At 65.3% G+C, this 49,429-nt stretch carries 43 protein-coding genes and 3 pseudogenes; 28 read left to right on the forward strand and 18 right to left on the reverse strand.

Annotated features, from left to right (window positions below):
- Positions 1 to 145, forward strand: a pseudogene (locus ORI27_RS27745) (lipoyl synthase); the annotation flags it as partial.
- Here ORI27_RS27745 and ORI27_RS27750 read toward each other — a convergent pair.
- Positions 138 to 1,007, reverse strand: a complete 870-nt coding sequence (locus tag ORI27_RS27750; protein WP_266000338.1) for a helix-turn-helix transcriptional regulator — start codon at positions 1,005 to 1,007, stop codon at positions 138 to 140. The pseudogene ORI27_RS27745 and the gene ORI27_RS27750 sit on opposite strands and share 8 nt — an antisense overlap.
- Before the next feature lie 202 nt (positions 1,008 to 1,209).
- On the opposite strand from ORI27_RS27750, the gene ORI27_RS27755 reads away from it, so the two are divergent.
- On the forward strand, positions 1,210 to 1,827 hold the full coding sequence (locus ORI27_RS27755) for a TetR/AcrR family transcriptional regulator (RefSeq protein WP_266000339.1): 618 nt from the start codon (positions 1,210 to 1,212) through the stop codon (positions 1,825 to 1,827).
- A 133-nt stretch (positions 1,828 to 1,960) separates the two neighbouring features.
- Here ORI27_RS27755 and ORI27_RS27760 read toward each other — a convergent pair whose 3' ends face one another.
- From ORI27_RS27760 to ORI27_RS27780, 5 genes and pseudogenes are all read right to left on the reverse strand, one after another.
- Positions 1,961 to 3,262 carry a carboxymuconolactone decarboxylase family protein gene (locus ORI27_RS27760; protein WP_266074029.1) on the reverse strand — a complete coding sequence of 434 codons (1,302 nt, stop codon included), beginning with the start codon at positions 3,260 to 3,262 and terminating at the stop codon, positions 1,961 to 1,963.
- Between the two features lie 564 nt (positions 3,263 to 3,826).
- Positions 3,827 to 4,747 (reverse strand): annotated as a pseudogene (locus ORI27_RS33225) (PGRS repeat-containing protein); the annotation flags it as partial.
- Positions 4,748 to 5,172: 425 nt separating this feature from the next.
- Complete coding sequence (locus ORI27_RS27770) at positions 5,173 to 5,676, reverse strand: CAP domain-containing protein (protein WP_407666452.1); 504 nt, start codon at positions 5,674 to 5,676, stop codon at positions 5,173 to 5,175.
- Between the two features lie 61 nt (positions 5,677 to 5,737).
- The gene (locus tag ORI27_RS27775) at positions 5,738 to 6,217 is read right to left on the reverse strand and encodes a hypothetical protein (RefSeq protein ID WP_266000343.1); all 480 of its coding nucleotides are present in this window, start codon (positions 6,215 to 6,217) and stop codon (positions 5,738 to 5,740) included.
- 154 nt (positions 6,218 to 6,371) lie between these two features.
- The gene (locus ORI27_RS27780) at positions 6,372 to 6,977 is read right to left on the reverse strand and encodes a mammalian cell entry protein (RefSeq protein ID WP_266000344.1); all 606 of its coding nucleotides are present in this window, start codon (positions 6,975 to 6,977) and stop codon (positions 6,372 to 6,374) included.
- Between the two features lie 427 nt (positions 6,978 to 7,404).
- On the opposite strand from ORI27_RS27780, the gene ORI27_RS27785 reads away from it, so the two are divergent.
- The 9 genes from ORI27_RS27785 (at position 7,405) to ORI27_RS27825 (ending at position 17,730) form a co-directional block, all read left to right on the forward strand.
- Positions 7,405 to 8,142 (forward strand): MlaE family ABC transporter permease, encoded by a 738-nt coding sequence (locus ORI27_RS27785; protein WP_266000382.1) that lies wholly within the window; start codon positions 7,405 to 7,407, stop codon positions 8,140 to 8,142.
- Positions 8,143 to 8,156: 14 nt separating this feature from the next.
- Positions 8,157 to 8,999, forward strand: a complete 843-nt coding sequence (locus tag ORI27_RS27790) for an ABC transporter permease (RefSeq protein ID WP_266000383.1) — start codon at positions 8,157 to 8,159, stop codon at positions 8,997 to 8,999.
- Between the two features lie 6 nt (positions 9,000 to 9,005).
- Positions 9,006 to 10,457: an MCE family protein gene (locus ORI27_RS27795; RefSeq protein ID WP_266000345.1), complete on the forward strand. Its 1,452-nt coding sequence runs from the start codon at positions 9,006 to 9,008 to the stop codon at positions 10,455 to 10,457.
- Between the two features lie 46 nt (positions 10,458 to 10,503).
- On the forward strand, positions 10,504 to 11,532 hold the full coding sequence (locus ORI27_RS27800; RefSeq protein WP_266000385.1) for an MCE family protein: 1,029 nt from the start codon (positions 10,504 to 10,506) through the stop codon (positions 11,530 to 11,532).
- Complete coding sequence (locus ORI27_RS27805; RefSeq protein ID WP_266000347.1) at positions 11,529 to 12,842, forward strand: MCE family protein; 1,314 nt, start codon at positions 11,529 to 11,531, stop codon at positions 12,840 to 12,842. Before ORI27_RS27800 ends, ORI27_RS27805 begins: the two co-directional genes overlap by 4 nt.
- Complete coding sequence (locus tag ORI27_RS27810; protein WP_266000348.1) at positions 12,839 to 14,164, forward strand: MCE family protein; 1,326 nt, start codon at positions 12,839 to 12,841, stop codon at positions 14,162 to 14,164. The genes ORI27_RS27805 and ORI27_RS27810 overlap by 4 nt, the downstream gene beginning before the upstream one ends.
- A gap of 20 nt (positions 14,165 to 14,184) precedes the next feature.
- Positions 14,185 to 15,294 carry a virulence factor Mce family protein gene (locus ORI27_RS27815; protein ID WP_266000386.1) on the forward strand — a complete coding sequence of 370 codons (1,110 nt, stop codon included), beginning with the start codon at positions 14,185 to 14,187 and terminating at the stop codon, positions 15,292 to 15,294.
- A 1-nt stretch (position 15,295) separates the two neighbouring features.
- Positions 15,296 to 16,765 (forward strand): MCE family protein, encoded by a 1,470-nt coding sequence (locus tag ORI27_RS27820; RefSeq protein ID WP_266000349.1) that lies wholly within the window; start codon positions 15,296 to 15,298, stop codon positions 16,763 to 16,765.
- Between the two features lie 86 nt (positions 16,766 to 16,851).
- Entirely contained in the window at positions 16,852 to 17,730 is an 879-nt protein-coding gene (locus ORI27_RS27825) for a haloalkane dehalogenase (RefSeq protein ID WP_266000350.1), read from the forward strand.
- Positions 17,731 to 17,748: 18 nt separating this feature from the next.
- On the opposite strand, the gene ORI27_RS27830 is transcribed toward ORI27_RS27825, so the two are convergent.
- Positions 17,749 to 19,113, reverse strand: a complete 1,365-nt coding sequence (locus ORI27_RS27830) for a wax ester/triacylglycerol synthase domain-containing protein (protein ID WP_266000352.1) — start codon at positions 19,111 to 19,113, stop codon at positions 17,749 to 17,751.
- 245 nt (positions 19,114 to 19,358) lie between these two features.
- Here ORI27_RS27830 and ORI27_RS27835 point away from each other — a divergent pair, with 245 nt between their 5' ends.
- Positions 19,359 to 20,612, forward strand: coding sequence for an alpha/beta hydrolase (locus tag ORI27_RS27835; protein WP_266000353.1), 1,254 nt, complete (start codon positions 19,359 to 19,361; stop codon positions 20,610 to 20,612).
- On the opposite strand, the gene ORI27_RS27840 is transcribed toward ORI27_RS27835, so the two are convergent.
- From ORI27_RS27840 to ORI27_RS27855, 4 genes are all read right to left on the reverse strand, one after another.
- Entirely contained in the window at positions 20,602 to 22,242 is a 1,641-nt protein-coding gene (locus ORI27_RS27840; RefSeq protein ID WP_323055685.1) for an ABC transporter family substrate-binding protein, read from the reverse strand. The genes ORI27_RS27835 and ORI27_RS27840 overlap by 11 nt on opposite strands.
- 85 nt (positions 22,243 to 22,327) lie before the next feature.
- On the reverse strand, positions 22,328 to 24,175 hold the full coding sequence (locus ORI27_RS27845; RefSeq protein WP_266000355.1) for a dipeptide ABC transporter ATP-binding protein: 1,848 nt from the start codon (positions 24,173 to 24,175) through the stop codon (positions 22,328 to 22,330).
- A complete protein-coding gene (locus tag ORI27_RS27850; protein ID WP_266000356.1) occupies positions 24,172 to 25,104 on the reverse strand; it encodes an ABC transporter permease in 933 nt (310 codons plus the stop codon). Before ORI27_RS27850 ends, ORI27_RS27845 begins: the two co-directional genes overlap by 4 nt.
- Entirely contained in the window at positions 25,101 to 26,090 is a 990-nt protein-coding gene (locus ORI27_RS27855; protein WP_266000358.1) for an ABC transporter permease, read from the reverse strand. The genes ORI27_RS27850 and ORI27_RS27855 overlap by 4 nt, the downstream gene beginning before the upstream one ends.
- A gap of 519 nt (positions 26,091 to 26,609) precedes the next feature.
- Between ORI27_RS27855 and cysD the strand changes: the two genes are divergently transcribed.
- The 7 genes from cysD to ORI27_RS27890 all read left to right on the forward strand — a co-directional run bounded on the left by cysD (position 26,610) and on the right by ORI27_RS27890 (position 33,960).
- Positions 26,610 to 27,539 carry a sulfate adenylyltransferase subunit CysD gene (cysD, locus tag ORI27_RS27860; RefSeq protein ID WP_266000359.1) on the forward strand — a complete coding sequence of 310 codons (930 nt, stop codon included), beginning with the start codon at positions 26,610 to 26,612 and terminating at the stop codon, positions 27,537 to 27,539.
- The gene (cysC, locus tag ORI27_RS27865; protein ID WP_266000360.1) at positions 27,539 to 29,428 is read left to right on the forward strand and encodes an adenylyl-sulfate kinase; all 1,890 of its coding nucleotides are present in this window, start codon (positions 27,539 to 27,541) and stop codon (positions 29,426 to 29,428) included. The genes cysD and cysC overlap by 1 nt, the downstream gene beginning before the upstream one ends.
- Positions 29,425 to 30,153, forward strand: a complete 729-nt coding sequence (locus ORI27_RS27870; RefSeq protein WP_266000361.1) for a 3'(2'),5'-bisphosphate nucleotidase CysQ — start codon at positions 29,425 to 29,427, stop codon at positions 30,151 to 30,153. Before cysC ends, ORI27_RS27870 begins: the two co-directional genes overlap by 4 nt.
- 9 nt (positions 30,154 to 30,162) lie before the next feature.
- The gene (locus ORI27_RS27875) at positions 30,163 to 30,762 is read left to right on the forward strand and encodes a cysteine hydrolase family protein (protein WP_266000362.1); all 600 of its coding nucleotides are present in this window, start codon (positions 30,163 to 30,165) and stop codon (positions 30,760 to 30,762) included.
- A 319-nt stretch (positions 30,763 to 31,081) separates the two neighbouring features.
- The gene (locus ORI27_RS27880; RefSeq protein WP_266000363.1) at positions 31,082 to 32,200 is read left to right on the forward strand and encodes a hypothetical protein; all 1,119 of its coding nucleotides are present in this window, start codon (positions 31,082 to 31,084) and stop codon (positions 32,198 to 32,200) included.
- A 161-nt stretch (positions 32,201 to 32,361) separates the two neighbouring features.
- Positions 32,362 to 33,438 carry a hypothetical protein gene (locus ORI27_RS27885; RefSeq protein ID WP_266000364.1) on the forward strand — a complete coding sequence of 359 codons (1,077 nt, stop codon included), beginning with the start codon at positions 32,362 to 32,364 and terminating at the stop codon, positions 33,436 to 33,438.
- 48 nt (positions 33,439 to 33,486) lie between these two features.
- Positions 33,487 to 33,960, forward strand: coding sequence for an Rrf2 family transcriptional regulator (locus tag ORI27_RS27890; RefSeq protein WP_266000365.1), 474 nt, complete (start codon positions 33,487 to 33,489; stop codon positions 33,958 to 33,960).
- Between the two features lie 8 nt (positions 33,961 to 33,968).
- Here ORI27_RS27890 and ORI27_RS27895 read toward each other — a convergent pair.
- Positions 33,969 to 34,314 (reverse strand): annotated as a pseudogene (locus ORI27_RS27895) (VOC family protein).
- Between the two features lie 83 nt (positions 34,315 to 34,397).
- Here ORI27_RS27895 and ORI27_RS27900 point away from each other — a divergent pair.
- A complete protein-coding gene (locus ORI27_RS27900) occupies positions 34,398 to 35,522 on the forward strand; it encodes a TDT family transporter (RefSeq protein ID WP_266000366.1) in 1,125 nt (374 codons plus the stop codon).
- Positions 35,523 to 35,600: 78 nt separating this feature from the next.
- On the opposite strand, the gene ORI27_RS27905 is transcribed toward ORI27_RS27900, so the two are convergent.
- Complete coding sequence (locus ORI27_RS27905) at positions 35,601 to 36,014, reverse strand: VOC family protein (protein WP_266000367.1); 414 nt, start codon at positions 36,012 to 36,014, stop codon at positions 35,601 to 35,603.
- An 80-nt stretch (positions 36,015 to 36,094) separates the two neighbouring features.
- On the opposite strand from ORI27_RS27905, the gene ORI27_RS27910 reads away from it, so the two are divergent.
- The 3 genes from ORI27_RS27910 to ORI27_RS27920 are packed head-to-tail and all read left to right on the forward strand — an operon-like array spanning position 36,095 to position 38,899.
- Positions 36,095 to 36,997, forward strand: a complete 903-nt coding sequence (locus tag ORI27_RS27910; RefSeq protein WP_266000387.1) for an LLM class flavin-dependent oxidoreductase — start codon at positions 36,095 to 36,097, stop codon at positions 36,995 to 36,997.
- Between the two features lie 52 nt (positions 36,998 to 37,049).
- Positions 37,050 to 38,219 carry an alpha-hydroxy-acid oxidizing protein gene (locus ORI27_RS27915; RefSeq protein ID WP_266000369.1) on the forward strand — a complete coding sequence of 390 codons (1,170 nt, stop codon included), beginning with the start codon at positions 37,050 to 37,052 and terminating at the stop codon, positions 38,217 to 38,219.
- A gap of 5 nt (positions 38,220 to 38,224) precedes the next feature.
- A complete protein-coding gene (locus tag ORI27_RS27920) occupies positions 38,225 to 38,899 on the forward strand; it encodes a pyridoxamine 5'-phosphate oxidase family protein (RefSeq protein ID WP_266000370.1) in 675 nt (224 codons plus the stop codon).
- Here ORI27_RS27920 and ORI27_RS27925 read toward each other — a convergent pair.
- The 5 genes from ORI27_RS27925 to ORI27_RS27945 form a co-directional block, all read right to left on the reverse strand.
- Positions 38,847 to 40,283, reverse strand: a complete 1,437-nt coding sequence (locus ORI27_RS27925) for an MFS transporter (RefSeq protein ID WP_266000371.1) — start codon at positions 40,281 to 40,283, stop codon at positions 38,847 to 38,849. The two genes, ORI27_RS27920 and ORI27_RS27925, sit on opposite strands and share 53 nt — an antisense overlap.
- Before the next feature lie 105 nt (positions 40,284 to 40,388).
- Entirely contained in the window at positions 40,389 to 40,538 is a 150-nt protein-coding gene (locus ORI27_RS27930; RefSeq protein WP_266000372.1) for a hypothetical protein, read from the reverse strand.
- Positions 40,539 to 40,551: 13 nt separating this feature from the next.
- A complete protein-coding gene (locus ORI27_RS27935; RefSeq protein WP_266000373.1) occupies positions 40,552 to 40,836 on the reverse strand; it encodes a hypothetical protein in 285 nt (94 codons plus the stop codon).
- A 74-nt stretch (positions 40,837 to 40,910) separates the two neighbouring features.
- Complete coding sequence (locus tag ORI27_RS27940; protein WP_266000374.1) at positions 40,911 to 41,132, reverse strand: hypothetical protein; 222 nt, start codon at positions 41,130 to 41,132, stop codon at positions 40,911 to 40,913.
- A gap of 109 nt (positions 41,133 to 41,241) precedes the next feature.
- Positions 41,242 to 42,564, reverse strand: coding sequence for a flavin monoamine oxidase family protein (locus tag ORI27_RS27945; protein WP_266000375.1), 1,323 nt, complete (start codon positions 42,562 to 42,564; stop codon positions 41,242 to 41,244).
- Between the two features lie 3 nt (positions 42,565 to 42,567).
- Here ORI27_RS27945 and ORI27_RS27950 point away from each other — a divergent pair, with 3 nt between their 5' ends.
- From ORI27_RS27950 to ORI27_RS27970, 5 genes are all read left to right on the forward strand, one after another.
- Entirely contained in the window at positions 42,568 to 43,008 is a 441-nt protein-coding gene (locus tag ORI27_RS27950) for a hypothetical protein (protein ID WP_266000376.1), read from the forward strand.
- Entirely contained in the window at positions 43,002 to 43,136 is a 135-nt protein-coding gene (locus ORI27_RS27955; RefSeq protein ID WP_266074030.1) for a hypothetical protein, read from the forward strand. Before ORI27_RS27950 ends, ORI27_RS27955 begins: the two co-directional genes overlap by 7 nt.
- A 204-nt stretch (positions 43,137 to 43,340) precedes the next feature.
- Complete coding sequence (locus ORI27_RS27960; RefSeq protein ID WP_266000378.1) at positions 43,341 to 43,700, forward strand: hemophore-related protein; 360 nt, start codon at positions 43,341 to 43,343, stop codon at positions 43,698 to 43,700.
- Between the two features lie 335 nt (positions 43,701 to 44,035).
- Positions 44,036 to 45,646: a PfaD family polyunsaturated fatty acid/polyketide biosynthesis protein gene (locus ORI27_RS27965; protein WP_266000379.1), complete on the forward strand. Its 1,611-nt coding sequence runs from the start codon at positions 44,036 to 44,038 to the stop codon at positions 45,644 to 45,646.
- A gap of 8 nt (positions 45,647 to 45,654) precedes the next feature.
- The coding region (locus ORI27_RS27970) for a beta-ketoacyl synthase N-terminal-like domain-containing protein (RefSeq protein WP_266000380.1) at positions 45,655 to 49,429 on the forward strand (3,775 nt) is incomplete at its 3' end.

The following is a 49,429-nucleotide window of genomic DNA, read 5'->3' on the forward strand; positions in this document are numbered from 1 at the left end:
CGAGCTGGCCAACTATGCCGAACGGCTCGGATTCGCCGGCGTGCTGTCCGGGCCACTGGTGCGGTCCTCCTACCGCGCCGGCCGCCTGTACCAGCAGGCCGCGGCCGCGCAGAAGTCAGACCCGGCGCCAAAACCCATCAGCTGAGGTCTAGAAGCTGACCCATGCGCACCCTGGACTCGTCGTCGGCGAGCATGTACACCATCAACAGCAGTTGAGGATGATCGAGCGGCCGCAGCTTGATCAGGCGGAGGCGGACCACTCCGACTTCGGGGTGTTGGATTGTCTTCACATCGTCCTCGAGGCCCTGTACCTCGTGGCGGTCCCAGATGCGACCGAACAAGCCGCTCTGGCTGGTTAGTTTGTCGACGACGCGGGAGAAGTGGGGATCGCCGGGGTACTTGGCGGCCTCGGCTCGAAACCGCCCGGTCGCCAACTGTGTTTCAGCCTCCCAGTCCACCAGCCGGTCCCGAACCTCAGGACACATGACCTGGATCCACAGTGCATTGCGGTCTTCTGGAGCCAATGTCGATGGATCCACGAACAGACGGGCGTACGCGCGGTTCCAGGTGATGAGATCCGTCGCCGGAAGCATGAGTTGCGCGGGGTGGGGTGACAGACTGTCCACGAGGGTGATGAGGCTGTCATCGACGTGAGGTCGACTGAATTGAATGGCCTTGGGCACCCCGGCCAACCGACACAGGTAGCTGTGCTCGCTGTTGTCCAATTGCAGGGCTCGGGCCAGGGCTTCGATCACTTGCGGGGTGGCGTGGATGTCGCGTCCCTGCTCGAGCCAGGTGTACCAGGTGACGCTCACGGCCGCGGCGTCTGCGACCTCGTGCCGTCGCAGCCCTTTGACGCGCCGGCGACCGCGCCGGGGGATGCCGATGTCTTCGGGTTGCAGGGATTCTCGGCGAGTTCGAAGGAACTCCGCCAGCGCCTCGCGTCGAGCGTGGTCTTCTACGGTCGATCGAGTGCATTCGGTCAAGGTGGTCGTGGGATTCAGCACAGGCGCCTCCTTGTGCCACCTGACGGGAGCGCCGTGCAGGGGTCGCAGAGTGGGCGTAGCGCCAACCCGCAGACGCGTCGTGCGGGCCGGTAGGCCTGAACGCGCCACATCAGCAGCCGGAGCAACATCGCCCACTGCAGCAGACTACACTACACCGATTAGTTTAGTGTGAAATCGGTCGATCCGGGCGAAGATGGGTGGCATGACGACAGGTGATGGGGTACGCCGTCGAGGGCGTTCTGCGCAGAAGCGGCTCGCCATTCTCGATGCCGCCAGGGAGCTCTTCGTCCGGCGCGGCTACGAACTCACCAGCGTTGATGCCATTGCGGCTGGTGCTGGAGTGTCCAAGAGGACTGTCTATGACCACTTCGGCGACAAAGAGCTGATCTACGCAGCTGTGCTGGACGGGGTGAGTGAGAAACTCACGACCACGATCCAGGCCGCGCTGGACGCGGAACTGGCCCCAGGCTGTGATCTACGGACCGGGCTGCTGGCGTTCACGCGCCGTGTCGCAACAGAAGCATTCCCGTCTTCGGACTATGCCGACTATCGGTATCTGACGACCCGATGCACGCCGTCGCGGCGAAACCCGAGGTCGGTTCCCAACGCGCCACGCGAGCTCTTCGTCGGCCGAATGGAGGCATTCGCTGACGAAGGAGCAATAAAGACCGGCAACCCGCGCCGCGCGGCCCAGCATTTCGTTGCGCTGACCTTTCAGCTCGCGCTCGACACCTTGGATCCCACGGAAACCGGTGAGTGGGGTGCGGTGGACCAGGTGCTGGTCGACGGTGTCGAAGCTTTCATGCGCAGTTACACCTGACGGCTGGGCCTGTCACTCGGAATCTGGCTGCGCGGCAACAATAGTGGCCGCCGCACAGCCGGGTACACCGAAGGTGCCCCCGTCTCGCGTCTGGTCGGGCGAGACGAGGGCAACCGTTGGTGGTGCGTGATCGCTACACGGTCACAGCTGCCGGTACCTCCGCGGGAGCCGGCACCTCGAACGCGTTCAGCAGCGCCGATGCGCCGAGGTACACCCCGGCCAAATTGACCAGGTCGACGACACCTGCCTGTCCGAGTGCCGCTTCGGCGGCATGATAAGTTGCCGAGCTCACGTAGTGGGTCGAAACGAGTTCTTGCACGAATTGAGCTGCGATCAACTCACTTCCGCTCAGCCCCACCGGTGCCTGGCCTGCCGCCAACGAGTCGATCGCCTCCTGGGGAAGGCCGTAAAGCGCAGCCACCTTCTCGTGCGCGTAGAGCTCGTATTCAGATCCCCACTCGCCGCCCACCGCGAGGATCGCGATTTCGCGGACGCGGGCGCTCAGGGACGACGAGGAGAACGTGTTGCCGACGTTGAACAGCGCCCCGCCGATCGTCGGGTTGTACAGGTAGGCGTTGAGCGGACCGATGAGCTGTCCCTCCGGGCTGACGAGCTCGATCCCGGTGACCGCCTGTGTCGGAACGGCAACCGCTTTGATCTGGGCGTCCAGCGCCAACTGTGCGGGGGTTGCGGTATCCAGATCGAGCAGTGGCAGCCGCCCACCCAGATCGCCGCCGTCCGGCACCACCGGGGGGTTCGGGGCGACTGGGACCGCCGGATCCGAGGGCTCCGGCCCCTGAGCCTGGAATGCGTTCAGGGTTGCCGACACGCCGAGGTACACGCCCGCCAGATTGACCATGTCGACAACACCGGTCTCTCCGAACGCTGCTACTGCCTCGTCGTACAGGGCATCACTGACGTGATAGGTCGACACGAGTTCTTGCACGAATTGCGCTGCGACTAACTCATTTCCGGTCAGTCCCACTGGGGCTTGCCCGCTCGCCAACGATTCGATCGCGTCCGCGGGCACTCCGTAGAGGGCCGCGACCAACTCGTGCGCGTAGAGCTCATAGCCGGAGCCCCACTGCCCGCCTGTCGAGAGAATGATGATTTCTCGGACTCGGGCGTTCAGGGACGACGAGGAGAACGTGTTGCCGACATTGAAGAGCGCCTGGCCGGTCACCGGGTTGAACAGGTAAGCGTTGAGCGGCCCGATGAGCTCTCCCTGCGCATCGAGGAGCTGAATTCCCGTGGCGGCCTGTGTCGGGATGGCGAGTGCCTTCATCAAGGCATCGAGGTCGAGCTGCGCCACGGTCCCGGTGTAGGGATCGAAGTACGGGAGTCGACCGCTGAGTCCGCCCGCGCCACCGTCGCCGCCGACCACGCCGGCTGCGCCAGCGGTGCCACTGGAGCCGTCGGCTCCCCGGGCTATCAAACCGAAGCCCCCGTGACCACCGACGCCGGCCTGACCGGCCGCGCCACCGCCACCGCCGCTTCCGCCGTCGGCAGCGCTATCGGTGAGTTCTCCGCTTTCCAGGGTGACGACGGTCGCGCCGCCGGTACCGCCATAACCGCCAGCACCTCCGGCGCCCGAGGTACCTCCGGCACCACCGTCGCCGCCGTGCCCCAACAATCCGAACGATTCTCCGCCCGCGCCGCCGGCGCCGCCGTCACCGCCGTCACCGCCGATGCCGCCAGGGCTGCCATCCTGATTGCTGAGCTCGGCCGCATCGGTTCCGACAGCGCCGGCGCCGCCGTCACCGCCGGCGCCGCCGTCACCACCGGCGCCACCGTGGCCGAACAACGCGAAGGCTCGACCCCCGGCGCCCCCGGCGCCCCCGTCGGATCCCTCCGTGCCGTTTCCGTCGTTCTCACCGGTTACACCTGCAGCGCCATTCACGCCGGCGCCGCCGTCACCACCAGCGCCGCCATCGCCCACCAGCAGACCGCCGTCACCGCCTCTGCCGCCCGCAGCACCGGAACCGCCCGATCCACCAGCGCCACCGGTGCCGAACAGCAGGCCACCGGCGCCGCCATTGCCACCGGCGACACCGGCTACGGTGCTGGACCAACCGTCGCCACCGGCGCCGGACAGCCAGCCACCGCTGACGCCGTTCGGATGCGCCTCGCTTCCATCGGCACCATCACAGACCAAGCCGCAACGGCCACCGTAAGTGAACGCAGAGTTGACCATCTCCGTCACGTGCTGAGCAATGAGCGCAGGGGTGACGCTGGCCGTTCGGCGGGAGACGTCGCGGGTCGCGACCAGTAGCGCGCCGACCACCGGAGCCGACGGAGCTGACGGTGTCGTCGGTGTTGTCGGTGTCGCCCCCACCGATACCGCGCGTGGTGTCGCTGCAAGCCCTTGGATGGACGTTCGGGACGCTGGCGCAGTCGCTTCCGATGAACTCGAAGTCGTTGCAGCGCTCACGGATGCACGTGGGTTGGATCCACGGGTGTGAACTATGCCGACCGGCCCTCTCTGATGGGTGGCCACGGAGTTCGTCTTCGACCGGGCGGAGCCCGTCGCGGCCGTGTGTCGCGCCGATGTTGCCGAGCGGGTACTCGCCGACGATGAACCGCTCGACGAGTCGGAGCCGCTGTCCGAGGAGTCGGCGACAGCGATACCGGCGCCGGTCGTCAGGGCCATCCCCAATCCGAACGCAACTGCCCCGACACGAAGCCATTTCACCCAAGACTCGGCGTGGTGCAGACGACTGGCAACTGGGACGGGCCCGCCGTGGGCCGGCGCTGCGACCGCGGGGACGAACGCCTCCCCGGTGGCCGGGTCCGCGATGTCAGTCGTGGCCTCTGGATGGGCTTCCTCCCATCCCGTTTCGGTGAGCGATCGACGTGTGGGGCGCGCCGGCGCAGAATTGGTCATGATGGTTCTCGCTCCTCGCTGGGTATTCCGTGCCATCGGGGTGTGTTGCGTCGGTCACAACTACCAGGCGTTGCTGATATAAACGCAGCGGTTGCAGACGGTCAATGAGATAAGGGCCGATAGCCGGGTATCGGTTATGCCCGTATAGATTTGGTCGCTGACACCACCGACTAGCTGGGGCCGATGGCGAAGCGTCGGCCACCCAAGGTGGTATCGCCGACACCCTTATCCGCCTGTGCCCCGTTCACCGATGCCGCACCAGGCGCCTATTGAGAGGTGTCGTCGGCATCAGCGCGCCAATGTGTGACATCGGCACCTATCCAGAGTGATAGCGAATTCAACTGACGCTCTGGCGGATGCCATCACGAACTGAGCCGCACCGTCGGTCCGTACGGCAACGCTGAGCGAATTCGGTTTGAGGAGAATCGGATCTGCGCCCTGTGGAATGGCCTACGACGCCATCAGCCGCCGGAGTCGGTGCCGGGCGCCTCGGGTTGTCCGTACACCGCCACGACCACGGTGCGGTCCAAGCTGTTCTCCGACCACACACCGATCTCGGTGTTGGCGCAGTTTTGGATGATCGCCAGATAATCCGGGTTGTAGTACCACCGGTTGATCAGTTCCATCCCGCTGATGGCAAGGGCAGGGTTGATCGCAACCGTTTCGGCGACCTTTCCGCGGAAACCCGCTGCGGCGGAGCGGCCTTGTGGCGATGACCCATCCGAACCGACGTCACCGTCGAGGGCGCGGTTGTTGAGAACGTCGATCGTGTGCCACTGAGCCGCCAGTTGCAGGCGAGGATTGACTTTGAGACTTGTGCGGCATCCTGCTTGGTACTGGAGGGCGTGGACCATTTTCACAACGCTCTTGTTGAGGCTGATGTTGTCCGCGCGGGCGGTCGGAGCACCGAGCAGGATGGCTGTAGCGCCGAGTAGCGCTGCCGCCATCGTCGGGAATCGTTCCACGGAAACATGCTTGTGCCGTCGGCGCGTGTGAAAAGTGTTCATGCAGAATCATTCCCGCTGGTCATCGGATAGGTGTGAAGTCTGAGATCAGCCAACGGCCAGCTATCTTGTCCAACGTCACGCGGACACTGGAAGTCGATTCGGTCGGGGCATCGCTGCCGAACCTGGTGGTTTGATCGACGAAAACCAACACCACCGAGTGATTCTGGTTGGCAGACACCAGCGAGGCGGCCGCCACCGTCGCAGTCGAGAAGATTTGCTTCTGCCGGGCGCCGGGGATCACCACATCTTCGGCCAACGTTGAGTACGCCTCACGAAACGCGCCGGTGAGCTGCATCTCGGTGGCACGCAGGTCGGTGTCCACCGTCGCGGGATTGTAAGACAGGAGTGAGACGGTGACTTGGGATGCAACGCGAACCGATTCGACACCGGCAGAGGTTATTTCGTCGTCGGTGACCCAGCTCCATCGCAGCCAAGCTGCGCCGAGCGTCAGAATCATTGCTAGTGCGGGCAATGCGACGCGGACAATCGTGAAGACCACGGAAGCCGGCGACCTCGGGTTTGTTTGTCGCGGCCCATTACCCGTCGGTGATGTCGTCGTCGAATCGACTCCATTCGACTCCGCGGCCGCCAGGTCCAGGACACATCGTGTCGGGGTTCTGCGCCTCGGCCATGCCCGCGGGAGGCGGAGCCGATTACGCGATGAATTCGACATTGGACAGCTTGATCTCATCACCGGTCCGTTGGACAGCGATTCGCATCCGCCACAGCCGGGCCGGCGAATCGATGCCAGCCAACGAGGTTTTCACCGAGACAGCCACGAGTACGTCAGCCCCGTCGGTGCGTACGGACTCGAGTCCAGCCTCCGCGACGGTTCCTTCGGTGTTGGACTGCGTGCGCCTGACTGTGTCGACAAAGTTCTGGGATCGATTCCGGAAGTCGGCCAGAAATGCTCCAGTGGATGAATCGATGATCCTCTTGGTGTCCGCGTCGACATCGTCGTGCTTCACGGTGGTCAGCATGATTGCGCTCTGTCGGCCGGCTTCCAGGAATTGTGCGCGGGCCTGCCGCAGGTCCTCGGCGGCATGGGCGCGGATGCCCAGCCAGGCAATCAACGCACTGAGCAGTGTGACGACAATCAATCCGAAGGCGAGTTCGTCGCGACGCCGGCGCCGCCCCGTCGTGGTTGGTGGGCGAATCGCCACGGATACCGACTGCCCGGACGTGGCTTCGCCGTCACGGGCACCCCCATCGACATCTTCGTCGACGATGTCGATGTTCCCGACCTGAATGACACTCATGATGAGGTGCTCGACGGAGTCCGGTCGCGGTCCGATCGAGGGTCGTTCCGGCTGGCGGCACGGTTCGCCGGCGGGGGCGTGCAGTGCAACGCTCGTCTGACTTGCATATCGCGGAAGGTCTCACCTGAGTGTTAGCTAGTTATGTACTCGAATTCATTACCCGGTGAGCGGGTGGATCGTCAAAGCTCGATGTTTCAGATAGTAGAACGGGCCACGTCCTCGGCCGCTGAATCGCGCCAAGATCGGGACTGACGTGCCTATACGCACTATCTGAAATGTGCTCGATTGCAGTGCGCCGTGGGTGTAAGGCGATGATGCTTGGCAGCACGAGGCGCCGCAGCGCCGGCATCTGTGTGTGGCGCCCGGATGTCGTTGCTCAAGCCAAAGGAGGCGGGCGGTGCCCACTGTCGACGCGGTTGCGAAGCCGATGCGTGCCGTCGGCGGCTTCTTTGCCACAGCGGTTGACACGGTCGTACTGGCACCACAGCCGCCGTACGCTTGGCGTGAGTTCATCTATCAGATGTGGTTCGTGGCACGCGTATCGATCTTCCCGACGATCATGCTGTCGATCCCTTTCACGGTGCTCTCGGTCTTCATCTTCAACATTCTGTTGATCGAATTCGGTGCGGCGGACTTTTCCGGAGCGGGTGCCGCATTCGGCGCGGTCACCCAAATCGGACCGCTGGTGACGGTGCTTGTCGTGGCCGGGGCGGCCGCGACCGCGATGTGTGCGGACCTGGGCTCCCGCACCATCCGTGAAGAACTCGACGCGATGCGGGTGATGGGGATCAATCCTATCCAGGCACTGGTGGTTCCCCGTGTGCTTGCGACCGTCGTTGTCGCCTTGCTACTGAATTCCGTTGTCTCTGTGGTCGGAATCGTCGGCGGATTCTTCTTCTCGGTGTTCGTTCAGCACGTCACTCCTGGTGCCTTCGTCGCCAGCATGACCCTCTTCACCGGTATGCCGGAGATCCTGATCTCGCTCGCCAAGGCCGCGATGTTCGGCCTGGTTGCTGCTCTGATCGGTTGTTACAAAGGCATTTCCGTCGGCGGCGGCCCGGCCGGCGTCGGCACGGCCGTCAACGAGACAGTGGTTTTCTCCTTCATGGCCCTTTTCGTGATCAACGTGGTCATCACCGCCATCGGTGTGAAGGCGACGATGTGATTCAGACTCGGAGCATCCCAAGCACGCGTGCACCCCGATTTCGCAGAGCCGTTGGCGGCCTCACCGACGGCTGGAACCGCGTCGGTGTCCAAACTCAGTTTTACGGCAAGACCCTTCGGTCCATCGGCGACGCCACGGTCCATTACCGCACCGAGGTCGCTACCCAGATCGCTCAAATGAGTTTGGGCACCGGAGCCTTGGCGGTTGTCGGCGGTACCGTCGTCATCGTTGCCTTCCTGACGATGTCGGCCGGCGCAATCATTGCCGTACAGGGCTATAACCAGCTCGCCGGCGTGGGCGTTGAAGCGCTCACCGGCTTCGCCTCGGCCTACATCAATGTTCGCATCATCGCGCCATTGGTCACGGGTATCGGGCTCGCGGCGACCATCGGCGCGGGCGCCACCGCTCAGCTCGGAGCCATGCGCATCTCGGAGGAGATCGACGCGCTGGAAGTGATGGGAGTGCGTTCCGTGGCATATCTGGCCTCCACCCGAGTGCTGGCCGGACTCGTCGTCGTGATTCCGCTCTACTGCGTAGCCGTGCTGATGTCCTTCATCGCGGCGCGGGTGGGCACCACCGCTGTCTACGGTCAGTCAACCGGCGTCTATGACCACTACTTCAATACATTCCTCAACCCGGTCGATCTGTTGTGGTCGTTCGTGCAAGCCATGGCGATGGCCCTGACGGTCATGGTGATCCATACCTACTACGGGTATACCGCCTCGGGTGGCCCTGCCGGCGTGGGGGAGGCCGTCGGCCGGGCGGTACGCGCATCGTTGATCGTCGTTGTATTCGTGACCCTGGTCATCTCGCTGGCCGTTTACGGGCAGACCGGCAACTTCAACCTCTCCGGTTAGCCGCTGATGTCCCGCCACGACGAACCGCGCGTCCACCCAGCCTGGTGGACGGCAGGGCTGGTCATCGCCATAGTTCTCATCGGGGTGCTGACCGCGGCGAGCTTCAACGGCTGGTTCTCGCCGTCGGTTCCGGTCACCTTGACCTCGGATCGATCGGGCCTGGTCATGGAGCCCGGAGCGAGGGTCAAGATGCGCGGACTGGAGGTCGGCAGGGTTGCGGGTGTCACCAGTAGCGGCGGTGGCGCGACCGCTCTCAATTTGAAGATTGACCCCGAATACATCAAGGACATCCCGGCCAACGTTGGGGCCAAGATCGACTCCACGACCGTGTTCGGCGCCAAGTTCGTCGACTTGGTCTACCCCGAACACCCGACGCCACAACGCCTCCGGGCCGGACAAGTGTTGCAGTCACGCAATGTGACGACTGAGGTCAACACCGTCTTCGATAACCTTGTCACGCTGCTTGACAGGGTCGATCCCGCCAAACTCAACGCGATCCTGTCGGCACTGGGTGAGGGGTTTCGGGGCCAGGGACCGGCCATCGGAGAGGCGACCAGTGCGGCCAACGACGTGCTGTTGGAGCTGAATTCGCGCAGCGAGACGGTACGCGCCGACTGGCGGTCGCTGAAGCGATTCAGTGACGCCTACGGAGCTGCCGCCAGCGACATCCTGGCTGCGGTCGACTCGTTCAACACAACCGCGGCGACGCTGACCGACCAGGCGAGCGCATTAGACTCCTTGTTGGTCAACGTGACCGGGCTGGCGCGAGCCGGTACCACTCTGGTCGGCTCGAGCAAGGACAATCTGGTCCACGACGTGAATGCGCTCGAGCCGACGACCGAGCTGCTGATGAAGTACCACGCAAGCCTCACCTGCCTGCTTGTCGGGGCCAAGTGGTTCATCGACAATGGCGGGGCCAAAGCCGAAGGCGGGAACGGGTATTCGATCGTCCTCGACGCGACGCTGACGTGGGGGCAAGACCCTTACCGCTTCCCGGACAACCTGCCGATCGTGGGCGCCAAAGGCGGACCAGGCGGCAAACCGGGTTGCGGATCGCTGCCGGATGTGACCAAACAGTTCCCGGTTCGTCAGTTGGTGACCAATACGGGTTGGGGAACTGGCAACGATATTCGGGTCAATCCGGGCATCGGCTTCCCCGGGTGGACCAACTACTTCCCGGTCACCCGTGCGGTACCTGAGCCGCCGAGCCTTCGCAACATCGGGCCACCGGCGCCGGGGCCGATCCCGTATCCGGGTGCCCCACCCTACGGCGCACAGCTATACGCACCCGACGGGTCTCCGCTCTATCCCGGGTTGCCTCCGGCGCCCCCGCCGGGGGCGCCGCGCGAACCCGGACCCGCGCCAGGGTCGGAGCCGTTCAGCACGCCCTTCCCAGCTCAGCTGCAGCCCACACCACTACCCCCGGCGCCGCCGGCCGAACCGGGGCCCCGGCCGTGACGGTTGACCCGTGCGCGACGCACGCACACACAGAACAGGGACCAAGATGAAAGACCGTCTCACGGGAACGCTTTGGCGCGTCGGTGCCTTCGTCACGGTGTGCCTGCTGGGCCTATTCCTACTGATCGCGATCTTCGGGCAGTTGCGTTTCGAACCGCAACACACATTCACCGCCCAGTTCACCAACGTCGGCGGTCTCAAGAGTGGCGATTTCGTCCGGATCGCCGGCGTGGAGGTCGGCAAGGTCAAGAAGCTGGTGATCAACGCCGACGCGACGGTGGCGGTCACCTTCGGCATCGACGTTGCGGTACCGCTCACCGACGACAGCCGAGCGGTGATCAGGTACGACAATCTCTACGGCGATCGATATCTCGCGCTCGAGCAAGGACGTCAGGGCGGCTCGCCACTGAAACCCGGTGCCCTCATCCCGCTCGCGCGGACGTCACCTGCGTTGGATCTCGACACGTTGATCGGTGGCTTCCGGCCGCTGTTCCGCGCCCTGGATCCCGATCAGGTCAATGCGCTTTCCGCACAGCTGATTCAGGCGTTCCAAGGTCAGGGCGAGACAATCGGCTCCCTGCTGGCGCAGACTTCGGGCCTCACCAACACGTTGGCCGACCGGGATCAACTCATCAAGGATGTCGTCACCAACTTGAACACCGTATTCACATCGCTGGGCGACAGCAATGAGGAGTTCGGAAAGGCCATCGACAGAATTGCCTCCCTGACCGACGCCCTCGCCGACCGCAAGGACGACATCAGCAACTCGGTAGCCTATGCCAACGCCGCGGCGGCCTCTGTCAGCGACCTGCTCGCCCGCTCGCGACCCGCGGTGCAGAAGGTCATACACGAAACGGATCGCACGTCGACGATCATTCTCAACGATCATGAGTACGTCGACAATCTGATCAACACCCTTCCCGACGCCTATAAAGCGCTTGGCCGGCAGGGGCTTTACGGTGACTGGTTCGCCTTCTACGTATGCGAGCTTGTGTTCAAACTGAACGGTAAAGGTGGCCAGCCGATTTACGTGAAAATTGCCTCGCAGCCCTCGGGTAGGTGCACGCCGCGATGAGGCCCATGAGTGAACGCAATCCGCTGATCGTCGGCCTCGTCGGCTCCGGGATAACCGGCGCAATACTGCTCGGGGCGCTGAACTTCGACAAGCTTCCGTTTATCGACGGAAACAGGGATTACTCCGCGTACTTCGCCGATGCCGCAGGTTTGCGCCCGGATGCTCCGGTGGAGGTGGCCGGAGTGCGGGTCGGGCAGGTGGAAAGCATCGGCCTGGATGGCTCACGCGTGTACGTGAAGTTCAACGTGGACAGCGGAGTTCAGCTCGGCGACCGGACCGAGGCCGCGATCAAGACGAAGACTCTGTTGGGCGCCAAGTACATCGAAGTGAGTCCGCGCGGCCAGGGTCGGCTCGCCGGTGCCATCCCGATGGAGCGGACCACATCTCCCTATCAGCTGGCCGATGCTCTCGGCGACCTGTCCGCGACGATCAGCGGACTTGACACCAAGGAGCTGTCCCAGTCGTTGGCCACGCTCGCCCAGACCTTCTCCGACACACCACCCGAACTTCGGTTGGCATTGGAGGGGGTGTCCCGATTCTCCGAAACGCTCGACGAGCGTGATCAGCAGCTGAGATCACTGCTTGCCAACGTCGGTAAGGTGTCCGGGGTACTCGCCGAGCGCAGCGACCAGATTGTCAATCTCATCAACGATACAAACGATCTTCTGGGGCAATTGCGTTCGCAGAGTGCTGCGCTCGATCATATTTCGGGCAACATCTCAGCCCTCGCCAATCAACTGAAGGCCTTCGTCGACGAAAACCGCAAAGAATTCAAACCCGCATTGGACAAACTCAACGGGGTCTTGACGATTGTCGACAACCGCAAGGCAAAGCTGCAGGAGTCGATCAGGCGGCTCAATGCCTACTCGATGTCGTTGGGTGAAGCACTTGCCTCGGGCCCGTTCTTCAAAGGCTTCATCGCCAATGTGACGCCAGGCCAGTTCATGCAGCCGTTCATCGACGCCGCGTTTTCCGACCTCGGCCTCGACCCGAATGTCCTGTTGCCCTCGCAGGTGACCGACCCGGGGACCGGCCAGCCCGCGACGCCGGCGCTGCCTGTGCCGTTCCCGCGTACCGGGCAGGGCGGGACACCGAGCACGACGCTGCCCGACGCCATCACCGGCAATCCCGGTGATTCGCGGTATCCCTACCGCGAACCGCTGCCGGCTCCAGCGCCCGGCGGGCCGCCACCCGGTCCGCCTGCCGATCTGCAACCGCCCCCACCCCATCCCGACATCCTCGTGCCCGCCCCTGACGAGGTGCCTGCCGACCGACCCAGTGATCAACCCGCAGCGGGAGGTGGCCGATGACTCGCGGCAAGCTCGTGGTGAGTCTGGCCGTACTGCTGGTGGCGGTGCTGATCGGTGGAATCGTGATAGCCGTTCGTGCCGGCGAATCAGTGACCAGAACACATATCACGGCCTACTTCGCCAACAGCACCGGCATTTTCGTCGGTGACGACGTCCGGATACTCGGTGTCCGGGTAGGTGAGATCGACAGCATCGAGGCTCAGCCCGAACAGGTGAAGATCACGTTCTGGGTTGACGGCAACTATAGGGTTCCCGCTGATGCCGACGCGGTGATCCTGTCTCCATCGCTGGTCTCGGCGCGAGCGATCCAGCTGCTGCCCGCGTATGAACACGGTCCCGTCATGAAGAACGATGCCGTTATCCCGATGCAGCGCACCGCGGTGCCGGTGGAATGGGACGATCTGCGGACGCAATTGAGCAAGCTGGTCGACACACTGCAACCCACTGAACCCGGTGGTGTCAGCACTCTGGGCGCCTTCGTCAACACCGCCGCCGATAACCTGCGCGGTCAGGGCGCCGACATTCATGACACTATTGTCAAGCTCTCACAGGCTATTTCGGTGCTGGGGGACCACAGCGGCGATGCGTTCGGTGCGATCAACAACCTCTCGCTCGTCGTGTCCGCGCTGCAGGACAGCCGGGACGTGATGCGCCAACTTAACCGGAATCTCGCGGGCACCACCGCGCTGTTGGCCAACCAGCCCGATGAGATCGGTCGGGCGCTGGCAGATGTGAACGCCGCGATCGCCGACGTGGTGGCCTTCACCGCCGAGAACCGCGAGCCGATTGGGATCGCGTCTGACAAGCTCGCCTCGATCAGCACAATGCTTCATGAAAGCGCCGACGACATCAAACAGATTCTGCACGTTGCGCCGACGCAACTATCGAACTTCGTCAACATCTATCCGCCCGCCGTCGGTGGCTTCGCCGGTGCGTTCACCCTGAACTATTTCTCCAATCCGATTCAGTTCATTTGCGGGGCAATCCAGGCGGCATCGCGATTGGGGGCCGAACAGGCGGCCAAACTCTGTGTCCAATACCTGGCCCCCATCGTGAAGAACCGGCAGTACAACTTCCCGCCGCTCGGCGTCAATCCCGTCGTTGGAGCCATGGCGCGTCCGAATGAAATCACGTACAGCGAAGACTGGCTGCGTCCGGACTACATTCCGCCGCCCGGTCAGGCGCCGGTCACTGGTGCGGCTCCCGGCGGTGATACACCCGCACTGGGAGGTGATCCGCTTCCCGCCGAGACTCCGGCAGCGCCGGTGAGCGGGGCAAGCAACCTGCAAGACATGTTGATGCCACCAGGAGGTAGCCCGTGACGGTGCGAAGTATCGCGGCCATGGGGACCCTGGTCGGAGTACTCGCCACCTGCATCACCGGATGCGAATGGCAGGGGGCGAACTCGATGTCGCTGCCCGGCACCGCAGGTGGTGGTCCAGGGTCCTTCGTCGTTCAGGCCCAGTTGCCCGACGTCGGAAATATCCAACAGAACTCCCGTGTCCGAGTCGGCGATGTGAACGTCGGGACGGTCACCAAGATCGAACGTCAGGGCTGGCACGCGCTGGTCACCATGACCCTCGACGGCAATGTCGCCCTCCCAGCCAACGCGACCGCGACGATCGGCCAGACCAGCCTCCTGGGGTCATTGCACGTCGAACTCGCATCTCCCAAAGGAGTTTCGCCACAGGGAAAGCTGCACAACGGATCGCTGATTCCGCTCACGGCCAGCCGGGCCTATCCGACTACCGAACAGACCCTGGCGAGCCTGTCGCTGCTACTCAACGGGGGCGGAGTGGGTCAGATCCAAGACATCACCCAGGCCTTGAGTACCGGTTTCGCCGGGCGTGAAGGCGATTTGAGAAGCTTGATCGAGCAGCTCAACATCTTCATCGGCAACGTGAAGGATCAGACCCAGGACATCATCGAGGCCACCGACAGCGTCAACAAACTGGCAAGCCAGATCGCCGACCAGAAGCCGGTAGTGGACAAGGCGCTCAAGACCATCCCGCATGCCTTGGAGGTGCTCAACGATCAGCGCCAGAACCTCGTGAACGCTCTCGACGAGCTCGGAAAGTTCAGCGCGCTGACGGCAGATACCGTCAACCAGACCAAGGAACAACTGGCCAAGGAGCTCCAAGACATCGGACCCGTGTTGCAAGCGCTGGCCGACGCCGGCCCCGCGATGGTCCGATCGCTGAGCTTCCTGACCACCTTCCCTTTCGTCAAAGAGAACGTCAGGAACTTCTTCCGGGGTGATTACGCGAATCTCACCGCTGTTTTCGATCTCACCCTGAGTCGGCTCGACACGGGGTTCTTCACCGGAACACGGTGGGAAGGCAACCTCACCGAACTGGAGATGCAGTGGGGCCGGACGCTCAACCAGATGCCGAGCCCCTACACTGTCGGAAACCCGTTGACCGTACCCTATGTAGCCGATCAGGGGCGCTGACGTGAGGCTCACCAGAAGGGTCAGGATCCAGCTGGTCGTCATCGGGCTGATTTCGTTGATAGCGGGCGCTGTGATGGGTGTCGGCTATATCGGCCTGCCGTCAATGCTTTTCGGCATCGGCCGCTATGAGGTGACGATGCAACTGCCCGCCACGGGCGGCCTCTACAAGAGCAGCAACGTGACATACCGTGGCCAGGAGGTTGGTCGTGTCACCGGCATCCGCATGACTGACAACGGTGTCGAAGCGGTGTTGTCACTGAGATCGAGCATCCAGATTCCAGCCGATCTCGATGCCCAGGTGCACAGCCGTACGGCGATCGGTGAGCAGTACGTCGAACTCGTCCCCCGACCGGATCCCGGTGAGTCGGTATTGAAGAACGGCGATGTGATACCGGTGGATCGGACCTCGATCCCGCCAGACATCAACATTCTGCTCGACAAGACCAATGCCGGCTTGGAGGCAATCCCTCGCGACAACCTGAAGACGGTGATCGACGAGGGCGCCGCCGCAGTCGGCGGTCTCGGACCCGAGATTTCCCGGATCGTCAAAGGCTCGACCGCGCTGGCCATCGACGCGAAGAAGAACCTTCCTGGATTGACCAACCTGATCGACCAGTCCAAGCCGGTCCTCGACACCCAAGCCGACACGTCGGATGCGATTGCCGCGTGGGCTGCGCACATCGCCGACATCACCGGTCAGGTCCAGCAGCAGAACACCTCTGTTCAGGGCCTGCTGCAGAACGGACCAGCCGCCGCCGACGAGGGAAGGAAGCTCTTTGAACGGCTGCAACCGACGCTGCCGATCCTGCTGGCGAATCTGACCAGTGTCAGCGACATCGCTGTCACCTACCATGCCGGTGTCGAACAGTTACTGGTGCTGTTGCCTCAAGCCATTGCGGTCCTGGACAGTTCACTGGTCCCGAACCTGGGAAATCCCAGTGCGTATGCGGGCCCCTTCGTCACCTTCGACCTCAATCTCAACGTACCGCCACCGTGTCTGACCGGGTACCTTCCACCAAGTCAGCAACGGTCGATGGCGATGGAGGACTACCCGGACCGGCCGCCGGGCAACGTGTACTGTCGCGTGCCTCAGGACTCCCCGTTCAACGTGCGCGGCGCGCGGAACATACCCTGCCCGACCAAGCCGGGCAAACGTGCACCCACCGCGAAGATGTGCGAGAGCGACGAACAGTACGTACCGCTCAACGACGGTTACAACTGGAAGGGCGACCCCAACGCCACGACGTCGGGACAAGACATCCCGCAAATGCCGGCATCCGCGCCCGCCAGGGTCCCGGCGCCTCCGCCGGACCAGAACGAACCCGTGCCGCCGCCGATCGCCGCGGCGCAATACGACCCCAGTACAGGGGCCTACGTGGCTCCCGACGGGCAGCTCTACACCCAGGCGAACCTGGCTGAGGGTGGCAATCCGCAGACTTGGCAATCGATGTTGCTGCCCCCGGCGAACTGAGTGAAGGGTTGGTACGTGGTCAGACATGTTGGCACACAACGTCAGTCGCACAGCCGATGGTGGCGCGGAATGGCGAGGATGCCCCGATGACGGACGGGCCGACAGCAGGGCAGCCCGAGCCCGTGAAACGGACTGTCGCTGTCCTGGACTCCGTTATGTCGTATCGGGAGGTCGGGGAGGGCGATCCGGTGCTGTTCCTCCACGGCAACCCGATGAGTTCGTACCTGTGGCGAAACATCATGCCCTGGGTCCAAGACCTGGGACGTTGCATCGCCCCGGACCTGATCGGGATGGGCGACTCCGGCCGGCTCGATGCAGACCCTTACCGCTACGTCACGCATCGACGGTACTTGGATGCGTTCTGTGCCGAACTGGCGATCGACGACCGGGTGGTCATCGTTGGCCACGATTGGGGAGGAGCGCTCGGATTCGACTGGGCCAGCCGTCATCCCGATGCGGTCAGGGGGATTGCCTACGGGGAGACCCTGGTGCACCCCTCGGTGGGTGACGAACCGCCGGAGCGCGCGGATCTCATCAGGTTCTGCCGGTCGGACGAGGGTGAGAAGACAGTCCTGCACAGCGATTTCATTCTCGACGTATTCCTGAAGGCCAGTGTGCTCACCCCGATGCCTGCCGAGGTCGAGCAGGAGTACCGGCGGCCCTGGGTGTCCCTGGGGGAGTCCAGACGCCCGACGCTGACCTGGGTTCAGGAAGTGCCGCTGTTGGGTCAGCCATCCGATGTCTACGAAGCGATCGGGAACTACGCATCGTGGCTGGCTTCGTCGCCGGTGCCGAAGCTCCTCATCGTGACCACCGAGGGCCAGCTGACCGGAGTGAATCTCGAGTTCTGTCGAAACTGGCCCAACCAGACAGAAGTGCGCGTTGAGGCGAAGCACTTCTTTCAGGAAGATGCACCCGATGCCGTCGGCGGCGCGCTGCGAGACTGGCTGCTGTCTCTGCAGTAAGCCACGAACGCGCAGCCGTCAGTCGGCCAGCGCCAAGACTTCCTCGAAACCTGCTGCCAGACAGTCGTAGAACTCCTCGAAGTCGGGGATTGCGCCGGTGTCGACGTCGATGCCGAGGGCACAGGTGTCCACATACGTCAATAGCGTGACGTTGACCGCAGCTCCGACCGTCGGGCCGAAGGCATACTGCGCCAACACCTTCGCGCCACCGAGATACACCGGCACCGGAACGCCCGGCACGTCGCTGCACAGGAAGTCCACGTGGCGCAGGATCGACCCGATGTACCATCGCGGCATCATGTTGAGTGCGCCCGCGATCAATTGCGTATAGGGCAACGATTTCTCGTTGCGCACCCGGTTGGCGCGTTCGTGGATACCGCTGATGCGTGCTGCCGGATCGGCCACCCCGACCGGAACATCGAACCGCATCAGGGTGATCCGGTTCCCACCCATCTCGTCGCCGTCGCTGCGCAGGCTGATCGGCATCGTCAGATGCAGGTCGCCGATACTCACGCCGTGCTTGTCGTGATAGCGGCGCAGACCACCGGCCACCCCTGCCACGAACGCGTCGTTGAGCGCACCGCCGCTCCGGTGGGCAGCGTCCCGAAGCTGCGGCATCGGCACCTCGAGCACCCCCAGTCGGCGAACCAATGTGCGGTCCTTCATCAGCGGCGACCCGGTCGTGTTCACCGGGCGGACGGTGCGGTACACCGACGCCGCCAGTTCGCCGGCCGACGCTGCCGTCTGCAACGGCTGCCGAATCATGTTGACCAGCAGGGGTGGAACGCCCTTCACCGTTTCGGTGGCCGCTTTGCCGATCAGGCCGAGGTTGTACCGCAGGGCATCGCGGTAGCCCGCAAGCGGCGAGGCTACCCGCACCACCGGCTCGGTCGGCACCACGTCGATGACGCGCGGCTCCTCGGTCAGGTCGAACAGCGTCATCGCGATCTGGACACCGCCGACGCCGTCAGTCAGAGCGTGGTGGAATTTGCAGAGGACCGCCGCGCCGCCGTCGTCGAGACCCTCGACCAGGGTGACTTCCCACATCGGCCGCGCCCGGTCGAAGTCGGCCATCGCGGCCAGCCTGGCCATTTCGAGCACCCCCTGGAGGGTGCCCGGCTCCGGCGCCGATACCCGGCGCATGTGGTAGTCCAGATCGAAGTCCGGGGCGTACTCCCAGCGCGGCGGGGCCGGCGGTGGTGAGTTCACCACCCGCTGGCGGAACATCGGCAGTTCGCGGCTGACCAGATCGAATCGCTCGCGCACCAAGTCCCAGTCGGGGCACCGGTCGAGAAGGATCACCGTCACCACGGTGGACCTCAGCCGCGGATCGGTTTCCATCGACCAGGTGAACGCGTCTGTGTTACGCATGAATTCCGTCATGATGTGCTCCCGACCACAAACGTACGACGGCGGTCGCACTGGGCAGAACCGCTGGCGATCAGTTGGGGACTTTGTCCTCTAAGACTGAGGTCTTCAGGCTGGATGGGGCGGCAGTGTCGAGAGTGACGTAATGGCAACATCTACTCGCAGTTTCGCGTCCAAACGTCGGTTTGGGCGTGGAGTCAAGACCACATTCCATTCCCGTCTCCAGCGAGGCACAATCGAGCCATGGTGGGCCGGCGGCGATGACATTGAACGAGAAGCGCCGCCGCGCCCACCAGAAACTCGCCGCGCTGCCCGGTGTGCGGCCGGTTCGCCGCCCGGTGACGCCCACCGGCACCGAGGAATTCGATCTCTACTACGTGCGCACCGGCCGCAAGACCAAGCATCCCGTCGTGATCGTCCCTGGTGGGCCGGGTGCGGCCTCGATCGCGCTCTACCGTGGCTTGCGCAGACGGGCCGCGGCCGCAGGCCTCGACGTGATCATGATCGAGCACCGCGGTATCGGCATGTCCCGCCACAACGACGCCGGCGCCGACCTGCCGCCCGAGGCGCTCACCGTCGAGCAGGTTGTCGATGACGTCGCCGCGGTACTCGACGACGCCCAGGTCGACCGCGCGATCATCTACGGCACGTCCTACGGCACCTACATCGCCGCCGGGGTTGGGGTCCGGCACCCGAACCGGGTGCACGCCATGATCCTGGACTCGCCATTGCTGGCAGGCGACGACATCGAGGTGGTGCGCCGTGCCCTGCGCAATGTGCTCTGGCACGGCGAGGAGCCTGAAACCAAGGACCTCGCGCTCAAGGTGCGCCGACTTGTCGACGACGGTGTCATGACCCCGACCGCTGCCCAGCTGGCAGCGGCGGTGTACGGCTTCGGCGGGGCACCACTGCTGGACCGGCAGCTCGACCTTCTCCTGCAGGGCCGGCATCTGTTGTGGACCGGGATGGGGCGGGTCGCCGAGCTGATGGTCGGCCGAAAAGCGCCGTACCGCAACGAGACCGACCTGGTGGGCCGGATCGCCTACCGCGAGCTGAACTACGCGGGAACCCCTGACGGCCTACCCCTGGACCCTGCGGTGGCGATGCGTGACTTCGCCCCCGGCGATACTTCGTTCGACGCCGAGCCGTTCGACCTGGTCGCCGAGATGCCGAATTTCATCTGGCCCACCGTTGTCATCTCCGGGGGTCGCGACCTGACCACACCGCCCGAGGTCGCTGACCGGGTGGCTGGCCTGATCCCCGGGTCGGTGTTGGTGCGGTTGGCCACCACCGGGCACAGCGTGCTCGACAGCAAGGAGCGGGCCGCGTTGCGGATCGCCTCGGTGCTCGCGGCAGGTCGGCAGGCCGACCTGCCTGAGCAGGCCGGGGCGCTGGACGCCATGCCCACCCGTCCCGCGCTGCGCCTGATGGTGTCGGCGATCGGCGCCGCGGCGCGCATCGAGGCGGCGCTGCCCGAGGTGGTCCCGAAACTGGTGCAGCGCGCTACTTCATGAATCCGATTGCGCTGTAGTTCAAGTCTCCCAGTCCAGCCGGTCCGTAGTTGGCCAGATTGCTGCGCACCGCGACGTTGCCGGCCGACTGGAACAGCGGCAGGCTGAACACCTCGTCGAAGATCAACTTGTCCACATCGTTGGCCAGGCTGCGCGCCTTGTCCAGGTCGAGCTCGTTCAGCACGTCCTCGACCTTGGCGTCGATCTCGGGGCTGCTGATCTTGCCGAAGTTGCTCTCTGCGCCGGTGGTGTAGATCTGGTTCAGGCAGCACAATGCGAAAGCGTCACCCACCCAGGAGAATTGGGCGATGTCAAAATCGCCCGGAATGATGTAGTTGGTGAAGAAACCATTGCCGGGCTTGGCATCGATCTCCAGCTTCACCCCGATTTGGGCCAGGCTGTTCTGGGCGATGAGCGCGACCTGGCGGGTGCTTTGCGCGTCGTAAAGCACGTCGCGGATGACCAGCTGTTTGCCGTCCTTCTCGCGGAACTGTCCGTTCTGCTTCCAGCCTAGGGCGTCGAGCTCCTGCTTGGCCTTTTCAGGGTCGTAGGCCACCACTTGGGCGTTGTCTTGATAGCCCTTCTGGCCTGCCACGAAGATGTGATTGTTCAGTGGCACGGGCGTGTCGACCAGACCGCGTTGTGTCACATCGGCAATAGCCTGCCGGTCGATGCCCTTGGCGACGGCCAACCGCAGCGCCTTGTCAGCCAGGATCGCACCGGGCGCGCCGTTGATGGTGAGGTGATACCAGCTCAGGCCGGGCGCCCGCCGGATCGAGATGCCAGGAGTCCGCCGGGCGATGGTCAGTTCGTCCAGCGAGCCCAGGCCGGTGGCGTCGATCGTGTTGTTCTGCAGTGCTGGAAGTCTCGCTGCGTCATCGAGGACCAGGAAGGTGAAGGAATCCAATACCGGCGGGGTGCCCCACCACTTCGGATTTCGGGTCAGCACGATGCGCTGTGCGGTGCGGTCCAACGACGAGACCATGAACGGCCCCGCCGACGGGCCGGGCCCGTTGAGCTGGCCTTTGTTGAACACGTCCGGGCTGGCGGTCATGCTCTTGGGTAGCAGCATGGTGTTGCCGGCGAACATGCCGCGCCATTCGGCGTAATGCTTGGCAAAGGTGACGACGGCCTGGCGATCGTCGACCCCCCGGGTGACCGATGCGACCCGGTCGCTGCCGTTGGGCGAGGCGAAGGCGTAGGCCTTGTCCTTGCCGCTGGTTGCGTTGATCTGGGAGGCGATGTCCTCCCAGGTGATCGGGGTGCCGTCAGACCAGACGGCCTTGGGGTTGATCGTGTAGGTGACGACCTGAGGGTCGGTGCCGGTCAGTTCGACGCTGGTGAAGTAATCGGTGTTGACCTTCATCGAGCCGTCGGCGGCTATCACGAACGAGCGGGGCATGGTGGGCCGCAGCATCGCGGCGGTGTTGGCCTCGTTGCCGTCGATGTTGAGGGTGTTCCAGTTCGACGGGAACGAGGTCAGCGCCAGCCGCAGGTTGCCGCCCTTGCGCAGGGTCGCCGGGTCCTGCGGATTGATATCGCTGGTCGCGCCGAGTTCGGCGTTGCCGCCGGCGGATGGGACTTCCTGCTTGCCGCTGGAGCACCCGGCCACGACCAACATTGCCGCGCTCATCGAGACGAGCAGACGCAGAATCGCGTTCCGACGGCCCATTGCGTGCGATTGTGTGTCTGTTCGCTTCACTGTCACGCAACTGATGCTAACGGCGAGTGGGATCCGGTTGCGGGATAGCGGCCAGCAACTTTCTGGTGTATGCGTGCCGCGGGTTGGCGAAGATCTCATCGGCATCGCCGTACTCGACCATCGCGCCGCGGTACATCACGACGATGCGGTGGGCGAGGTGCTTGACCACCGACAGGTCGTGCGAGACGAACAGGTAGGACAGGTCGAATTCGCGCTGCAGGTCCAGTAGCAGATTGATGATGCCCGCCTGGATGGACACGTCGAGCGCCGACACCGGCTCGTCGAGAGCCAGGATCTTGGGTTGCAAGGCGAGAGCTCGCGCGATCCCGATCCGCTGTTTCTGGCCGCCGGAGAACTCCTGCGCGTAGCGACTGGCATCGGCGCGGCGCAATCCGACGATCTCCAGCAGCTCTGCCACCCGCGCATCGATGCTTGTCTTGTCGAAGCCGTTGGCGCCCAACGGTTCGGCCAGCAAATCGAAGACGGGTAGCCGAGGGTCCAGCGAGGCCACCGGATCCTGGAACACCACCTGCAGGTCTCGGCGTAGTTCGCGCCGGCGGGCCGACGTGAGGGCGGCGACGTCGTTGCCGAGCACTTCGATCGAGCCGGACTGCGGCGCGGTCAACTCGAGGATCTCGTGCAGGGTGGTGGACTTCCCCGATCCGGACTCACCGACGATGCCCACGGTCTGGCCACGGGGCACCTCGAAACTCAAGCCGTCGACGGCGCGGACCTCGCCGATCTGGCGGCGGAACACCACGCCCTTGGTCAGCCGGTAGGTGCGGACCAGGTCTTGAACCCTGATCACCACCTCGCGTTCGGTGGCGTCCTCGACGACCGCGGGCTGGGTGGACATGCCGTAGATCTCTGCCGCGGTGCGCCCCTCGACCTGGTCGGTACGTACGCACGCCGCCTGGTGGCCATGGCGGTCGGCGACGGGCAGCAGCGTCGGCTCGGCGACTCGGCAGTTGTCGATGGCCAGTGGGCAGCGCGGTGCGAACGGGCAGCCGGCCGGAAGGTTCACCAGTGACGGTGGCGCACCCGGGATGGGGACCAGCCGAGTGCCCTGTGGTGCGTCGAGGCGCGGCACCGAGCCCAGCAGGCCTGCGGTATAGGGCATTCGGCGGTCAAGATATAGGTCGGTGACGGCGGCGACCTCGACCACGCGTCCGGCGTACATCACCAGTGCGCGGTCGGCGAACTCGGCCACCACTCCCAGATCGTGGGTGATGATCAATACGCCGGCACCGGTGACGTCGCGCGCGGTCTTGAGTACCTCGAGGATCTGGGCTTGCACGGTGACATCGAGTGCTGTCGTCGGTTCGTCGCAGATCAGCAGATCGGGGTCGTTGGCGATCGCGATCGCGATGACCACCCGCTGGCGTTCACCTCCGGACAGTTCGTGGGGGAAGGCGCGCGCTCGTTGCTCGGGTTGGGCGATACCGACGAGCTCAAGCAATTCGACGGCCCGGTTTCGCGCCGCCTGCTTGCCGATATCGCGGTTGTGCACGGTGATGGCTTCGGCGATCTGATCGCCCACGGTGTAGACCGGCGTCAGTGCGGACATCGGATCCTGGAACACCGTGCCGATGCGCCGCCCGCGGATCTTCGACATGTCGGTGTCGGACAAGCCGAGAAGTTCCTGGCCGGCCAGCCGCACCGAGCCAGACACCGCGGCGTACTCGGGCAGTAGGCCGATGACCGCCATGGCCGCCGCCGACTTGCCCGACCCCGATTCGCCGACCATCGCGACGACCTCGCCCGCCCGGACCTGATAGGTCAAGCCGCGCACCGCGGTCAGATCGTCGGTGTCGGTCGGGAAGCTGACGGCCAGGTCGCTGACCTCCAGCAGCGTCTCGCTCATGACGTTGTCTTCTTCCTGCGGCCACGGTGCAGGGTGGTGCTGCCAGGGTCGAAGGCGTCGCGAAGCCCGTCCCCGGTGAGGTTGGCGCACACCAGGATCAGTACCAGCACCCCGGCCGGAAACAGAAACACCCACGGAAAGGTCGTCGCCGACTTTGTCCCGTCGGCGATCAGGGTGCCCAGCGAGACGTCGGGTGGCTGGATGCCGAAACCCAGGAAGCTCAACCCGGTTTCGGCGAGGATCGCGACCGCGACGTTCAGTGCGGCGTCGATGATCAGGATGGAGGCGACGTTGGGAATGACGTGACGGGTGATGATACGGCGGCTCGAGACACCCATATACCTTGCCGCCTGGACGAACTCGCGCTCCCGCAGGCTCATCGTCAGGCCGCGCACCATCCGGGAGCTCACCATCCAGCTGAATCCGGCGAGTAGCACGATGAGTAACGCGACGTTGGCCGAATTCTTGGTCAGTGGCGTGAGAATCGCGATCAGGATGAAGCTGGGAACCACAAGCAGTAGGTCCACCAGCCACATCAACGTCCGGTCGCGCCACCCCCCGAAATAACCCGCGACCGAACCGACGGTGGCGGCGATTCCCGTCGAGATCACCGCCACGCACACACCGATGAGCATCGACTTCTGCATGCCACGCAGAATCTGGGCCAGCAGGTCCTGCCCTAACGCGTTGGTGCCGAACCAGTGCTCGGTGCTGGGCGGGGCCTGCAACGCGTAGAAGTCCAGATCCGTGTAGGACCAGGGCAGCAGCGGCGGCAACGCATAACAGCCGATGAACAGCACGGCGAGCACCACCAGGGACGCCATCGCGGCCCGGTTGCTCGCGAACCGACGCAGCACCAGGGTGCGCCGGGAGGTGAACTCCTCGGATTCGACGACGTCCCGGGGGGTGGTGCTGGGCGTTTGCGTCATGCGACCCTCACCCGGGGATCCAGAATCGCGTAGATGACGTCGGACAGCAGTCCGGCCAGCAGCACGACGGCGCCGGAGAACACCGTGATAGCCGCGACGATGTTGGTGTCCTGGGTGGCGATGCCCTGGATGATCCACTCGCCCATCCCGTGCCAGCCGAAGATCTTCTCCACGAACACCGCTCCGGTGACCAAACCAGCTACCCCGTAGGCGAATAGCGTTGCCATCGGGATCAGGGCCGTGCGTAGCCCGTGTTTGAACAACGCCTGTCGCCGGGTCAGTCCCTTGGCCCGGGCGGTGCGGATGAAGTCCTGACCGAGAACGTCGAGCATGGCATTGCGTTGGTAGCGGCTGTACCCGGCGATGGCGCCGAGCGCCAGGGTGACGCTCGGCAGAATCAGGTGCTGCAACCGGTCGACGAACTGGTGCATGAATGTCTGGGGGGCCAACCCGCCGCTGTCCGGTGACGTCTCACCGGTGTACTCGAATATCTGAAGGCCCAGTATGGAATTGACCTTCAGCGCGGCCAGGATCATCAGGTTCGCGATCACGAATGTCGGCGTGCTGATCACCAACAGTGACAGCAGAGTTATCACCCGATCCGACAACTGGTATTGCCGAATCGCGCCCCAGGCGCCCACCACGACACCGATCACGGTGCCCAGTACCGAGCCGATCACCAGCAGTCGCAGGCTGACCCCGATGCGTCGCCACAGTTCGTCGGCGACGGGTTGGCCGGTGACTGTGGTACCGAAATCGCCGCGCACCGCGCCCGCCACCCAGTGGCCGTATCGCATCGGGATCGGCTTGTCGAGGTCGAGCTCGGCGGCCTTGGCATCGATCACGGCTTGCGGCGGACGCGGATTGCGTTGCAACAAACTGTTCAACGGAGTGAACGTCAACGACGTCAGCGTGAAGGTCAGAAACGACGCCAATGCCAACAGCACCAGATAGTTCAGCAGCCGACGCGCCAGGAATCGCGTCATCGGGCTCCGCCCGCCACAGGGTGCATGCAGCACAGGTTAGGAGATGGCGGCCGGAAACGACGGGAAGGTCCGATCGCGGTTGGCCGCCGACAGGCGCGCCCTCGGGTGGCCAGCAAACCCCGACCGGCGATGTCGATCCTCTCGGGGGCCGGCTGGCCTGCCCGGTTGAGATGATATGGGCGGTAGCTGACCCTCGAGAACAGCCATGAACTGCGCTTTCAGCGCGTTTGCGTGGTGGCTCGGCGGTTCCGGTAGAAATTCGGGAGTTTTGAACTCACAGCGCGCGGCTAATCGTCGAGGACGTCCGCCAGTAGTTGCTGCGCATGCAGAACAGTTCATTCATCACCGAGCATGACTGGCTGCGCGGTTTCTTCTTGAATGTCGCTCCGGCCGACTGGCCGAGGTGGTCCTCTAGCTGAGCCTAGGGGTGCTCTCAATCTTGACTTCACTCCCTGTGGTCGCTACATTCCAGGTTAGCTTTGTAATTCTGGTCAAAACTACCAACTTTACGAGGAAACCATGGCAAGTCCGGTGGTCGAACGTCCCATGCCGGGGCAGTACGAGCTGAGCCATCTGCGGTCGCTGGAGGCCGAGGCGATCCACATCATCCGCGAGGTCGCTGCCGAGTTCGAGCGGCCGGTGCTGCTGTTCTCCGGGGGCAAGGACTCGATCGTGATGCTGCACCTGGCGATCAAGGCCTTCGCTCCCGGGCGGCTGCCGTTCCCGGTGATGCATGTCGACACCGGTCACAACTTCGACGAGGTGATCGCCACCCGCGATGCCCTGGTGGAGAAGTACGGTCTACGGCTGGTGGTCGCCAGCGTCGAAGACGACATCGCCGCGGGCCGGGTGGTGGACAACGGGCCCTCACGCAATCCGCTGCAGACCGTCACCTTGTTGCGGGGGATCCGGGAGAACAAGTTCGACGCCGCGTTCGGCGGTGCCCGCCGTGACGAGGAGAAGGCGCGGGCCAAGGAGCGGGTCTTCAGCTTCCGCGACGAGTTCGGTCAGTGGGACCCCAAAGCCCAGCGACCCGAGCTGTGGAATCTGTACAACGGCCGCCATCGCAAGGGTGAGCACATCCGCGTCTTTCCGCTGTCGAACTGGACCGAGTACGACATCTGGGCCTACATCGGCGCCGAGGAGATCACCCTGCCGGCGATCTACTACTCACATCGCCGGCCGGTGTTCCAGCGCGACGGAATGCTGCTGGCCGTCCACGAGTTCATGCAGCCGAACGCCGACGAGCCGGTATTCGAAACAGCGGTCCGATTCCGCACGGTCGGCGACGTGACCTGCACCGGCTGCGTGGAGTCCACGGCAGCCACCGTCGACGAGGTCATCGCCGAAACCGCAGTGTCGCGGCTGACCGAACGCGGCGCCACCCGCGCCGACGACCGAATCTCCGAAGCCGGTATGGAAGACCGCAAGCGGGAGGGCTACTTCTGATGGCTGAATCCAAGACCCACGTCGCTTCGCTCCTGCCCACCGGGTCATTGTTGAGGATCGCCACCGCCGGCTCCGTAGACGACGGCAAGTCGACCCTGATCGGCCGCTTGCTCTACGACTCCAAAGCCGTGATGGAAGACCAGCTGGCCGCCGTCGAGCGGACGTCACGCGAGCGCGGCAACGACTACACCGACCTCGCACTGGTCACCGACGGGCTGCGCTCGGAGCGCGAGCAGGGCATCACCATCGATGTAGCCTACCGGTATTTCGCCACGGCCAAGCGGAAATTCATCATCGCCGACACGCCCGGGCACATCCAGTACACCCGCAACATGGTCACCGGGGCGTCGACCGCTCAGCTGGTGATCGTTCTCGTCGACGCGCGCCACGGCCTGCTTGAGCAGTCACGCAGGCACGCGTTCCTGGCCTCGCTGCTAGGCGTCCAGCACGTTGTGCTTGCGGTCAACAAGATGGACCTCATCGATTGGGACCGTGAGCGTTTCGAGTGGATTCGGGAGGAGTTCCACGCGTTCGCCGCCCGGCTCGACATCCATGACGTCACCACCATTCCGATGTCGGCGCTCAACGGCGACAACGTGGTGACGAAGTCGGACAAGGCCCCTTGGTATGACGGCCCACCACTGCTGAGCCACCTCGAAGAGGTCTATATCGCCGGTGACCGCAACCTGGTCGACGCCAGGTTCCCGGTGCAATACGTGATCCGGCCGCAGACCGTCGAACACGCCGATCACCGCAGCTACGCCGGGACCGTCGCCAGCGGCATCCTGCGGCCCGGCGACGAGGTCGTCGTCCTACCCAGTGGAAAGACCAGCCGCATCATCGCGATCGATGGGCCGACCGGCCCAGTCGCCGAGGCGTTCCCACCGATGGCCGTCTCGATCAGCCTCGCCGATGAAATCGACATCTCTCGCGGCGACATGATCTCGCGCCCGCAGAACCAGCCGACGCCCACACAGGAGTTCGACGCGACGGTGTGCTGGATGGCAGACAACGCCTCGCTCGAGCCGGGACGTGACTACGTCGTCAAGCAGACCACCCGCACCACGCGAGCTCGCGTCGCCAGTCTGGACTATCGACTGGACGTCAACACCCTGCACCGCGATAAGAGCGCAACGGCGTTGAAGCTCAACGAACTCGGCCGAGTGACACTGCGCACCCAGGTACCACTGTTGCTCGACGAATACACGCGCAACGTCGCCACCGGGTCGTTCATCCTGATCGATCCCGACACCAACGTGACCGTCGCCGCGGGCATGGTCCGCGACACCACGCCCGCGGCCACCCGCGTCGCCACACCCAATACCGTTCGCCACCAGTCGCTGGTGACACCCGGCGAACGGCTGACCAAGGGACGAACGCTGTGGTTCACCGGGCTGTCCGGTTCCGGCAAATCGTCGATCGCCGTCCTCGTCGAGCAGAAGCTGCTTGAACATGGCTGCCCCGCTTACATTCTCGACGGCGACAACCTACGCCATGGCCTCAACGCCGACCTGGGCTTCTCGATGGCCGATCGGGCCGAGAACTTGCGTCGGCTGGCCCACATCGCCACGCTGATGGCCGATGCGGGTCTGACGGTTCTGGTGCCGGCTATCAGCCCGTTGGAGGAGCATCGGCAGTTGGCCCGCAAGGTGCATGCCGATCAAGGCGTGGAGTTCTTCGAGATCTTCGTCGACACCCCGCTGGAGGACTGCGAGCGGCGAGATCCCAAGGGGCTGTACGCCAAGGCACGGGCCGGGGAGGTCACCCACTTCACCGGGATCGACAGTCCCTACCAGCGCCCGAAGAACCCGGATCTGCGGTTGACCCCGGATCACGAATGCGACGAACTGGCGCAGCAGGTCATCGATTTGTTGGACGGCGAGCGGTGAGCGACCACGATCTGGCCGCCAGCCTTGCCGCCCGGGCGGGTAAGCTGCTGCTCGACGTCCGTGCCGAGCTGGCCAGCGCGTCGGCCGCGGAGCGAAAGGCAGCCGGCGACAAACGCTCCCACGACTATTTGATGGAGGCGCTGACGCGCGCGCGACCTGACGACGCGGTGCTGTCCGAGGAGGGCGCAGACGATCCCGTCCGGCTACGCAGCCATCGGGTTTGGATCGTGGATCCGCTCGACGGCACCCGCGAGTTCTCCGAACTCGACCGCGACGACTGGGCGGTGCACGTGGCGCTGTGGCAGGACGGCGAGCTGGTCGCCGGCGCGGTGGCCCTTCCGGCGCAGGATGTCACGCTGGCCACACCGGTGGTAGCGGCACCGCCGCCCGGGCCGGATGCTCCGCGCATCGTGGTATCCCGGACGCGGCCCCCGGCCGTCGCGCTCCAGGTGCGGGACGCCTTGAACGGCGTGCTGGTCGAGATGGGCTCTGCCGGAGCGAAAGTCGCCGCCGTCGTGCAGGGCCGAGCGGATGTCTACGTTCACGCCGGCGGTCAGTACGAATGGGATTCGGCCGCTCCGGTGGCCGTCGCGCGGGCTGCCGGCCTGCATACGTCGCGCATCGACGGTTCGCCGCTCCGGTACAACCGGCCCGACCCGCTGCTGCCCGACGTTGTGGTGTGCCGACCCGAATACGCACAGGCGGTGCTGGCCGCAACGCAGTAGCGTTGCGGCATGTCCGATCTCACCACCCTGCGCGCCTTGGCGGGCCTTCCCCTGCAACCGCCGAGCCTGGCCGCCTCGACGCTGGTTCTGGTCGATTGCCAGAACACCTACACGCTCGGCGTCATGGAGCTCGAGGGTGTGCAGGCCGCGCTGGACGAAGCCGCCGCGCTGTTGGACCGGGCGCGATCGGCGGGCAGCCCGGTCATCCACATCCAGCATGACGACGGTCCGGGGTCGTTGTACGACATCACCGGCGAAAGTGGTGCCATCGTGGCCCGCGTCGCGCCTCGTGCGGACGAGCCGGTCGTGGTCAAGAACTATCCGAACTCTTTTGTGCAGACCGACCTGGACGGACGACTCAAGTCGGTCGGCGCTCACAATCTCGTCATCGCCGGATTCATGACCCATATGTGCGTGAACTCCACCGCCCGGGGGGCCTTCAATCTGGGTTATGCGCCGACTGTGGTAGCCCGCGCCACGGCCACGCGGTCGCTTCCGGGTGTCGACGGGGCCGAATTACCCGCCGCGACACTGCAAGCGGCGAGCCTCGCGGCGCTCAGCGATCTGTTCGCTGTGGTGGCCGCGGATTCGGCAGCCGTCCCCGACTGACGCCACGGTTGACCGGTGGCTGAGAAAAGCGCCCCGAGAACCTGAGAGAAACGACCTCCGCTAGCGGGCCGGTTTATGGTCGAACGCAACTGATGCTCGCCCACAGGCGAACGCCCAGAAGTTTGCTACTGGCGACCGTATGATGCGTTTACCCCACGTCGTCCATGATGGGCGAGTTAACCCTCTGTTTACCCGGGAAAATTTTGACCGGAGCGAAAAAAAGAAATTTCGCAAAAACGTAAATATTTCGTTTCACTCAGGTTCCTCTCAGGTATCTTCAGCTTTGTCAGTGTTGACCCCACGCCCGGGAGGGATTGAAATGCAAATCTCCATACGCTCTCAGCTCATTGCGGGAACGGCCGCGGTCGTCGGCGCCAGTGCCATTGCAATGACGCCGGTTACGCAGGCCAATCTCGCCTTGCCCGATCTTCAGTTGCCGTCGGCCGCCCAGGTGGCGTTGGCTGGCTTCGACAGCCCGATTTCGGAGCTGATCACGAGCATCGGCTTGGCGAACGCGTTCCTATTCGACACGGCTGGTCCGTTGCCGAACCCGGCCCCGTGGAGCTCGCTCGCGGCGATCGGTCTATTGCCGCAGATCATCGATGACGGACTGCCGATCATCAGCCAGCTCGGTGTCAACGGGTCCGACTATCTCTACCAAACGGGCAAGGGCCTGGGTACGAGCGCCTACCTCCTGAGCGAGGGCACCTGGAATGCGTTTGGGGACTTGCTGACCTTGGACATTCCCGGTGCGATCACCACCTTGACAAACGCCGTCACGGCCGCGGGGGAGGAGGCGCTCGCGACCGGGCAGTACGTCTTGACCGGCGTGGTGACCCGCGCTGCAGCCGTGGCCACAGCACTGGCGGCACTGACACCGGAGATCGCCACCGCGGTGGTCAACCAGGGCCTGGTGGTGGCCGGCAGCGTGGTTCAGGTACTGCAAAATGCAGTCGCCGCTCTGAGCTCGGCGAATCCGATCGAAAACACCTGGAATGCCGTGGTTGACGGCTTGTTCGGGCCTACCGGCATCCCGGGTGCGCTCACCGCCATCACCGTCGGTCCGGGCGTGCTTGCGCCGGCGCCGATTTCGGCGTTCGTCCCGAGCGTGCGAACGGTGGTCTCCACCGTCGTCAACGACGTCCAAACCGCTCTGTCGACGGCGAATCCGGCACCGCCCCCCGCTGCGGCCCAGTCTGCCGCGGCGTCGGCGTCTGCGGTTCCGTCCGCTTCGGCGCTGCGCGCCGCGGCCGCGCAGGAACCGTCGGCCGCTGACGAGGGCGGTGCCACCGCCGGCAGCGGAAGCCCGGCCGGTGACAACAGCACCGCCGCGGCTGGCAAGTCCAGCGGCAGCCAGGCCAAGAGCGAATCGGGCAAGGCCGGCTCCAAGCGCGGTGTCGGCGGCTCGAAGAGGGCGGCCGCCACGTCCGGCGACTGACCCACGGCGCTGAAGAGTGCCCCTCCCTTGCCAACAGGGAGGGGCACTCTGCGTTTCGCATGCGTCAAATTCAGCAAATGAAATGTCCCGAATTCGGGACTCCTCTCTTAGCTTCTTCTCAGGTATCCTTAAGCCGGAAATAGGCCTGGAATGGCTAGGAGGTGAGCGCATCGTTGCGGCGGGGTATCGGCGCGATTTTCACCACCGGAGTGGCACTTGTCGGCGCGACTGCGGTGGTTGCCAATCCCGTTTCGGCGCCGCCCTCGGATGTCCGCGTCCCCGCGGTGAAGCTCTCGGTCGGCAGCACCACATCGAGCGCTGCGCACGACCGGGCTCTGCTCGATGCGATCGCCCACAATCCCGGCCAATCCAGTCCGGCGAATCTGTTCAAGCGATCGGTTGCCGGGGTCGTCACCAACATCACCTTGTTCGGCGGCTGGGCGGTCGGCGACGCGTTCTGGTCGGAACCAACCACCGCGGCAACATCGGGTCGCACGTTGTCGGCGCGGCCGCAGGCGCCACGCGTCGCGGTCGCTGATCTGCTCGGCGGACAACCTGCGGCCAACGGCCCCGACCCGGATACCGAGGGCCCGGCGCTGCAGCACGCCGTCACGACCGTCGCCGACTACGTGGGCTACATCAGCGTGCAAGTCGTCGAGACCTCCGAAGCGGCCGGAACGTTGGCCGCAGCCGAACCCCGGCGTATCGCGACCACGCTGACCACGCTGGCGCGCGGCGGCGTCGACAGTGCCATCACCTCGGCGCTGCAGGCGGCGGCGGCGCCCCTCGGTCCGCCGTCGATGGTCGTGAAGGCGATCCGCACGGAGGTCCGCAAGCGGCTGGCGGAACTGGCCGACATCGTCAGGCGGTCTGAACACCGCCCGCGAATGGCCGGCCCGGTCGCTCGGCCGCCACAGGTCGAGCACTCGACATCCCTTCGAGCCACGCTGGGGCACCGCCGCGGATCCGCGGTCAACTCGAAGTCGTCCGCCCCCGCGGGTCCCACCGGCAAGGCGGATTCGGGGTCGAGGAAGCCGTCGGCGATCAACGGTGCCACGGACCTGAGCGACGGCAACAAGGCGGTTCCGCAGAAGAGGGTTTCCCAATCCCAGATGAGGCAGCGCGCACTGGCGTCGGTGAACCGAACACGGGACTCCCTGCAACGGCTGGGCGGTGTCTTACGGCAGGTCGTGACGCCGCATCCGCTACACCGGCCGCATCGAGCGCATCGGCGCTAACGAGTCGACGATGCCGCCGCCGGACGTGGCAATGGCAGAATTCGCGACATGCGGATGTCGGCGAAGGCGGAGTACGCCGTTCGCGCCATGATCCACCTCGCGTCCGTTGACACCGGTGCGCTGGTCAAGACCGAGGATCTGGCCAAGGCTCAGGGCATCCCCGCCCAGTTCCTCGTCGACATCCTCTCCGACTTGCGCACCGACCGGTTGGTGCGCAGTCATCGAGGCCGCGACGGGGGCTACGAGTTAGGCCGTCCGGCCTCGGAGATCAGCATCGCCGACGTTTTGCGCTGCATCGACGGACCGCTGGCGAGCGTCCGTGACATCGGTCTTGGCGACTTGCCCTACAGCGGCCCGACGGCGGCACTGACCGATGTGTGGCGGGCGCTGCGCGCCAGCATGCGCTCGGTGCTCGAGGAGACCAGCCTGGCCGATGTCGCCGCCGGACAGCTGCCCGAGCACGTCGCCCATCTCGCCAGCGACTACCTGAGCCAGGAGGACCGGCGCGGCCACGGCGGTTGACGTACGCCTCAGCCGGGCCCGGATCCGTAGGGCCGGGTGATGATCTCCAGGAAGTGGCCCGCCGGATCGCGGAAGTAGACGCCGCGCCCGCCGTCGTTGCGGTTGATCTCACCGGGCCGGGTCGCCCGGGGATCGGCCCAGTGGGGCAGCTTGCGATCGGCGATCTTCGTGTAGATCGCGTCGAAGTCGGCTTCGGAGACCAGGAACGCGTAGTGCTGCGGGTGAATCGGTTCCTCACCCGCAGCGTCGGCCCACGGGCACGGCATCGGGCAGCCCGAACAGTTCGGTCAAGAACCCGGCGGACTCGTGCTTGTCGCGTGCCGCCACGATGGTGTGATTGAACCCGATTGCCATAACCCTTACCAGTCAAGCACTTTCGGCCACGCCCCGCAATGAGGGTCGGGCTCGGCCGGCTGGTGCCGTACCGTCTGTGACTTATGGCGACACCGCAGACCCGTGGCGAAGTGCTGGGCAATATCGGACCCAACTGGTTCGCATCGGTGATGGGCACCGGAATCGTGGCCGCCGCGGGCGCGACGCTCCCGGTCCACGTCTGGGGCCTGCGCGGTTTCGCCCTGGTGGTATGGGCGATCGCCGCGGTGCTGCTGGCCGTGCTGATCGCGGTGGTGGGCGTGCACTGGTTGCGACACCCGACGGTTGCCCGCAGCCATGCCCGAAATCCGCAGATGGCCCACTTCTACGGGGCGGCGCCGATGGCGTTGCTGACCGTCGGTGGCGGCGCGGTGCTGGTCGGCCGCGACCTCATCGGTGAACGACTCGCGGTCGACCTGGACTGGGTGCTGTGGACGGCCGGCACCGTGGGAGGACTGTTCACAGCGGTGAGCATTCCGTTCCTGATGTTCACCCAGCACAACGTCGAACCCGACGCGGCGTTCGGCGGCTGGCTGATGCCGGTGGTGCCCCCGATGGTCTCGGCGGCCAACGGCGCCTTGCTCATCCCGCATATGGCACCGGGCACCGGGCGCACCACCATGCTCTACGGCTGCTACGCGATGTTCGGGCTCTCGTTGGTGGCCGCATTCATCATCATCACGCTGATCTGGAGCAGGCTTGCGCTGTACGGAACGTCGGGTACCGCCAGGGTGCCCACGCTCTGGATTGTGCTGGGTCCACTCGGGCAATCCATCACCGCCGCCGGGCTTCTCGGCCTCAACGCGGCGCTGGCGGTGCGCCCGGACCTGGCCGACAACCTGAACGCCTTCGCGATCATCTTCGGAGTGCCGGTGTGGGGATTCGCGGTGCTCTGGATCGCGCTGGCCACCTCGTTGACGATCCGCACCCTGCGGCGGGGCATGCCGTTCGCGCTCACCTGGTGGAGCCTGACCTTCCCGGTCGGCACCTTCGTCACGGGCACCACGCAGCTGGCCGTGCACACCGGGCTGCCGGCGTTCAAGGCCGCGGCCGTCATCGCCTATGTCGGGCTGCTGGGAACCTGGCTGCTGGTCGCTGTCAGGACTACGCGGGGGAGCCTGCGAGGCAACCTGCTGAACCCACCACCGGCCGCGGGGCCGATTCGTGCCCGCAAGGATCCCGCGCCCTAGTCTGCTTGCGCCCAACCCGGCGGTTCGCCGGGAAAGTTCGAGAAAGACCCGCCAAAACGTCGATCTCGCGGCCGGCTCCTACTTGCGGGCCGTCAGCTCCAGGGCGATGTTGTCGGGGTCACGGAATTCCAGGATGTAGGACACCCCGATGTCCTTGATGGGCTCGTGCGCGATGCCGAGTGCGTCGAGATGTGCCGCAGCCATTTCCAGGTCAGGCAGGCCGGGTAGGCCGAAAGCCAGGTGATCTAGGCCGACCCGGTCTTCGTCGAAGGTTCCGGTTCCGGTTGGGCGCAGCCCGATCAGCGCGGTGCCGATGTTGTAGATGACACCCCCGAACAGGAACGAAAGTTGCTCACGGGTCGCCGCGTCGGCGTTCTCGGGCAGTGCGGCGAAGACCGGCCAGCCGAAAACGCTGTCGTAGAACTCGCGCGACCGCTTGATGTCGGTGACGGTCAGCCGCAGGTGGGCGATGGCGGTGGTGTCGATCGGCATGCGGGTCATCCTGTCAGTACCCGCCGAACCGCGGGGGCGCGTGCAGCCGCCGTGCCAGAATCGCGGTCGTGCAGATTGGGATGACCTTGCCGGTGATGGAGCCGGACGTCGACGCAGAGACCCTCAAGCGGTGGGCCCAGGCCATCGACGAGGGACCGTTCTCCTCGCTGTGCTGGGGTGAGCGGATCGCCTTCGCCAACCCGGACTCGCTGACACTGCTGGGCGCGCTGTCCGGATGGACCGAGCGGGTGCCGCTGGTGGCCACCGTGGTCGTTCCCCAGTTGCACGATCCGGTGATGCTGGCCAAGGCGCTGGCCACCGGTGATCTGCTCAGCGGCGGGCGGCTGACCGTCGGCATCGGGGTGGGGGGTCGCCACGAGGATTACCGCGCCGCCGGTGCCGACCCGAAGACCCAGACCATGCGGGACATGGCCGAGCGGGTGGCCATCATGAAGCGAGTCTGGGCGGGGGAGAAGGTCACCGAATCGGTGCTGCCGGTTGGGCCTCGGCCCGCCCGCGACGGCGGGCCGCGACTGCTGGTCGGCACCACCGGACCCAAGACCCTGCGCAGCGCCGCGCAGTGGGCCGAGGGGCTGGCCGGGATCTCGATGGACCTCGACCTCGCCAAGCAGAACGAACTGTTCGACGTCGCCCGCGACGCGTGGGCGGCCGCGGGTAAGGCCAAACCGCATCTCGCGACGTCGTTTTGGTTCGCCCTGGGCGACGGCGATCAGCCACGCGAACAAGTCATTCAGCATCTGCGTCATTACATGAACTGGATCCCCCGGGAGTACGTCGATGCGATCGCGCCGAGCACCGGATGGGCGGGAAGCGACGACGAACTCGTCGCGGTGCTGCGGGGCTTCGCCGAGATCGGTACCAGCGAGGTGCACCTGATCCCAACCAGTACTGACATCGGCCAGCTACGCCGCGTTGCGGACCTTGTTGGTGAAGTATCCGCCCAAACCGACGTTTCGGCGTAGAAGTGCGAGTAGAAGTCGCCATTACGTCGATTTCGCGCCAGAAGGAGGAGTCATGACTCAGCCGTACGGCAACTACCAGATCGAGATCTACTTCCAGGGCCTCACCGGTGTGGTGCCCGGCCTGCCGATGTCCTTCGCCGAGTTGGAAGCTCGTGCCGCCCAGGCTCTTTCGCCATCGATCTGGTCGTATGTAGCCGGTGGCGCCGGCGATGAGCGCACCCAGCGTGCCAACGTCAGCGCCTTCGAACAGTGGGGCCTGATACCGCGGATGCTGGTCGGGGCCACCGAGCGGGACCTGTCGGTGGAACTGTGGGGGCGGCACTGGCCGGCTCCGGTGTTCATGGCGCCGATCGGCGTGATCGGCTTGTGCACCGTCGACCGGCACGGCGATCTGGCCGCGGCCCGCGCCGCCGCGGCCACCGGTGTGCCGATGTGCGTCTCGACGCTGACGATGGATCCCCTGGAGGATGTGGCCGCTGAGTTCGGCGATACGCCGGGCCTGTTCCAGTTGTATACACCCGTCGATCGGGAGATGGCCGAGAGTTTCGTTCACCGTGCCGAATCCGCCGGCTACGCCGGCATCGTGGTGACGCTGGACACCTGGGTGCCGGGGTGGCGCCCGCGCGATCTGAGCACCGCGAACTTCCCGCAGTTACGCGGCCTGTGCTTGTCCAACTACATCAGTGACCCGGTTTTCCGTGCCAAGGTCGACGCCGACATCGACGCCGACCCGCGCAACGCCGTACTGCCCTGGGTCAGCAACTTCGGAAATTCGTTGACCTGGAACGATTTATCGTGGCTTCGATCGTTGACGTCGCTGCCGCTGATCCTCAAGGGCATCTGCCATCCCGACGACGCCCGCCGCGCCATCGACGCAGGCGTCGACGGCATCTACTGCTCGAACCACGGCGGCCGCCAAGCCAACGGCGGACTTCCGGCTCTCGACTGTCTGCCCGACGTGGTGGCCGCCGCCGGTGACGTCCCGGTGCTGTTCGACTCCGGCGTCCGCTCCGGTGCCGACATCGTCAAGGCATTGGCGATGGGCGCCAAGGCGGTCGGTATCGGCCGGCCCTACGCGTACGGCGCGGCCCTGGCCGGAACCGACGGAATCGTGCACGTGTTGCGCTCGATGCTGGCCGAGGCCGATCTGATCATGGCCATCGACGGGTACCCGACCCGCAGCGATCTGGCTCGTGATTCGCTGCGGCCCGTGCGACAGTAGGGCCCATGTCGCAACCATCCACCCGGGTCAGCCGCCTGCCGGAGAAGCAGAGCACTTCGCGCGCCCGGCTTGACCAACTCCTCGACGCGACACCACTGGCGACCATCGCGTTGATCCGTGATGGCCACCCGGTGGTCTTTCCGATCGGCTTCGCGCGGATCGACGATGAAGTGGTCATTCACGGCTCGACGGGCTCACCATGGATGCGTCAACTGGCCGGTGGCGTCGCAGTCGCGGTCTCTGTCACGGCACTCGATGGGGTTCTGGTGGCGCGCAGCGGATTCGAATCCTCCTTTCAGTTCCGCAGCGCGGTGCTGTTCGGCACATTCGAGCTGATCCCGGACGCCGAGAAAGTCCGCTACCTCGAGACGCTGACCGACACCTTCATCCCTGGCCGGGTGTCCGAACTTCGGCCCAGCTCGCGCAAGGAGCTGGCCGCCACGATGGCGCTGCGGATGCCGATTGAGGGCGACAACTGGTCGCTCAAGATCGGAGACGGGTGGCCCGAGGACCCTGACGACGATGTCGCCGCCGGGGCGTGGGCCGGAGTGGTTCCGCTGACCACCCGCTACGGTGAGCCACAGCGGGCTCCGGACTGCGATCCGGGGACGCCGCTTCCCCCATCGGTCAGGGCGATGGTTGGCGAGCTATCGAACCGCCGGGGGAGACAGCGTCCTTAGCAAGGGGTTTCGGCCGTAGGACGAAGCTGAACACCAGCGCGATGATGCCGACGGCGACACACGTCCAAAACGCTTGCTGGAACGTGGTGTCGGTGCCGAATCCGACAATGGGTCCGGCCCACGCGAATCCCAGCGAGAAGCCGATGCCATAGCTGGCATTGGCCAGGCCTGGCAGCGCCCCGGGCGCCTCGTCGGATGCCTGTAGGACGCCCAGCGACATCAGCGGCGTGTGGATGACTGCGGAGCAAGTGATTCCGTAGGCCACCATCAATGCCACCACCGCCCATTGGTAGTCGGCGAAGACGGCCATCAGCGCGACCACGACGATCGTGGCGACGATCCCGGCACGCAGCACCGTGACGAAACCAATGCGGACGGCGAGCCGGCCGACGAATGGCGACGTGAGCAGCTGGACGACCGCAGCAGGGGTCAGGAACAGAAGGGCGGTCATCGTTGCATTGAGCCCGAAGCCGGAATCCGGGTCCTCGGCCAGGCTGGGAATGATGAACGCCTGCACCATCATGAACGACCCCACGACCAGGATCGTGACGACGATCAGCGGCCAAGCCTCCCGAGACCGGATGTATTTGAGCCCGACGACGGGGTAAGCGACGCGGTTGTTCGACACGACCAGCGCCACGAAAGCCGCACCGGTCACCGCCAGCCAGACCAGCGCCGGCGTCGACGTCCATCCGTCGTGTCCGCCGTTGGACATGAACATTGTGAGGGCGCCGACGCTCAGCGCGATGAAGACCGCACCGATCCAGTCCATCCGGCCCTCGGAGCGGGCGCCCGGCTCGTCGGCGGGTACCCACATCCATGCGAAAGCCACGGCGAGCAGGCCGACCACTGTGGTCAGGAGGAATATCGAGCGGTAGCCGAAGACATCGGTCATGATGCCGGCGAGGAAGGCATCCCCGCCCGCCACTCCGCCGTTGATGGACGCCATCAGCCCGCAGCACACGCCGAAGGTCGCGCCGCTGACCCGGGCCCGCAGAATCATGAAGCCCAGGCCGTACGTGATGTTCGAGGCCCCCTGCAGGAACCGGCCCACCATGACGATCGGCAGCGATGTGCTCAGGCACAGCACTGTGCCGACACAGCACAGGACGAGGATGCCGATCAGGACGCGCTTGCGTCCGATGTAGTCACTCCACCTGATCAGCACGACGTTGGCGATCGCCCCGGCCACGAAGAACGGTGTCGACATGGCGGCGAATGCGCCGGGCCCGAGGGTTTCGTTGATATCGCGGACGGCCGGCGACAGCATGGTGGCGTTCAAGGAGAACGACATCACCGCGAAGACCAGGGCCGCCACCAGGAGCACGATCTGTCGACGCGACAGCGAATCCGTCTCGATGGCACCCTCGCGCTGCTGACCCACCAAGTTCACTCCTCGCGCGAGTAGCCCGGTGGGGCGGCGTCCTAGCATGCCGCTGCCCGGCAAATTGAGTGCATCGTAAATGACGAACCCGCGCAGCGCCTGCGATCAGCGGCGTCCCCACGGCCCGAGCAGCATCCGCCAGAACTTCCGGTACGACTCCGGGAAGACGGTGTCCTCGGTGCTTCGTCGTGAAGGGTTGTTGTCTTCCGGCTCGTCGGGGCGCTCCCGGCCGGGGGTTTCGTCGCGCTCAGCCACGATGGTCGCCCGGTTAACGGCGTCCCGGCCCGATGGGGCCGGGGCCGAGCGGGCCAGGGCCGACGGGTCCGGGGCCGACGGGGCCGGGGCCGGGGCCGGCCGGGCCGATATAGCAGCACGGGTTGATGTACACATTCACGTCGTCGTAGTACTCGCACTGGTTGGTTTCCCAGTTGAAATACATTCCGACGCCGCAGCCGTCCTCGGCTGAACTTGTTGCTGCCCAGGATATTCCGGCTACCGGCATGGATGCCACCATCAGTGCGCAGGCGATGAGACGCCCCATTCGGTTGCGCATGTGCCCCCGCCTTTCGCCGATCGGTGTCTCACCGTATCGAACTACCGGGGTGGCGTCTGCCAAACGGCGGCCGGTTACGCGCGCAGCCGGGTGCTGGGGTGTCTGGCGACGGCAGACAGCCATTGGGCGCTGATCGTCAGGTCATCGAGTTGACGGTCGATCCCGTCGACACGGTTGGACATGTCGCGCAGCTGCCTGGCCAGTTCGGCGCGCTGCACGACCAATTTCGTCCGCATCCGTTCGAGCATCGCCAAGAGCGTCTGCGCTTCCGCGCGGGTCGGGGTGTTGGCCGTCATCGGGGTCTCCTCTGGGAGATTTCGGTATGTTCCCAGGCTGCGCCCGATGGGCATCGGGGTGCCAGCGGTTTGGGACACCGGCAGGCTGTTCGCAGCGGGTGCAGAGAAACTAGGCGAGGATCCGGTCGGCTTCCCGCAGGCCGCTCAGGTAGGCACCGTGGACGGTGCCGAACCACTCGGGATCGGTTGCCTCCCCCGCGAACAGGAGGCGATCGCCGACCGGCTCACCGAGCGCGTGCATATCGTCCGGGCTGGAGCCCACGGCGAGGAAACTGTACGAGCCGCGCGCGTATTGATCGGTGCCCCAACGCGTCACGAGCGATCCGGTGGGTGGTGGCGCATCGATCGCGGTGATCAATTCGTCGACTGCCTCCTGGTCTGGCAGCGATTCGCGGGACCATGCCGCCTGCCCGCCGCGTAACCCCACCAGCAGCGGCTTGTCCGTGAATATCAACCCGTTGACCAGATCGGCGACGGGTGCGTCGTTGCCTATCAGCCCGACCATCGACGTCGACTCGGGCCAGAACGGTTTGTCGAAGGCGACGACAACCTTGTTCAGCAGTCCGAAGCCGAGCCGCTCGATGGCGTTGCGCTTGGCCTCCGGGAGGGGCGGGTCGAATGTGATGGTCCCCGCTTTGAGTATTCCGAGCGGGACGGTGACGAGCACTCGGTCGGCGATGACCGACCCCTGGGAGGTTTCGAGGTGTACCTGTTCGCTTCCGTGCGTGATCCGCCTGACCTCGGTGCGTGGGCGGATGTCCAGGCCTTCGGCGAGGTGCTGTGACAGTTGGGCGTAGCCCCCGGGAAGGATGACATCGGGCCCCTCGAACTGTCCTTCGCTGCCGAGCCAGCGCAGCGACAGCTGGTCGGGGTCGGCCGCGTATTCCCCGGAAATCTGGGACGCCACGTTCCATGCGACCAGCGGATCGTCGAGGTCCGCGATCCCGGCCAGACCGTCTGCGACCGATTCGCCGGGGCGCGCGTCTTCACTGCGCTCGTCCAGCTTCTCGACGATCCTGTGCCAGTCGGCGACCGATGCCGCGGCCACCTTCGGATCGGCGAATTCGCCGTTCTCGACCAGGACGAAGTCGTCGAAATCCGTTGGCACAGTTCTCGCCCCGATGTCGTGGGCGAGTTTGGTCAGCGGGTTGTTCTCAGTGCCGTGGATCCACGACGCGCCCAGGTCGATCGGGACTCCCAGGGAGGTGTCAGTCCGCGTGCGTCCACCGATGCGGTCCCGGGCCTCCAGCACGGTGACCTTGACGCCGGCATCGGCGAGTCGGCGCGCCGCTGCCAACCCCGAGAAGCCCGCACCGACGACCACGACGTGATCACCGAACCTGTCGTCCGCGCCGCCGCACCCCGGTAGCAGGGGCGCCGCGGCGAGCGCGCCGAACCCCAGCAGGAACCCGCGTCGCCCGACCGCACGCATGGGGTGACGCTATCCGGCGAGGACGGCAGCGAAGCCGGAATCATGGATGTCGACCTGCGATTAGTCGGGCGCAAGAGGCCGACCTTTGCCATGCACTATCCGCGCAGCCCCGCACCGGTTGACTGCTCGGCCGAGCAGCCGGTTCCCAAGCCCGTGCCGTCCGTTGTCGAGGGCTGCCAGATGCTGATCGCCATTCCGGTCTGCGAAACCGCGTTCGCCCTTGCCGTTGTGATCAACGCCACAGTGCTCGGCTTGGCGGCCTCCGAGTCGGTTGTCGCCGGCTATCACGGCGTCTTCGACGTGCTCGACAACGTCATCGTGTCGGTCTACGCCATCGAGTTGCTGATCCGGTTCACCGCGGCGTCGTCCTGCCGGAAAACGTCGCGATGGGACTGCGAAGTGTCGCCGTGGTGCTGTTCTCTCTCGGCCATACCGTCATGCTGAGCTTCCTGGTCTTCAACCTGCTCATCGGTGTCGTGCTGACCTTGATGAAGGAGTCCCGGGCGGTGGAATCCGGCCAAGCGCGAGATCGACGACGGCTGGAGCGGTTGCGCCGCCCGGCAAGCACTTGAGGACGCCGAGTGGGAACTCCAGCGATCCCACCGCGATGGCCGGACGTGAGGGACGGCCGCGGGTCGGATCGGCTGGCGTTGAGGTGGCCGAGCGAACTGCAGGGCTATGTAAATGGGGCGTTTCCTCCACCCCGCGAAGTCGCCGTGCTTAACTTGCCTCTGCTCAGCCGGGCGCGGCCGTGGCAAAGGAAAGGACGCCCGTTCATGAAATCAGCAAAGTGCTTACGGAGCGTCGTCGTCGTCGGCAGCGTGACGGCAGTGTTTTCCGTGTTGGTGGGCGGCACCGCATCCGCTGACCCGATCATGGACGCGCTGGCTAACACGCCCTGCAGCTATTCACAGGTCACCGCCGCCCTCGATGCGCAGGCTCCCGCCCTGGCCGCGCAACTCAACCATCGCCCGGATATGCAGACGAACTTGCAGCAATTCCTGGCACTGCCGGTGGACCAGCGCCAGCAACAACTAGCGCAGCAGCAAGCAGCCAACCCACAGCTTCAAGCCATCCTCGCCGCCCAGATCGGACCCCAGGTCGTGCAGGTCGCCAACACCTGCATGAATTACTGACCCCGCGTTAGGTCGGAACCCGCGTCTGCGTTCGGCGGCGGCCCGCCGGCGCAACCGCACACCATAAACGTGGTTACGGTCCCGTACCTTTTCCTGCCCGGGGTTGTGGCGCCGGTGTTTCACCGGACAAATTCTTTCACGCCGTCTTTGCTGTACGGTCGAGCACGCCCGGATGAAAGTGACGGAAAACCGACCCCGGGCGTGTCATTTCGGCAACGGTTGCGGGGGCCGTCGGCGTACGATCCTCACAGAGTTACCGCCGGGTAGGCCGCCGGGCATATGAACGTGTTCTAAAACGCAGATTTGTCGCGCGCGTAAAGCTAGAGTCGCTCCTCATGCAGGCCACGTTGGCTAACTCCCATCCGACGAATGGTGCCTCGTTGGCGCCGCTGGATCGACCTGATGTCGGTGAGGCGCTCGCCGCGATCCGGCGGCCGGTTGCCGTCGTGGGTTCGGCGCAGGGGCCACGTGCCGTCCTCCTCGACAGCGCAGGGCTGCTGACGCCGGAGATCATGAGCCAGAACGTGCTGGCCGTATTGCCGCCCATGTATCCCGAGTGGCTCGGCGACCGTGGTTTCACCGTGTCGCATGGCGTGCGATTCCCGTACGTGATCGGTGAGATGGCCCGCGGAATCGCGACACCGAGGATGACCGTCGAGGGCGTGCGGGCCGGGGGGATGGCCTTCTACGGCAGCGCCGGACTGGATCTGGGCACCATCGAAGCGGGTGTGCGAGAGATTCAGGCCGCCCTGGGGCAGGACTCCATCGGCTGGGGTGCCAATCTGATCCACAACGTCCAGAGTGACGGGGTCGAACTCGCGACTGTCGACCTGTTCCATCGTCTCGGCGTCCGCTATGTTTCGGCCTCGGCGTTCATGCGCCTCACCCCGGCTGTCGTGCTCTATGCCGTGAAGGGCTTGCGCCGCGACGCACACGGGCAGATCACCCGGGCTGGGCATATCTTCGCCAAGGTTTCGCGCGACGAGGTGGCACGCCAGTTTCTCTCCCCGGCTCCGGAAGCGATGCTGCGCGCGTTGGTCGCCGAGGGCCGCATCACCGCCGAGGAAGCCGCACTCGCAAGTCAGATTCCGATCGCCGAGGACATCACCGCCGAAGCGGATTCGGGTGGCCACACCGACAATCGCGCATTGACGGTGTTGCTCCCGCGCCTGATCAGTCTGCGCGACGAGATCGCTTCGGCGTACGGCTACACCGTCCTGCCCCGGGTGGGGGCGGCCGGCGGACTGGGGACGCCCGCCGCCGTCGCGGCCGCCTTCGCCGCCGGTGCGGCGTACGTGCTCACCGGCTCGGTCAACCAGTCGGCGGTGGAGAGCGGTCTGTCACCGGATGCGCGAACGCTGTTGGGGCTGGCCGAGTCCACTGACGTGGCGATGGCGCCGGCCGCGGACATGTTCGAGATGGGCGTGACGGTACAGGTCCTCAAGCGGGGCACGATGTTCGCCCAGCGCGGCCAACGGCTGGCCGACTTCTATCGGCGCTACTCCTCGCTGGAGGAGGCCCCCGCCGACGAGCTCGCGAATCTCGAGAAGACCGTCCTCGGACGCAGTGTCGCCGACATCTGGGCGGACACCGAGGCCTTCTTCGCCAAGAGTGATCCGCACCAGGTGGAGCGGGCCGCGGCGGATCCGCGCCATCGGATGGCCCTGGTCTTCCGCTGGTACCTGTTCACGGGTTCGCAGTGGGCGCGTGACGGCAATACGGCGCGCCGCGCGGACTACCAGATCTGGTGTGGTCCGGCGATGGGGGCATTCAATCAATGGGTACGGGGGAGTTTTCTCGAGCCGGTGGAGGCGCGCACGGTTCGACAGATCGCGCTCAATCTCCTTGAGGGAGCGGCAACCGTGACCCGCGCCGGGCAGCTTCGCGCAGCGGGCGTCGCGATGCCGCCTTCTGCCTTCGATTTCCGTCCACGTCCTCTCGGATAAGGGTTACCTTGACTGACAACACGCACCAGCCCACTGCCACTCCGATCGCGGTCGTCGCGATGTCCGCGATCTATCCGGGGGAGTCCGGGCTCACCGGCTTCTGGCGCACCATCACCGCCGGCCGTGATGCCATCAGCGAGGTGCCGCCCTCGCACTGGCTGATCGAGGACTACTTCGACGCCGACCCCAAGGCTCCGGACAAGACCTATTGCAAGCGCGGCGGATTCATCGACCCGGTGAACTTCGATCCGGTGCAATTCGGTCTGCCGCCCAATGCGTTGCCCTCGACGGATACCGGGCAGATACTCGCCTTGATCGCGGCCCGGCAGCTGCTCGACGAGGTGCAGCGCCCAGGTGCGGAGGTCGACTTGGACCGGGTGGACGTGGTCCTCGGGGTCGCCTCTACCACCGAGCTCGTTGTGCAGATGGGCTCGCGGATGCAGCGCCCGATCTGGCGTAAGGCCATGCTGGAGAACGGGTTATCGGAAGACGAGACAGACGAGATCTGCCAGGACATCGCGGATCACTATGTACCGTGGCAGGAAAGCACGTTCCCTGGCCTGCTCGGAAACGTCATCGCTGGTCGCGTCGCCAACCGCCTCAACCTCGGTGGTGCCAACTTCGTCACCGACGCCGCCTGTGCCAGTTCACTTTCGGCGCTGCAGTCCGCGCTGCACAGGCTGTATCTGCACGAGTCGGATGTGGTGCTGACCGGCGGCGTCGATGCCCTCAACGACGTGATGATGTTCATGTGTTTCTCCAAGACGCCTGCGTTCTCGGCGACCGGTGACTGCCGGCCCTTCTCCGATGGCGCCGACGGCACGATCATCGGTGAGGGCGTGGGCATGGTGGCCCTCAAGCGGCTCGCCGACGCCGAGCGTGACGGCGACCAGATCCACGCGGTCATCCGCGGGCTGGGCTCCTCCTCCGATGGGCGAGCGTCCAGCGTCTATGCACCGCGTTCGGAAGGGCAGGCCAAAGCCTTGCGCCGCGCCTACGAACGCGCCGGCTATGATCCGTCGACGGTTGAGCTCATCGAGGCGCACGGCACTGCGACCAAAGCGGGTGACGTTGCCGAATTCGCCGGCCTGAAGTCCGTGTTCACCGACAGCTCGGCGCGAGTCGCACTCGGATCGGTGAAGTCTCAGATCGGCCATACCAAAGCCGCAGCGGGTGCCGCCGGACTCATCAAAGCCGTTCTCGCGCTCCAGCATTCAACGTTGCCGGGCACCCTGAAGGTAGATCGCCCCAATCCTGCGATGGGAATTGAGGATTCGCCGTTCTACGTCAACTCGCAGACGCGGCCCTGGGTGCGCAAGAGTGACCAGCCGCGGCGTGCGTCGGTCAGCTCATTCGGTTTCGGCGGCAGCAACTTCCACGTGACGCTGGAGGAGTATCAGGGCGAGCACCGCGCCAAGCGGCTGCGCGCACTGCCCAGCGAGCTGGTAGTACTCAGCGCGAAGTCTGAGGCCGATCTGCAGAAGCGGGCCGCGGACATCGTTGCCGCGGCCCGGTCCGGTGAGAGCCTGGCTCGCATCGCGTTCGAAGCGGCCGAAGAGTTCGACGCCACACAGTCCGCGCGCGCGGGTCTGGTCGCTACGGACGTGAAATCGCTTGAGGCAGTTGCCGAACGACTTCGAAGTGCGTTGGCCGATGGTAAGGCCGCCGAGCTCAAGGACGCCGATATCGCTGTCGGTTTCGGCCCGGCGCGCGAGGGTAAGACGGCTTTCCTGTTCCCCGGCCAAGGCAGCCAGTACGTCGGGATGGGTGGCGATCTGGCGCTGAGCTTCCCCGAAGCGCTTGCGGTGTGGGACGGGCTCGAGGGTGATCTGACCGATCTGCCCGGCGTGGTGTTCCCGGAGCCGGTCTTCGACCCGGCGGCGGTGGACGCGCAGAAGAAAGAACTCACTGCGATGGCCAACGCCCAGCCGGCCATCGCCGCGACCAGCCTCGCGCAGCTCGCGCTGCTCGATGTGCTGGGTGTGAGCGCGACGGCGGCCGCCGGTCACAGCTTCGGCGAAGTCACCGCGCTGGCGGCAGCGGGCGTTCTGCCCACCGAGAGTCTGGTCGAGACGGCTCGCACCCGCGGCACGCTGATGAACGAAGCGGGCCAGGGCAAAGACGGCGCGATGCTGGCGGTCACGGCCACCGCCGACGACGTGCGCGCACTGCTCGCAACCCAGCCGGAGTCGGGATCGCTGGTTATCGCCAACGACAACGCGCCCACCCAGGTGGTGCTGGCTGGATACACCTCGGATATCGAGTGGGCCCAGAACGCGGCGAAAGCCAAAGGCTGGGGAGCGGTCCGTTTGCCGGTCGCCTCGGCGTTCCACTCGGAGATCGTGGCGGCGAGCTCGGCACCGTTGACTGCCTACCTGAAGACTCTGAAGATCGGGCAGCCGAACTTCCCGGTCTACGCGAACGCCACTGCGCAGGTCTACAGCGAGGACGTCGCCGTGCAACTCGGCGATCAGGTTCAGCAGGTGGTGCGGTTCCGCGAGATGATCGAGGCGATGGCCCGTGATGGGGTCACCCGCTTCATCGAAGTCGGTCCGAGCCGGGTTCTGACCGGTCTGGTCGGGAAGATCCTCGGCGACTCGGCACATATCGCGGTGGCACTGGACGACCCGAAGGCCGACGGTCTGCGTGGTTGGCATCGCGGCTTGGCCGCGCTGGCGGCCGACGGTGTGGCGTTGGATCTGGTCGCTCTGTTCGATCATTACGCCGAGCCGGTGAAGTTCGTTCCAGCACCGAAGCACGTCGTCAAGGTCGGGGGAGCGAATCTCGGCAAGCCGTATCCGCCTGTGGACGGCAAGGTTTCGATCACCCCGAAGCGCACTCGGGTGAGCGTGCAGAGCCCAGCGCCGGCAGTTGCCGAAGCTCCGGCGCCGGCCCCTGCCGTCCAGCGGATGGAGGCGCCCACCGTCCATACGCCGGCGCCGGCGCCGCAGGCTCAGGCGCCGGTGGTTCACCAGCAGGTGCCGGTGGTTCACCGGCAGGCGGAGGTACAGGCGGAGGTGGTTGAGGCACCGCTTTCCGGCGATGTCTGGAGCATCATCGACAGCATCCAGAAAGAGACCGCCGAACAGCATCAGCGCTACATGGACGTGGTGACGCACAGCCACCAGGCCTTCCTGGATATGTCCACCCAGATGATGGCGCAGATCGTGGGCGGCCCGGCGACTGTCACCCAGGCGCCCAGGGCGCTCCCGAGTGCTGCGCCGCAGCAGATTCCGGCTCCAGTTGCCGCCGCCCCGGTGACCGCGCCGCCGGTGGCCGTCGCTCCGGTTTCACCCGCGCCGGTCGCTGCGCCGACGCCGGCCGCTCCGGTCGCCATCGCGCCGGTACCTGCGGCTGCGGCGCCTGCTGCGGCTGCGGTGCCCGCTGCGGCTGCGGGTGATGTTGTGTTGTCGATTGTTTCGGAGAAGACGGGTTATCCGGTTGACATGCTCGGGTTGGGCATGGAGATGGAGGCCGAGCTGGGGATTGATTCGATCAAGCAGGTCGAGATTTTGGCGGCGTTGCAGGCGAAGTTCCCTGGTGCTCCGGAGATCCCGGCCTCTGAGTTGTCGGGATTGCGGACGTTGCAGGATGTTGTCGATACGATCGCCGATTTCGCTGGGCCGGTGACGGCTGCGGCTGCGGCGCCTGTTGTGCCGGTGGCTGCGGGTCCGGCTGCGGGTGATGTTGTGTTGTCGATTGTTTCGGAGAAGACGGGTTATCCGGTTGACATGCTCGGGTTGGGCATGGAGATGGAGGCCGAGCTGGGGATTGATTCGATCA

It is taken from the genome of Mycobacterium pinniadriaticum (genome assembly GCF_026242045.1).
In the GTDB taxonomy this organism is placed as follows: Bacteria; Actinomycetota; Actinomycetes; order Mycobacteriales; family Mycobacteriaceae; genus Mycobacterium; species Mycobacterium pinniadriaticum.

Excerpts from the sequence above, each read along its gene's own strand:
- ORI27_RS27825 (WP_266000350.1), top strand. The coding sequence starts at position 16,852 with ATGACGGACGGGCCGACAGCAGGGCAGCCCGAGCCCGTGAAACGGACT.
- cysD (WP_266000359.1), top strand. The coding sequence starts at position 26,610 with ATGGCAAGTCCGGTGGTCGAACGTCCCATGCCGGGGCAGTACGAGCTG.
- ORI27_RS27795 (WP_266000345.1), top strand. The coding sequence starts at position 9,006 with ATGTCCCGCCACGACGAACCGCGCGTCCACCCAGCCTGGTGGACGGCA.
- ORI27_RS27890 (WP_266000365.1), top strand. The coding sequence starts at position 33,487 with ATGCGGATGTCGGCGAAGGCGGAGTACGCCGTTCGCGCCATGATCCAC.
- ORI27_RS27915 (WP_266000369.1), top strand. The coding sequence starts at position 37,050 with ATGACTCAGCCGTACGGCAACTACCAGATCGAGATCTACTTCCAGGGC.
- ORI27_RS27810 (WP_266000348.1), top strand. The coding sequence starts at position 12,839 with ATGACTCGCGGCAAGCTCGTGGTGAGTCTGGCCGTACTGCTGGTGGCG.
- ORI27_RS27905 (WP_266000367.1), bottom strand. The coding sequence starts at position 36,014 with ATGCCGATCGACACCACCGCCATCGCCCACCTGCGGCTGACCGTCACC.
- ORI27_RS27785 (WP_266000382.1), top strand. The coding sequence starts at position 7,405 with ATGCGTGCCGTCGGCGGCTTCTTTGCCACAGCGGTTGACACGGTCGTA.
- ORI27_RS27800 (WP_266000385.1), top strand. The coding sequence starts at position 10,504 with ATGAAAGACCGTCTCACGGGAACGCTTTGGCGCGTCGGTGCCTTCGTC.
- ORI27_RS27965 (WP_266000379.1), top strand. The coding sequence starts at position 44,036 with ATGCAGGCCACGTTGGCTAACTCCCATCCGACGAATGGTGCCTCGTTG.
- ORI27_RS27830 (WP_266000352.1), bottom strand. The coding sequence starts at position 19,113 with ATGACGGAATTCATGCGTAACACAGACGCGTTCACCTGGTCGATGGAA.
- ORI27_RS27940 (WP_266000374.1), bottom strand. The coding sequence starts at position 41,132 with ATGACGGCCAACACCCCGACCCGCGCGGAAGCGCAGACGCTCTTGGCG.
- ORI27_RS27855 (WP_266000358.1), bottom strand. The coding sequence starts at position 26,090 with ATGACGCGATTCCTGGCGCGTCGGCTGCTGAACTATCTGGTGCTGTTG.
- ORI27_RS27900 (WP_266000366.1), top strand. The coding sequence starts at position 34,398 with ATGGCGACACCGCAGACCCGTGGCGAAGTGCTGGGCAATATCGGACCC.
- ORI27_RS27755 (WP_266000339.1), top strand. The coding sequence starts at position 1,210 with ATGACGACAGGTGATGGGGTACGCCGTCGAGGGCGTTCTGCGCAGAAG.
- cysC (WP_266000360.1), top strand. The coding sequence starts at position 27,539 with ATGGCTGAATCCAAGACCCACGTCGCTTCGCTCCTGCCCACCGGGTCA.
- ORI27_RS27805 (WP_266000347.1), top strand. The coding sequence starts at position 11,529 with ATGAGGCCCATGAGTGAACGCAATCCGCTGATCGTCGGCCTCGTCGGC.
- ORI27_RS27945 (WP_266000375.1), bottom strand. The coding sequence starts at position 42,564 with ATGCGTGCGGTCGGGCGACGCGGGTTCCTGCTGGGGTTCGGCGCGCTC.
- ORI27_RS27840 (WP_323055685.1), bottom strand. The coding sequence starts at position 22,242 with ATGAGCGCGGCAATGTTGGTCGTGGCCGGGTGCTCCAGCGGCAAGCAG.
- ORI27_RS27875 (WP_266000362.1), top strand. The coding sequence starts at position 30,163 with ATGTCCGATCTCACCACCCTGCGCGCCTTGGCGGGCCTTCCCCTGCAA.
- ORI27_RS27835 (WP_266000353.1), top strand. The coding sequence starts at position 19,359 with ATGACATTGAACGAGAAGCGCCGCCGCGCCCACCAGAAACTCGCCGCG.
- ORI27_RS27780 (WP_266000344.1), bottom strand. The coding sequence starts at position 6,977 with ATGAGTGTCATTCAGGTCGGGAACATCGACATCGTCGACGAAGATGTC.
- ORI27_RS27960 (WP_266000378.1), top strand. The coding sequence starts at position 43,341 with ATGAAATCAGCAAAGTGCTTACGGAGCGTCGTCGTCGTCGGCAGCGTG.
- ORI27_RS27850 (WP_266000356.1), bottom strand. The coding sequence starts at position 25,104 with ATGACGCAAACGCCCAGCACCACCCCCCGGGACGTCGTCGAATCCGAG.
- ORI27_RS27845 (WP_266000355.1), bottom strand. The coding sequence starts at position 24,175 with ATGAGCGAGACGCTGCTGGAGGTCAGCGACCTGGCCGTCAGCTTCCCG.
- ORI27_RS27910 (WP_266000387.1), top strand. The coding sequence starts at position 36,095 with ATGACCTTGCCGGTGATGGAGCCGGACGTCGACGCAGAGACCCTCAAG.
- ORI27_RS27880 (WP_266000363.1), top strand. The coding sequence starts at position 31,082 with ATGCAAATCTCCATACGCTCTCAGCTCATTGCGGGAACGGCCGCGGTC.
- ORI27_RS27955 (WP_266074030.1), top strand. The coding sequence starts at position 43,002 with ATGCTGAGCTTCCTGGTCTTCAACCTGCTCATCGGTGTCGTGCTGACC.
- ORI27_RS27815 (WP_266000386.1), top strand. The coding sequence starts at position 14,185 with ATGGGGACCCTGGTCGGAGTACTCGCCACCTGCATCACCGGATGCGAA.
- ORI27_RS27920 (WP_266000370.1), top strand. The coding sequence starts at position 38,225 with ATGTCGCAACCATCCACCCGGGTCAGCCGCCTGCCGGAGAAGCAGAGC.
- ORI27_RS27935 (WP_266000373.1), bottom strand. The coding sequence starts at position 40,836 with ATGCGCAACCGAATGGGGCGTCTCATCGCCTGCGCACTGATGGTGGCA.